General features: G+C 73.9%; 22 protein-coding genes, 1 tRNA gene and 26 pseudogenes (1 of these 49 only partly in view). 22 read left to right on the top strand and 27 right to left on the bottom strand.

Going from position 1 to position 42,252, the window contains the following annotated elements:
- From FF86_RS39245 to FF86_RS03115, 5 genes and pseudogenes are all read right to left on the bottom strand, one after another.
- Positions 1-1,716, bottom strand: a pseudogene (locus FF86_RS39245) (acyltransferase domain-containing protein); the annotation flags it as partial.
- A gap of 1 nt (position 1,717) precedes the next feature.
- Positions 1,718-3,413: pseudogene (locus tag FF86_RS39240) on the bottom strand (beta-ketoacyl synthase N-terminal-like domain-containing protein); the annotation flags it as partial.
- Between the two features lies 1 nt (position 3,414).
- Positions 3,415-4,045: pseudogene (locus FF86_RS64870) on the bottom strand (beta-ketoacyl synthase N-terminal-like domain-containing protein); the annotation flags it as partial.
- Position 4,046: 1 nt separating this feature from the next.
- A partial coding sequence (locus FF86_RS39230) for a nitronate monooxygenase (RefSeq protein WP_242418081.1) occupies positions 4,047-6,044 on the bottom strand: 1,998 nt, incomplete at its 3' end.
- Positions 6,045-7,961: 1,917 nt separating this feature from the next.
- On the bottom strand, positions 7,962-8,843 hold the full coding sequence (locus FF86_RS03115; protein WP_044884354.1) for a LuxR C-terminal-related transcriptional regulator: 882 nt from the start codon (positions 8,841-8,843) through the stop codon (positions 7,962-7,964).
- Between the two features lie 949 nt (positions 8,844-9,792).
- Here FF86_RS03115 and FF86_RS03110 point away from each other — a divergent pair.
- Positions 9,793-10,305 (top strand): hypothetical protein, encoded by a 513-nt coding sequence (locus FF86_RS03110; RefSeq protein ID WP_044884355.1) that lies wholly within the window; start codon positions 9,793-9,795, stop codon positions 10,303-10,305.
- Between the two features lie 156 nt (positions 10,306-10,461).
- Here FF86_RS03110 and FF86_RS64865 read toward each other — a convergent pair whose 3' ends face one another.
- From FF86_RS64865 to FF86_RS03095, 6 genes and pseudogenes are all read right to left on the bottom strand, one after another.
- The gene (locus tag FF86_RS64865; RefSeq protein ID WP_396229750.1) at positions 10,462-11,181 is read right to left on the bottom strand and encodes a LuxR C-terminal-related transcriptional regulator; all 720 of its coding nucleotides are present in this window, start codon (positions 11,179-11,181) and stop codon (positions 10,462-10,464) included.
- A gap of 250 nt (positions 11,182-11,431) precedes the next feature.
- A pseudogene (locus FF86_RS64860) lies at positions 11,432-12,165 on the bottom strand (LuxR family transcriptional regulator); the annotation flags it as partial.
- A gap of 216 nt (positions 12,166-12,381) precedes the next feature.
- Positions 12,382-14,478, bottom strand: a pseudogene (locus FF86_RS35250) (LuxR family transcriptional regulator); the annotation flags it as partial.
- Positions 14,479-15,234: 756 nt separating this feature from the next.
- Positions 15,235-15,534, bottom strand: a complete 300-nt coding sequence (locus FF86_RS03100) for a DUF4193 family protein (protein ID WP_009740125.1) — start codon at positions 15,532-15,534, stop codon at positions 15,235-15,237.
- A 442-nt stretch (positions 15,535-15,976) separates the two neighbouring features.
- Positions 15,977-16,038: pseudogene (locus tag FF86_RS39225) on the bottom strand (co-chaperone GroES); the annotation flags it as partial.
- A 1-nt stretch (position 16,039) separates the two neighbouring features.
- Positions 16,040-16,369: co-chaperone GroES (locus FF86_RS03095; protein ID WP_242418080.1), on the bottom strand; the 330-nt coding region annotated here is incomplete at its 3' end.
- A gap of 454 nt (positions 16,370-16,823) precedes the next feature.
- Between FF86_RS03095 and FF86_RS03090 the strand changes: the two genes are divergently transcribed.
- From FF86_RS03090 to FF86_RS39210, 6 genes and pseudogenes are all read left to right on the top strand, one after another.
- Positions 16,824-17,486 carry a hypothetical protein gene (locus tag FF86_RS03090; RefSeq protein WP_044884357.1) on the top strand — a complete coding sequence of 221 codons (663 nt, stop codon included), beginning with the start codon at positions 16,824-16,826 and terminating at the stop codon, positions 17,484-17,486.
- 233 nt (positions 17,487-17,719) lie between these two features.
- Entirely contained in the window at positions 17,720-20,242 is a 2,523-nt protein-coding gene (locus tag FF86_RS03085; protein WP_044884358.1) for a hypothetical protein, read from the top strand.
- Positions 20,243-20,486: 244 nt separating this feature from the next.
- The gene (locus FF86_RS03080) at positions 20,487-20,933 is read left to right on the top strand and encodes an ATP-binding protein (RefSeq protein WP_044884359.1); all 447 of its coding nucleotides are present in this window, start codon (positions 20,487-20,489) and stop codon (positions 20,931-20,933) included.
- Positions 20,934-21,082: 149 nt separating this feature from the next.
- Positions 21,083-21,532 (top strand): annotated as a pseudogene (locus tag FF86_RS39220) (UPF0104 family protein); the annotation flags it as partial.
- A gap of 1 nt (position 21,533) precedes the next feature.
- Positions 21,534-21,893 (top strand): annotated as a pseudogene (locus tag FF86_RS39215) (UPF0104 family protein); the annotation flags it as partial.
- A 1-nt stretch (position 21,894) separates the two neighbouring features.
- Positions 21,895-22,351: flippase-like domain-containing protein (locus tag FF86_RS39210; protein WP_242418079.1), on the top strand; the 457-nt coding region annotated here is incomplete at its 5' end.
- A 46-nt stretch (positions 22,352-22,397) separates the two neighbouring features.
- Here the strand turns inward: FF86_RS39210 and FF86_RS03070 are convergent.
- From FF86_RS03070 to FF86_RS03065, 3 genes and pseudogenes are all read right to left on the bottom strand, one after another.
- Positions 22,398-22,892, bottom strand: a pseudogene (locus FF86_RS03070) (histidine phosphatase family protein); the annotation flags it as partial.
- A 1-nt stretch (position 22,893) separates the two neighbouring features.
- Positions 22,894-23,087: histidine phosphatase family protein (locus tag FF86_RS64855; RefSeq protein WP_396229749.1), on the bottom strand; the 194-nt coding region annotated here is incomplete at its 3' end.
- Positions 22,997-23,410, bottom strand: coding sequence for a DUF3618 domain-containing protein (locus FF86_RS03065; RefSeq protein WP_055406788.1), 414 nt, complete (start codon positions 23,408-23,410; stop codon positions 22,997-22,999). The genes FF86_RS64855 and FF86_RS03065, both read right to left, overlap by 91 nt.
- 507 nt (positions 23,411-23,917) lie before the next feature.
- Here FF86_RS03065 and FF86_RS03060 point away from each other — a divergent pair.
- The 8 genes and pseudogenes from FF86_RS03060 to FF86_RS39165 all read left to right on the top strand — a co-directional run.
- Complete coding sequence (locus FF86_RS03060; protein WP_236705649.1) at positions 23,918-24,820, top strand: hypothetical protein; 903 nt, start codon at positions 23,918-23,920, stop codon at positions 24,818-24,820.
- Positions 24,821-25,341: 521 nt separating this feature from the next.
- Positions 25,342-25,706 (top strand): annotated as a pseudogene (locus tag FF86_RS39200) (SCO family protein); the annotation flags it as partial.
- 1 nt (position 25,707) lies between these two features.
- Positions 25,708-25,917: pseudogene (locus tag FF86_RS39195) on the top strand (SCO family protein); the annotation flags it as partial.
- A pseudogene (locus FF86_RS39190) lies at positions 25,917-26,230 on the top strand (DoxX family protein); the annotation flags it as partial. The pseudogenes FF86_RS39195 and FF86_RS39190, both read left to right, overlap by 1 nt.
- 1 nt (position 26,231) lies before the next feature.
- Positions 26,232-26,366: pseudogene (locus FF86_RS39185) on the top strand (DoxX family protein); the annotation flags it as partial.
- 73 nt (positions 26,367-26,439) lie between these two features.
- Entirely contained in the window at positions 26,440-27,378 is a 939-nt protein-coding gene (locus FF86_RS03045; protein WP_044884365.1) for a thioredoxin domain-containing protein, read from the top strand.
- A gap of 184 nt (positions 27,379-27,562) precedes the next feature.
- Positions 27,563-27,869: pseudogene (locus FF86_RS39175) on the top strand (peroxiredoxin); the annotation flags it as partial.
- Positions 27,870-27,886: 17 nt separating this feature from the next.
- A pseudogene (locus tag FF86_RS39165) lies at positions 27,887-28,054 on the top strand (peroxiredoxin); the annotation flags it as partial.
- A 592-nt stretch (positions 28,055-28,646) separates the two neighbouring features.
- Here the strand turns inward: FF86_RS39165 and FF86_RS35245 are convergent.
- Positions 28,647-28,838 (bottom strand): annotated as a pseudogene (locus FF86_RS35245) (hypothetical protein); the annotation flags it as partial.
- Positions 28,839-29,156: 318 nt separating this feature from the next.
- On the opposite strand from FF86_RS35245, the gene FF86_RS03030 reads away from it, so the two are divergent.
- Positions 29,157-29,237 (top strand) — tRNA-Leu (locus tag FF86_RS03030).
- A 99-nt stretch (positions 29,238-29,336) separates the two neighbouring features.
- On the opposite strand, the pseudogene FF86_RS64850 reads toward FF86_RS03030, so the two are convergent.
- The 11 genes and pseudogenes from FF86_RS64850 to FF86_RS03005 all read right to left on the bottom strand — a co-directional run.
- A pseudogene (locus FF86_RS64850) lies at positions 29,337-29,576 on the bottom strand (tetratricopeptide repeat protein); the annotation flags it as partial.
- A gap of 1 nt (position 29,577) precedes the next feature.
- Positions 29,578-29,831 (bottom strand): annotated as a pseudogene (locus FF86_RS64845) (hypothetical protein); the annotation flags it as partial.
- 229 nt (positions 29,832-30,060) lie between these two features.
- Positions 30,061-30,667, bottom strand: a pseudogene (locus FF86_RS39160) (toll/interleukin-1 receptor domain-containing protein); the annotation flags it as partial.
- Between the two features lies 1 nt (position 30,668).
- Positions 30,669-31,356: pseudogene (locus FF86_RS39155) on the bottom strand (TIR domain-containing protein); the annotation flags it as partial.
- A gap of 1,375 nt (positions 31,357-32,731) precedes the next feature.
- Positions 32,732-32,871, bottom strand: a pseudogene (locus FF86_RS61780) (esterase-like activity of phytase family protein); the annotation flags it as partial.
- A gap of 36 nt (positions 32,872-32,907) precedes the next feature.
- A pseudogene (locus FF86_RS39145) lies at positions 32,908-33,423 on the bottom strand (esterase-like activity of phytase family protein); the annotation flags it as partial.
- Position 33,424: 1 nt separating this feature from the next.
- On the bottom strand, positions 33,425-34,069 hold a 645-nt coding region (locus tag FF86_RS39140; protein WP_396229748.1), incomplete at its 3' end, for an esterase-like activity of phytase family protein.
- A gap of 163 nt (positions 34,070-34,232) precedes the next feature.
- Positions 34,233-34,683, bottom strand: a pseudogene (locus FF86_RS39135) (cytochrome P450); the annotation flags it as partial.
- 1 nt (position 34,684) lies between these two features.
- A pseudogene (locus FF86_RS39130) lies at positions 34,685-34,842 on the bottom strand (cytochrome P450); the annotation flags it as partial.
- Position 34,843: 1 nt separating this feature from the next.
- A pseudogene (locus tag FF86_RS64840) lies at positions 34,844-35,006 on the bottom strand (cytochrome P450); the annotation flags it as partial.
- 608 nt (positions 35,007-35,614) lie between these two features.
- On the bottom strand, positions 35,615-36,061 hold the full coding sequence (locus FF86_RS03005) for a helix-turn-helix domain-containing protein (RefSeq protein ID WP_199865348.1): 447 nt from the start codon (positions 36,059-36,061) through the stop codon (positions 35,615-35,617).
- A 180-nt stretch (positions 36,062-36,241) separates the two neighbouring features.
- On the opposite strand from FF86_RS03005, the gene FF86_RS03000 reads away from it, so the two are divergent.
- The 4 genes and pseudogenes from FF86_RS03000 to FF86_RS02985 all read left to right on the top strand — a co-directional run bounded on the left by FF86_RS03000 (position 36,242) and on the right by FF86_RS02985 (position 39,116).
- Positions 36,242-36,808 (top strand): NUDIX hydrolase, encoded by a 567-nt coding sequence (locus FF86_RS03000; protein ID WP_242418077.1) that lies wholly within the window; start codon positions 36,242-36,244, stop codon positions 36,806-36,808.
- 151 nt (positions 36,809-36,959) lie between these two features.
- Positions 36,960-37,235: pseudogene (locus FF86_RS02995) on the top strand (putative quinol monooxygenase); the annotation flags it as partial.
- Between the two features lie 145 nt (positions 37,236-37,380).
- Positions 37,381-38,253 (top strand): NAD(P)-dependent oxidoreductase, encoded by an 873-nt coding sequence (locus FF86_RS02990; RefSeq protein WP_044884370.1) that lies wholly within the window; start codon positions 37,381-37,383, stop codon positions 38,251-38,253.
- A gap of 434 nt (positions 38,254-38,687) precedes the next feature.
- Positions 38,688-39,116, top strand: a complete 429-nt coding sequence (locus tag FF86_RS02985; protein ID WP_044884371.1) for a DUF3307 domain-containing protein — start codon at positions 38,688-38,690, stop codon at positions 39,114-39,116.
- A 33-nt stretch (positions 39,117-39,149) separates the two neighbouring features.
- Here FF86_RS02985 and FF86_RS02980 read toward each other — a convergent pair whose 3' ends face one another.
- Positions 39,150-39,689 carry a hypothetical protein gene (locus FF86_RS02980; protein ID WP_044884372.1) on the bottom strand — a complete coding sequence of 180 codons (540 nt, stop codon included), beginning with the start codon at positions 39,687-39,689 and terminating at the stop codon, positions 39,150-39,152.
- Between the two features lie 935 nt (positions 39,690-40,624).
- On the opposite strand from FF86_RS02980, the gene murI reads away from it, so the two are divergent.
- Together murI and FF86_RS02970 are read left to right on the top strand one after the other, a co-directional pair.
- Positions 40,625-41,545, top strand: a 921-nt coding sequence (gene murI / locus FF86_RS02975) for a glutamate racemase (protein ID WP_044884373.1), incomplete at its 5' end; no start/stop codon positions are given.
- Positions 41,542-42,252: the 5' portion of an MBL fold metallo-hydrolase gene (locus FF86_RS02970; RefSeq protein WP_044884374.1), read on the top strand. The gene runs 36 nt beyond the window's last position; the window shows 711 of its 747 coding nt (coding positions 1-711); its start codon is at positions 41,542-41,544; its stop codon lies off the right edge, out of view. The genes murI and FF86_RS02970, both read left to right, overlap by 4 nt.

Below are 42,252 nucleotides of genomic sequence, written 5' to 3'. Positions count from 1 at the left end.
TCCGTCCGCTTGATCGAATCAATCGACAGATCAGCCTCAAGATCCAGATCCGGCTCCAACATCTCCACCGGATAACCCGTCTGCTCCCCGATCACTCCCACCACCACATCCGACACCGCCGACCGCTCCACCACCGTGGACCGGACCACCGGCGCCGCGGAGCCGCCAGCAGCCGCGGGGGCGCCGACCGGCGGCAGGGCCGCGCCCGCCACGTCCGCCACGTCCGCCACGGGGGCGGACCGGGGCACCGCGGGCGTCACCGGTACGCCGGCGCTTCGCGCCTGCTCCGGCTGGGCCTGGCGGGGGACCGCGGGGGTGGCCGCGACGCGGTCGACGCCGTCGATGCCGTCACGCGACGCCGGGCGGCCGAGTCCGGTCGGGTCGTAGCCCAGGTAGCCCAGCACCACGTCGCGCTGTGCCGCGACCAGCTCGCGGGTGGTCCGCAGGAACTCCAACACCACGGCGTCCACCGGGCCGCCACCTCCAAGCTCGGGCAGTGCGGCGGCGAGGACCGCCGGATCGTCGATCGGGTCAGCGGGAACGAGCGGTGGCGCCGGGTCCTGCGGGACGAATCCCCGCACGCCCGCGATCTCGGGAAGCTCCCCACCGGCCGCCGCCGCGGTCTGTGCCGCCGCGGTCTGTGCCGCCGCGGTCTGTGCCGCCGCGGTTGGAGATGCCGCCGCGAGGGACGCGGATGGTGCCTGCGCGCGAGAGACGGGTGGCACCGTGAAGCGGGGTCCCGCCGGTGCGGCCTCGGCGGCCGCGCCCGGACCGGCGGCGAGGGCCAGTCGGGTCGGCGACCGCAGGGCGCCCGGCAGGAAACGGCCGTCGGCGGTGCGCACGTAGGCCCCGTCGATCAGCCAGCCGGGCCGGCGCGGCACGTCCGCGTCGCTCACCACCCGGGCGTCACGCCCGGTGAACAGGGGCGCCGAGTCGACACCGACGCCGGCCGCGGCGAGCTCGGCGAGCGCGAGCAGCAACCGGCGCAGCCCCGGCTCCCCCGCGACGTCGGTGGCCACGACCCGATGCGGCCGGCCGGCGAGGATCTTGCCGACGAGCTGCGAGAGCACCCGACCGGGGCCGGCCTCGACGAAGGTCCGCACGCCGGCCGCGTACATCGCCTCGATCTGCTCGACGAACCGCACCGGCGCCGCCACCTGGCCGGCGAGCGTCGCCCGCACCTGCTCCGGTGCCGCCGGATACGGCTGGGCGGTGGTGTTGGACCACACCGGCAGTGCCGGGGCCGCGACGTCGAGCGCGTCGAGGCGGTCGGCGAGCGCGCCGGCGGCCGCGGCCACGACCGGGCTGTGGAACGCGCAGGCCACCGGGATCGGCCGGGCGGCCAGGCCGGCCCGGCCGAGGGCGGCCACGGCCTCGCCCACGGCGGCGGTCGGCCCGGAGATCACGCTTTGCCGCGGGGCGTTGTGGTTGGCGACTACGACGTGAGCGCCGACGTCGCCGGCGGTGGCACCGAGTTCGGCCAGCGCCTCGCGCACGCGCTCGACGGGCGCCTGGACGGCGGCCATCGTGCCCGGGTCATCCCCCGCCGCGGCGAGGATCGCGGCGGCCCGTGCCTCGCTCAGGCCGACGAGGTCGGCCCGGTCGAGCGCGCCGGCGGCGCACAGGGCGACCAGTTCGCCGTAGGAGTGGCCGCCGACGTGGTCCGGGCGGACGCCGAACCCGGTGAGCAGGTCGTGCACGGCGAGGCCGGCGAGGNCGAGCGTCGGCTGGGCCGCCCGCGTGTCGGTGATCGCCACCACCTGCTCGGCCTTCTGTTCCCGGGTGAACGCGGCCGGCGGGAACATCGTCTCGGCCCACTGGGGGGCCAGGTCGAGCACGGCACGCAGCCGGGGGAAGGCGACGAACAGATCGGCGAGCATGCCCGGCCGCTGGCTGCCCTGGCCGGGGAACAGGAAGGCGGTCGCGCCCGGCTCGGCGTCGTCGCGGACGAACACCCCGGCGCGCGGGTCCGCCGTGAACGTCCGCGCCGCCTCGATGGCGGCGGGCAGCCCGTCGAGATCGTCGGCGACGAACGCGACCTGCACCGGGCCGCCACCGGCCGCGCAGGTGGTGCGGGCCAGGTCCCGCAGGCGGAACGGCCGCCCGGCGTCGTCGTTCGTCGTGACCAGGGCGGCGAGGCGGTCCAGCGCCCGGCTGGCAGCCGCCCGGTCGGCGCCGCGCACGGCGAACAGCTCCGCGGGCCAGTGGTCCAGGCCGTGGGCGGGTTCCGGCCCGCCGTCGTAGGCGGACAGCACGACGTGGAAGTTGGTGCCACCGAAGCCGAACGCCGAGACCCCGGCGTGGCGCTGGCCGGCGGGTGCCGCCCAGGGCTTGGCGGCCTCGTCGAAGTAGAACGGGCTGGTCTCGCCGTCCCAGTAGGCGTTGGGGGTGTCGATGTGCAGGGTCGGCGGGCGCACGCCGGTCTCGACCGCCTTCGCCACCTTGATCAGCCCGGCCAGGCCGGCGGCGCACTTGGTGTGCCCGATCTGCGACTTCACCGAACCGACCGCGCACTGGCCGGGGGTCGCGCCGTGGTCGGTGAACACCTCGGTGAGGGTGGCGAGCTCGGTGCGGTCGCCGACGACCGTGCCGGTGGCGTGCGCCTCCAGCAGGCCGACGTCGCTCGGGGAGATGCCGGCCCGCGCGTAGGCCCGTTCCAGGGAGAGCACCTGGCCGGCCTTGCGGGGCGCGGTCAGCCCGAGCGCGCGGCCGTCGGAGGAGCCGGCGACGGCCCGGATGACCGCGTGGATGCGGTCGCCGTCGCGCTCGGCGTCGGCGAGCCGCTTGAGCACGACGACGGCGACCCCCTCACCCAGGCTGGTGCCGTCGGCGCCGGAGTCGAAGCTGCGGCAGCGTCCCTGCGGCGACAGCGCGTGCACCGAGGAGAACAGCAGGAAGTCGTGGGCGCCGGCGTGGGTGTCCACCCCGCCGCAGAGCACCAGGTCGGAGCTGCCGGCGAGCAGCTCCTTGCAGCCGGCGTCGAGCGCGGCCAGCGACGAGGCGCACGCCGCGTCGACGGTGAAGTTCACCCCGCCGAGGTCGAGCCGGTTGGCCACCCGCCCGGCGATGACGTTCGCCAGCATGCCGGGGAAGGAGTCCTCGTCCAGTTCCGGCAGGAACTCCTCGAGCTCGGCGGGCAACTGCCCGAGCAGGCCCGGCCACAGTGAGCGCAGCCCGTAGGCGCCGGACAGGTCGGTGCCGGCCTCGGTGCCGAAGACGACCGAGGCGCGGGAGCGGTCGAACGGCCGACCCTCGCCGGCCGCCTTCTGCCCCGTGTCCTTCTGCCCCGTGTCATAACCGGCGCTGCGCAGCGCGCGGGTGGCGACCTCGAGGGCGAGGAGCTGGCTGGTCTCGATGCTGCGCAGGGACCGCGGCGGGATGCCGTAGGCCAGCGCGTCGAACGGGATCCGCGGNAGGAAACCGCCCCACTTCGACGGGGTGCGGCGTCCGGCGTCCTTCACCACCGCGTCGGCCGAGTAATACACCTCGGGGTCCCAGCGGTCGATGGGCACCTCGCGGATCGCGTCGTTGCCGGCGACGACGTTCGCCCAGAACGTGGCGAGGTCGGGGGCGTCGGGGAAGATCGCGGACATCCCGACGATCGCGATGTCGAGCGGCTGACCGGCGGGACGGGAGGCCGCCGCAGCCGCCGTCACCGTCGCCACCGCCGGGCGATCGACGCCGGTCGCCCGGCCCCGCTCGCCGCCGGAACCCGTACCCGTACCTGCACCCGCGCCGGCCATGTCCGCCTCGTTCCCTTCGCCGCCCGCCGGGCGTCGCGTACCGTCGACCGACCCGAGCGCGGGCTCCTGCCCGGCCGGCACGCCGAGTTCGGCGGCCCGGTCGGCGAGACCGGCGGTGGCCCGCGTGGTCACCTCGTCGTGCAGGGCGGCGATGCTCGTGCGGTCCGAGCGCAGCGCCGCCACCTGTCCGATCATGAACATGCCGTCCCGGACCTGGGCCGCCGGATCGACCTGGACGACCTCGGCACCGTCGCGGCGCAGCCCCTTGCTGGCCACCCGCAGCCGGCCGAGGTTGAGCGCCTNCAGCTCCTCCCACATCTGCTGGCGGGGCGTGGCGGCGGCGAGCAGCTCGCGGCGACGGTCGAGGAAGGTGTGGACGTAGGCGGACTCGACGCATCGGGTGGCGTGCCCCGGGGACGTCTCCAGCAGCACCGTGCGCTCGCAGTCGAGGGCGGCCTGCTGGAAGCCGGGCAGGATCGCGCCGGAGGCGACGGCCTCATCGGTGAAGAGGTAGGCCGTGCCCATCAGCACGCCGATGCCGGCGCCCCGTTCGGCGAGTGGGGCTGCCGCGGCGGCGACCATGGCCGCCGAGCGGGCGTCGTGCACCCCACCGGCGAACAGCAGGTGCAGGCCGGCGAAGAAGTCCGGGCCGGCCTGGTCGCTCTCGCCGAACGCGAGCAGCCCCGCGATCTGCGCCTCCCACAGCGGGAAGCTCGCCCGCGGCCCGACGTGCCCGCCGCACTCCCGCCCCTCGAAGACGAACTTGCGCGCCCCGTCGGCCAGGAACCGGTGCAGCAGGCCCGGGGACGGCACATGCAGGAACGTGTCGATGCCGGCCGCCTCCAGCGGCGCCGCCTGCGCCGGCCGGCCGCCGGCCACGATCGCGCACGGCGGACGAACGTCGCGCACGGCGGCGAGCTGCTCGTTGCGCAGGGCCGCCGGGGCGAAACCGAGCAGGCCCACGCCCCACGGCGCGTCCTGGAGCAGGTCGGCGGTTTCCGTCAGCAGCGCGCGGCAGTCCTCGCCGTTCATCAGCGCCAGAGCGAGGAACGGCAGTCCGCCCTCGTCGGCGACCGCGCGGGCGAACGCAGCCCGGTCGCTGACCCGGGTCATCGGTCCCTGCGCGACGGGATGCCGCAGCCCCCGTGCGGCCGCGAACGGCGCGCCGACGGCCAACGGCCGGGTGCGGGCGGCGGCCGCGATGCCGTCCCGGATACCCTCGCGCACCGCCCGCACCACCCCGGCGGCGCTGCCGTGCCGGTCGGCGAGCGTGGCGGCGAAGGCGCCGTCCTGGCCGATCGGGAGGAACTGGTCGACCAGGTCGCGGGCGCCGAGCCGGGCCGCTACCGCGGCGGCGGCCGCGGCACCGTCGGCCGCGCCGTCGTCCCCGCCGGACCCGCCTCGGCCGCCGCCCGCGGGGGCGGTGACCGCGCCGTCCGAGGCGAGTTCCCCGCCGGTGTCGCGCAGGTCGGCCGCGGGCCGCTCGATCCGCCCGGCGAGGGCGGCGATGGGCAGATCTGGCCGGATGTAGAGCCGGTGGCCGGCGTGCAGGATGGTCTCGCTGCCGTCCATGGCCCGCACGGCGGCGGCCACCTGCTCGGGCAGCTCCACCTCCCGGACCAGGGCGAGCTGGGAGTCGAGCACGACCCCCGCCGCGCCGCCCGCCACCGCCGCCGCGGCCGTGGCGGGGCCGATCCCCCCGGCGGCGAAGACGGGCACCGCGCCGCCCGCGTCGTCCCGCAGCCCGGCGGCGAGCAGGTGCTGCAGCAGGGTGAACGTGGTCAGGTCGCCGACGACGCCACCGGACTCGTTGCCCCGCGCGACGAGCCCGACCGCGCCGGCCGCGACCGCGCCACGGGCCTGCGCAACCGAGGTCACCTCCGCCCAGACCCGCCGGCCCCGCCGGATCAGCTCCCCCGGCTCCCAGCGCCGGTCGGTCCCCGGGCCGCCCGCCGCGACGAGCTCGCCGGCCGAGGCACCGCCCGGTCGGGGGGCGAGCACCACGAGATCCACCGCGGCAGGCAGCTCGTCCGGGTCGACCGGGCAGCCGGCGGCGACCCGTACCCCGAAGCGTCCCGGCGTCCAGCGCGCCGCGTCCCGCAGGGCGTCGCGCGCCGCCCGCGCCGAGCGCCCCAGGTCGAGGACGCCGAGACCGCCGGCCCGCGTCACGGCTGCGACGAGGGCGGCGGCGGGCTGGGCGAACGGTGTGATCACGACAACCAGCTCGCGTGCGTCGAGCGGGTCGGGCGCGTCGGAACCGGCCGGGGAGGCCTCGGGTGACACGCGGGGTGCGGTGGTCATCGGCAGGTCCTCCTGGCAGGTCGCGGCCGGGGGCAGGGNGATGAGGGGGACGAACTAGTCCGGGTCACTGGGCCCGCCGAGGCCGTCCGATCGTCCGACCGGTCCCGCGCCTCCAGCGCGTGGTCCGCCCCCGGGTCACCACAAGGCCATATCCAGGACAAGAGGCGCACCCACCAAACCAACGTGATGGACACGTTCCGGNCGACGGGATCGTCGACATCATCGGTGACCTCCTGGCCGGTGCCGCTGGGCGACAGACGTCCCGGGGAAGCTGCATCTGCACTGACTACGCGGAAAGCGAACGGACCCCCAACAACTCTCGCGGAACTGGTGCGCCCGGCGCCCGGAGCGACCGACTTCCTTAGCCGACCCGGTACCGTCAACGTGCGCGGAATACTAGTCGGCTCGGTCCGGAGCACTGCACGGTGGCAGGCCAAAGTCACGATCACACGCGCCTTGGAGAGCGGCTGTGATCGCCGTGACCTGGTCGGAGCCCCTTCGGCCCAGCGGTTCCCCCGCCGCCGGACATCGCCGGTGATGTCGCGGCTCGGGATTACGCAGAGCCCGCGCGGATGTGCACCGGGCGACCTCATCAATCCCGGTGACGATCGGCGGAGGTCACGAATTGGTAGCACGCAGGCGGTATCCCGGACCGCCGAACCCGGCGGTTTCNATTCGACTTCGGTCGGCTAAAGGGGCGATGAACAGTCGAGGCTACATTCCTCGGACACGGACCAGCACGCGCAAGGCCAGAAGAAAACGGAAGCGAGAGTGGCGCCGCGGAAGGTATCGAACCACGGGTGTAGGGCATCCGGAAATCGATCGTGGTAACCGCCGGCCGGGTCAGTCACCGGCGGTCGGGTGGCCCCTTCGGGCCCCACCCGGCTAGCAAGGACACGGGTCAACCTAGTCACAGCGTGCCATCAGCCGCAAGCGGGGCCGAGCGGAAAGATGACGACGTTCATCACCGTGCCACCCAACCGGACCAGCCTGCTACGACGGGCAAGGGTCAGCATCCCACAGATGGGGCATGACGCGCATCTGACGCAGAAGCCATAAATATGATGATCTACGATAATCAGGACAAGACGGGGACCAGCGGGACCCGTCGGCACGGCCCGCTGACACGGCCCGCCCTGGCCTTCCTTCGGTGGCCGCTGCCATCGGGGCAGGGTGGACGGCACCCGAGGCGCTCACGTGGACGCGGCGCGGCGGCGAACCACCGGTAGGTGATTGCCCGAACCGCTGCTCGGCCATCCGACCGTCAGGAATCGACCGTGACGGGGTGGCGCACGACGACGGCGGCAACCGGCGGGCCCGGGCCCGCCGACGCCAGGCCTGGGCGGCCCACAGGGTAGCGACGGCCAGCACGCCCGGCAGGGGACAGCCATCGGCGGCCGCCGGGGGCGGCGCTGCGCGAGGACCGGGACATCGGGGCTGCTCGGGTCGTGCGAGCCCCGGACATGACACGACCGCGGGTGGCGCGGCCGGTCTCGGCCCGCGCCACCCGCGGTTCGTCGGAAGTCAGTTGTCGAGGCGCGCCGTGGCGCGTCGCGTCGGTGCGCCGGCCTTCCGCCCTGCGGGCGGGCCGACCGGCCTGCGGGCCCCATGGGTCGATGGGCACCTGGCGCCCGCGCCGTCGCGGCACGGGCCGGTCTCCTCGCCGGGCATGTCCGGCCTGGTCAGGCTGCCGGGCAGGCCCGGCGTGTTGCCGGCCGGTAGACGACCGGCCAGCATGAGGACCGCCGCCGCGGCCGAGGACCGGCATCCGGGGTCCGGGGTGGGAGCGGCGGCAAGGGCAGGGGCAGGGTGCCGGGGCGGCAGCGGGCCGCAGACGCGCGACCTCGAACCGTGACNCGTCGCGTCTGGACGCGGCCGGGGTTCTCCGACGGTCGGGTCAGTTCCTTGACCGGCGAGTCAGGGCCGGGGCGGGCTGGGCGGCGCGAACGCGCTGGTCTCGCGTTGCCAGGCGATGGCGAGCTGCGTGCGGTTCGAGCATCCCGTCGCCACGAGAGCGTGGGTGAGGTGATGCTTGACCGTGTCGATGCTGATGCACAGCGCCTCGGCGACCTGCCGGTTGGACCGGCCCTCGGCGACGAGTCGCACCACGTCCCGTTCGCGGGCGGACAGCCGTCCCGCGACGGACGGACCGGGATCGGTCCGGATGTAGAAGCGCAGCAGGTTGCCGAGATGGCGGCCGAGGACGGCGCCGACCGCCCGGTCCCGCGGGCCGAACGCGCCCGGCCGCGAGTCCAGCAGGGAGATGAGCGCGCCCACGTTCGACGGACCGAACAGGCGCACGAGCAGCTTGGCGTGGATGCCGTGGGCGCGCAGGAAGCGCTCGAGGCGCATTCGCACCTCGGGACGCTCCGGAACGCCCAGGTCGTCGAGGGTGGCAAGGCCACGCTCGCGGACCGAACGCAGGCTTTCCGGGTTGCTCAGCGCCTCCAGCTCCCGGTAGCGCTCCATGTACGGGCCGGCGAGGCGCAGGGCGAGGCCCCGGCCGGTGGGCCGGGCGTCCTGGAACGCCGTCTCGATCGAGGAGCCCAGGAAGAAGGCCGAATGGCGATAGCCCAGGTGGCGGGCCATGCCGTCGAGGGCCAGTTCACGGAAGGAAGCCAGCGAGGAGGCCCGCTCGCAGTCCTCCACGACGCGCAGGATGCCGCGCAGCTCGGCCGCGCCGAGTGCGAGGTCCCGCGGCATCGGGGCGCCGGCGCGGGCGGCGGCCACGCCCGGGCGCATCGGCGCACCCGGGGCGGTCCGGGCGGCGGGCGCGCCCGGGACCTCACCGCGTCCCATGGGGGACCCGGTCATCGGGGGCCCGGAGCGGGGATGAGACAATTGCCGAGCAGTGGCACTTCCCGTGCTCGTGGTCGGTGCGGGGTGCCGCGCCGGCGCCGGTGCCGCACGATGTGGGGTGGTCGGCGGAGCGGGTGAGCTCGCCGAGGCTCGCCTGGCGATGTGACCCGCCATGCCTATCTCGGTCGATGTGTCCACGGTCACGCCGATTCGCGGCCGATGGGGCGCGTCCTCGCCGATAGCATCGGTCGAGCGGGGAACTCGGTCGGTCACGCGTGCCTCCGGGGGTCAGACTCAGAATCAAACCGGGCGGTAGTCCGGTTGTGGCGATGCCACCGGGTGAATTTCCGGTGAAGATGGACATGTTCGGCAAGCGTAGGGCCCACCTCCCTCGCTACGCCACCAGTTGCCCGCGCCCCTCATTCGCAGTCGGGCCAAACCCACCGCTTCGGTGGGAGAATCGTGCCCCCAACCCGGCCATATATTTCCGGGCCCGCCACCCTCGCGCGTGAAGTGTCCACTTCGCGTGATTTTTCCCTCCCGGAACCATCCCCTAAACGGGCCACCTCGCCAGCGGTATGCGGGCCCTGCGGGCCCCCGCTCGCCCGCGCAGGCCGGGATCCAGCCCGGCGGCGGGGCCGGACGGCGCGACGGACGCGAAACGTTCCCGCCACCCGCCACCCTCCACAATGGGTGACCACCTACCCACTAGGTGCCTCACCGGCATGGGCCATCGTCACCGAGGGTATTGATATAGGCGGCCCACCGTTTCGGTAGGGGCACCTCCGCCGGTCCCCCGCGAGGTCCAACGCCCACGACGCATCCCGCCGGATTCGCGCAGACCCGGTACGGTCTCGCGCCACCGATGCCCTCCCACCGAAGCCGGGCGGCGGGCGACCATCCCGGTCCGCCGCCGCCCCGCCCGCGGGACGAACGAGGTGAACAACTGATGACCCTGGGTCTGTCGGTCTTCCTGGTTGTGGCGGGTGCCACGCTGCGATACGCCCTGACGTGGCGAGTGGTCGGGGTAGATCTCCCGGTTCTGGGTCTGATTCTGATGGTCGCGGGGATCGTCACCTCGGTCATCTGCGTGCTCCGGGCCGTCGTGCCACTGCCGACGCGGGCCGCGGCTCGCGAACGCGGCGCCGACCTCCGCGGCTGGTCCGCAGACGCCGACGGCCGGGGTCAGGCGAGCGATTGGCCGCTACGTCGGACGATCCCGCTGACCGACGGCCGACGGGGTGGGACCGCGCGGCCCGCATCCGCCGATTCCCTGACCGTTCCGGACGTGCCCGGCGTCGCCGCCCCCTTCCCCGGCGCGGACGCAGACGCGGACGCGCTCGAGTTCCGGGAGCCGTATCCGGACCTTACGCAGCGGCCGTACCTCACGCTGGAACAACACGTCTTCGGCGACCGGGACGAGGCCGAGCCGGCCGAGCCCCGTGACGAAGCCGGAATCTGAGGCGACCGGACCTCCTGGCCCGCCGCCGCCGGCGGCGGCGGATTCTCGCAGTTCGCCGTCCGGGAATCCGGCCGCCTCACCGCCTCAGGCCGTCTCAACGCCTCAGTCCGTCTCAGTGCCTCAGACCGCCTCAGCGCCTCAGCGCCTCGGACCGTCTCAGAGCAGGTGGAGTTCGCGGGCGCGGTGCACCGCGTCCCGGCGCCGCGGCACGTCGAGCTTGCGATAAATGCTCTTCAGGTGCGTCTTCACGGTGTTCACCGAAACGTAGAGCTCGGCCGCGATCTCGGCGGTCGTCAGCATCGTCGGCAGGTAGCTGAGAACCGCGAGCTCCCGATCGCTGAGGCGGTCACCGGCCGCCGGACCCCCGCCGGGCCGACGCCGGTCCGGCTCCCGAAACCACCGGTCCGCCGCCCCGGCCCGCGGGACGCCACCGAACGCGTCGCCCCCCGCGCCCGGGTGCGGACCCGGGTACGCGCCGCCGGGTCTCCGGCTGTGCCGAGCCGGGTTGGCCGTGGATCCCGGTCCGCCCGATCCGCCCGATCCGCCCGGCCCGCCCGGCCGCGAGGCCCCGGGCGGCGGCGGGCGGCGGCGCCAGTCGACCGGGGCGCCCGCGCTGCCGCTCCCACCGCCCCGGATGTGGGATGAGTCCAGGCCTACCGCCGGCGGGCCGCCGGCCGTGGGCGCCTTGGGCGAGCCGGCGGCGGGAATCCCTCGCCCGGGCGGCGAGGCGTACTCCCCGCTGTGCCGGGAACCGCCGCCACCACCGTGGCCGGCGCCGGCCCGCCCGGACGGCGTGCCGCCGGGCGCCGGCCACGGCAGCCGGCCGCCCGCGGCTGTGGGCCGGGCAGGCGGGACCGACCGGGCCGGAGCGGGCACCAGCACGCCCGAGCCTCGCGTCCCGGTCTCCAGCGCAACCCGGCGCTGGTCGACACCAGGTCTCGGCAAGAGCTCGGCCCCCGCGACCACTCCGGCGCCGTCTGCAGCCGGCCCGCCGGCCGCACCCACCCCGCCGGCCGGCTCACCTCCGCCGAGCGTGGTCGCTGCGCCGGCCGCCCCACCTCCGCTGGCCAGGCCGACTCCGCCCACGAGGCCGACCCCGCCCGCCGGGCCGACCCCGCCCGCCGCNGTGACTCCGCCGCCCGATCGGTCTCCGGGCCCCGCTCGCCACGTCCCGGCACTCGCCGTCGGCGCGGCTGCGGCTGCGGCTGCGGCTGCGGCTGCACGCAGGCTGTCGACGAACTCGGGATGGGCGGCGGCCAGCCCCGGATGCGCGTCGAGCAGCGCCAGCAGCTCATCGCCAAGATCGAGAAACGGAGCGGCCAACCCCTCGTCCTCGGCGAGGACCAGGGCCCGGGCGAGCAGCCCGGTCGCCCGAGCGTGATCATCACGGCGGGCCGCCGCGACGGCCGCGAGCGCGCACGCGGCGACGACCGGACCGCCCCCGCCGCCGTCGGCGCGCAGCAGACCGGCGACCGCGTTCTCGGCCGCGTCCAGATCCGCGCAGCCAAGATCAGCCCGTGCCGCGGCCAGCGCCAGGACGTGGTCCGGGCGACGGCCGTCGACGGGGCGCCCCAGTGCCTGCCGCGCGGCCTGGGCGTTGCCGACCGCAAGCAGCAGGTCGACCTCGACGGCCTGCCACAGCGACAGACACAGCGGCGGACCGGCCGGACGGCCCCGCCCGCTGAGCAGGCGGCGGGCAGTGCGAACGTCGTCCGGACGACCCCGCCGGCACCGCGACCGTGCGTCCAGCACAACGACGAGATCGAGCAGATGCGGCGGATGCCCAGGCCCCAGCCCGGACCGGGCGGCCTGGAGGTGACCCACCACCCGTTCCTCGTCGGCCCGGGCGATGGCCACCATCGCCATCGCGAGATGCGCCTCGACGGCACCGGCCATCCCCGGCGGATTGGCGACGGTAGCATCGCCTTCCGTCGCGTCAACCCAGCCGACAAGCGCGGAGACGGCACTGATCGTCGCACCATCCTTCCCCACCGTGGTGCTGGGAAGGGTCGCCTCGCCGGGGCGAGCGCTCAGCTCGCCGACCGCAGCGAACACCACCGCGGCCGCCGACTCGGNCAGCCGAAGCCGGCCCCGTAGCGCGTAGGCGAGCGCCAACGCGCCGGCCGCGGACATCTCGACCAGCCGGGCCCCCGCCAGCCGGGCCGCCTCGACCCCCTCGATCAACGCGTCCACCGCGGGCTCGGCGCGGCCGAGCCACAGCTCTGCCCGCCCCCGCCCGCACCAGGCGAGCGCCGTGACGATCTCGCCGAGACGATCGTCGTCCCGGCCGGGTGAGCCGGGTGGCCATGCCGCGCCCGGCCGGTCCGGCCAGCCACCCGCGCCACCAATCAGGGTCGGTTCGACGCGAGCGGATGATGGCAGGCCATCCTGCTCGGCGGGTCGATCGGCGGGTCGATCGGCGGGCCCGGCGGCCGGTCCGTCGCTGCGGAGCGGTCCGTCGCTGCGGGGCGGCGCGCTCACCCGCCGGCCAGAGCGCCGCCGCTGGCTGGTGCCAACGTCCGGGCCGGCGCGCAGCAGGCGACGGGCCACCCCGAGCATCTCCTCGCCCGCCCCGACCAACTCGGCCCGGCGCAGCTCGACGAGATCAGCCTGGGTGGACAGCGCAGGGCGCCGGGAGATCGCCGCCGCCGCGATCGCCACGCGGGCCATCTCCAGGCACCGGGTCGCCTTCGCCACCCGGCCGTGGCGAAGATGCCCGTCCGCGGCGACCAACGCGCATTCGGGCGCCCACGACACCCACGACGCCGGCATCGCCGCGAGGGTTGGTTCGAGCCGGAGCGCTGCGCCGGACAGCGCGTCCACCATCCCGGCGCCGTCGACAAGCAGGCAGGACGCATACCACCAGTCGCCGGCCCACGCCGCGTGCCGCACCGCCTCAGCCGGCCGGCGGTGCGCGGCGAACCACAGCGCCGCCCGCAGATGCAGCTCGTCGACGTCCTCGGTGCGGTCTCGCGCCAGGTCGGAGCGCAGCAGCGCGGCGAACAGCCGGTGGTACCGGAACCGGAGCCCGTCGTGGTGCGCGACCACGAACCCGTACCGTTGCGCGATCTCCGCGAGCACCTGCGCCGCCGGGGCCAGGTCCGCCTCTCCCACCACGGCGTCGGCCAGCGGGCCGGTCATCGACTCCAGCACGCTGGTGCGCAGCAGGAAACGGTGGACCGCCGGGGGCTGGCGGGCGAGCAGCTCCGCGCGCAGGAACTCGACGATCTCCGGTGTTGCGGCCAGCGAGGCCGACGGCGGATCCGGATCCGCGGCCCTCACCCGTCCCCCGACCGGCGCCCACTGCGGTACGGACGCCGACGATGCCCACGGCGAAGACCCTCCGGTCCGGCCACCGGCCCGCTCCGCGTCGAGCGCACCGCCGAGGCGGGCCGCCGCCCCACGGCCCAGGGCACCCGCCGCCAGGCGCAGGCCGGCCGGCCATCCCTCGGTGGCGTGCAGCAGTCCGCCGACCAGTCCCGCCGTCGCCGACACCCCTTGTGCCCGCAGAAGATCGACGGCCTCGGACCGGGTGAACGCCAGCGCGCCCGCACCGATCTCGGTGACCCGCCCGGCGGCGCGCAACCGGTGCAGCGCCACCGGCGTCGTCCGACCCACCAGGATCGTCCGGACACGCTCGCCGACCTCGTTGACCAGGAGTTCCAGCCCGTCGAGGTCACTGCGCCCGTGCAGGAGGTGGACGTCGTCCAGGACGAGCACGAACGGCGCCGGTAGGTCGGCGAGAAGATTGGCAAGCTGCCGGTAGCCGCGGTCGGGCGGGTGGTGCGCCGTGGCGGCGCCGGGAGGGGCGAGATCGGCACCGGCCGGGATGAGGCCGGCGCGGCCGAGACCGTGCAGAAGTTGCGGCCACAACGGCACGGTCGGACCGCCGGGAACCGTCGGCGTCGCCGCCGGATCGATCCGGATCCAGACGAACGGTGGCTGCGCGGGCCGGGCTGCGACCCAACCGGCGAGCAGCGTGGTCTTGCCCCACCCGGCCGGGGCCCGGACCACGGTGAGCGGGCGCGTCACGGCCTCGTCGAGTACCTGGCGCAGTCGGGGCCGGTCGAGGCAGTCGGACGGGGGCATCGGCACGACGAAGTGGCCGCGTACCAGGGGCAGGCCGGCGGCCGCGACCGGCCGGGGCGCCGCACGGCCGTCCGGACCGGACACGGGATCCGGACCTGGGGCGGCCTCGGCCGAGCCGAGGGGGGCCCGATGGGCGGGCGCAACGGGATGGGACGGGACAGCACCGGGCACCAGTGACTGTTCATCGAGCATTCCACACCACCCCCACGGCAAGTTGCTCTCGGTAGTGGTACAGCTACTCGGCCGTATGAGCAACCTGTCGTTCCCCGGCGCCGCCGCCGCCACCGGCTGGGCGACGGGGCAGGCCGGACGGGCCCGGACGACTCGCCGTACGCGGCCGTCCCCGAACCGACATCCGCAACGCCGCCAGCGACGGGCGGATCGGGGACGGGGGCACCAGGTCGGGGGCCCACGTTCAGGTGTCCCGCGCAGCCGCGCCGGTCAGCCCCGCGACTCGCACCGGACGACTCCCGATGTCCGCAACGCGGAGCCGGCGGTGGCGTGCGGATGCCCGCCATCCCCCCGGATAGCGGTCCAATGAATAACAGGTGGTGGCGAACAGCGCCCCAGGACGGCGGCCACGGTCACGAACGCGGTCGCGGCACGCCGCCCGGCGTGGGTTCGCGCCCCGCCNGGGTCATCCCCGTCGCGGCCCTCCCCCGGTGCTGGCGGTGCTGGTGGTCCTGGCTTGGTGCTGGTGGTCCTGGCTGGTGCTGGTGGTCCTGGCTGGTGCTGGTAGTGCTGGTGCTGGCGGCCCGGACGAGGGCGGCGGCGGGCCGACCGGGGGGCGTCGGGTCGGTCATGACGCCCGCCGTGCCGACCGCCGATCCCCCGGACCTGTCAGGCCGCGCAGTCCGAGCAGACGATGCGGCGTGGATCCGCCAACTGGCTGCGGTGCTGCACCAGAAAGCACTGGGTGCAGGTGAACTCGTCCGCCTGCCGAGGAAGCACCCGCAGCGACAGTTCCTCGTCGCGGACCTCGGCGTCGGGCAGGTCCAGTTCGGCCTCGAGGGCGTCCATGTCGTCCCCGAGGTCCGCCGCAGCGCCCGCGCGCTGCGCCTTGAGCGTCTCCAGGCTCTGCTCCTGGAGCTCGTCCTCCTCGACATCCGTGCTTCGCCGAGCGTCGAAGTCACGAGCCATGCGTCTCCTTCCTTTCCCTGCCGTCGTTCCCCAGGGGTTATGCCAACCCGCGGGTAGTGGTTCCCGCCGAACACGGGGAGCCATTCAACACGGCACCCCGGGACATCGGCTGGCTACGGTACGCAATAACCCCGAGGATGGGGGATGCAGTGCCTTATGTCCGCATTTCCCGGTGCCTCCGCCACATCCAAGGGTCCCGGCCGGAACGCGGATCTCCAAAGCCGAGCGAAGGATACGGGGCGCAACCGCGTCAGGCCAGACAGGGGGCCGTCGGCGCGGTGTCGCTCCCACCACATTCACGACCGGACGTCACGACCCGGGCGGATCGCCTCCATCCCGATCGATGCGGCACCGTACACCATTCGGGCCCGGGGGCAGCGCCGGGTGGTCGGTGGATGGCGCACGCACACCAGGCGGGGTTGCCCCGCCCCGGGGCGAGGCCTCAGAGGTAGAGACCGGCGAGCCCGTCGTCGAGCCGCTCGGCCGCGACGGCGTGCAGGTCCCNCTCCCGCAGCAGAACGTAGGTGGTCGAGTGCAGCTCGACCTCGGCGCGGTCCTCGGGGTCGAACAGCACCCGGTCACCGACCTGGATGGTCCGCACCGCGGTACCGACCGCGACCACGTCGGCCCACGACAACCGCTTGCCCATGTGCGCGGTCGGCGGGATGACGATGCCGGCCTTCGACCGCCGGTCCACGGCGTCCTCCCGGGGCTCGACGAGCACCCGGTCGTGGAGAAGCCTGATCGGCAACGCCCCGGCCTGCATGACCCCCGCCTGGGTGCCCGCCCCGGCCACGCCACCGACCCCGTTGACACCGCCGGACACAACGCTCACAGGGCGGACACTACCCGCCCGCGCCGGGCGCGCGGCACCCCCGGCGGTCTTTACGTGCGGACGGGCGCACCGTGCGCGCGCCCGGCGGATGGGGACACCGTCCATCTCGGACTGACCGCCGGCGCCCCTCCGCCTTCCGCGCCGCCCTGGTCCCGGCGTCCGTGGTCCCGGCGTCCGTGGTCCCGGCACGCCGACCCGGATCGACATCGTGCGACCGATTGACCTGGGGTAACGAGTTGATGCACGCAATCGGCGTTGCCGGCATCGCGCACTATCGGCGCAGAGCCCTCCGAAACCTCCCCGGATGGGGAATGGTCCCCCAACGGGGTATAAGCTGCCGCCCATCGCTGCCCGGGCTGGCGCTGACGGGCGGCGTGCCGTGGCACCTCTCGATCGTCCGTTGGCGCCCAGGTAACCGTCGGCACGTAACGAACCTCAGGGATGGGGCACCACCATGGCATTGCGCATCAGTGTCGATCTCGATGGTCTGCGCTGGGCCGATCTGTTCCGCTTCGTCGATCTGGCCCGCAACGGTGGGATCAGTGCGGAGGATCAGGTCGACGTCATCACCTACGGCAGCGACCCGATGTCGGTCAGCCTCTCCGCCCGCATCTACCCGGCGACCGAGAGCTTTCTGGCCTCGGAGCAGCCGGACGCGTCCGGTGATGGTCTGCGCGGTGCCCCGCTCTCGATCGCCCCCGGTAGCGCCACCCCCAACGGCTCGGGATTCGCTTACGACGGAGGTTCCGCCGAGCGGAACGCCGGCCAGAACGGCACGCATTACCCCGCGTTCGACAACGGCCAGGATCGCGCCGGCGCGGCGGGCGGGGGCAACCTGCCGCCGTACGGTCCCGGTTACGACGCGCCGACCGACCGAGGTGGGCCCGCGCCCGGTGGCCATTACCCCGCCTTCGACGGCCAGCCCGACCGGATGTCACCGAACGGTGGCGGTCAGTTCGCGGGATTCGAGCCATTTGATCGATCCGGACCGGGCAAGGAGCCCGGAGGTGCCCCCGGGCAGGTCGAAAGTCCCTACATCGAGGAATTCGCCCGCCTTCAGGAGGGCCTGATGCGCCAGGTTCGGCGCACCGACGAGGTCCGGCCGGACCGTTCCTGATCAGCGATTAGCCCCGTCGCGCCGCCGCGATTCCCGGGCCCCGGCCGGGAGGTGACCGCGCACCCGTCCGCCAGGCGGCCCGCCACCATGCTCACGGCAGGTGAGGAGGAGAAGACCGTCAGCGTCGCCCNGTGCCGCCCATCGGACGCGGACCGTGAGTCAGCCGTGACGGCACCCTCCATGGTTCTACGCCGTTCGCACCCTCTCGCCCGCTATGGTGCATGCTGCCTGTGATGGACGATCCGCGCCTTGCCGACGTCGAGCAATATCACGGGCGTTTGCGCTCCGAGCTCGACGTCATCGCGCGTGGGCCCGTTCTGGTCGGCCCGAAGATCATTGAGCACATCCATTCCCTGATCACGCTCATTGATCTGCACCAACCGAACGAATTTGATCTCTGCCTGAGCTGCGACCGGCTCTGGCCCTGCGCCTCGATCATCGCCATCACCGGTATCTCGCAGGACGCCGGAGACGGCGCCCACAACGGCGAGGCCGAGTCGGGCTACGACGAGCCCGGGGCCGAGAGCGGCGCCCTCGCGGCCGCCCACGCCGCCGCACCCGACACCGGCCGACCGCCTCCCCCGCCGCCTGCCGGCTACGACGACCGGGAGCACAGCCGGGACGACCGCTCCGACCGCGGAGCCGAAGACCAGCGCTTCGGTGAGCCACGGTTCGGTGACCCGAGGTCCAGTGGGCCGCGGTTCGACGAGCCGAGGTTCGACGGCCAGCGGCCGGACGACCGGCGGTTCGCCCCCCAGAGCGTCGACGACCAGAGCCTGCACGACCGAAGCTTCGACGATCCGCGATCCGAGGACCGAGGCTTCGACGACCGGCGGCCCGAGGACCGAGGCTTCGACGACCGGCGGCCCGAGGACCGAGGCTTCGACGACCGGCGCTTCGACGATCACAGTGCGGGCGGTCGGCCCCAGGAGGGTCGCCCGCACGCCGGCCGGGACCGCGACGATCGCGGCATCGCAACCCACCCGGACGCAGGGCGGGACCGCGGTCACGTCCCGCAGCCGGGTCCGGGCCGTCCCCCGATGGACGTCGCGGCGCAATCGCGCCAGCCGGCCCTGCCGGGCACCCGACCCGCCGGCCCGCCGCCGCCCGCCCGCCCCGGCCCGCCCACGCCCACGCCGCCGCCCTCGGTGCCAGGTCGGCCTGGCGGCACGCTGCCGGCGGTCGCGGCGTACGGCGGAACCATGCCCGGCGACGTCGACCGGTCCCCGGACCGCACCCGTGACGGCTATGCCGACTACCCGCCGGCGGTCGCGGCCGGGCAGCCGACCCCGGCCCGGCCGACGGGGCCCGCGCCGCGGATCCCGGCACCGCCCGGCATGCCCCGCCCGAGCGGCGCGACCCCCAGGCTGCCCGGGATCAACGATGCGGGCCGACGACCGACCGCGGAAGTCGGCCGCAACGACGGGTCCTCGGGACGCCACTACGCGCCCCACCCCAACGGCACTGCGCCCCACCCCAACAGCACTGCAGCCCATCCGTCGGCCGGCGCGCCGAACCTGCCCGGCACCACGCCGCCCTCCCCGGGGACGCCGCGCCAGCCCGGGGCACCCGGTTTCGCACCGGCGCCCACGGCGGCGAGCAGGCCGTCCTCGGCGCAGCCGCGGGCCACGGGCGCGTTCCCAGTCGCCGGGGAAGCCGGCCGGGAGCGACCGGACGAGTACGGCTCGGCGCTGCCGGGCCTGGCGCCCCCCGCGCCTGCCGCCGGCCGACCGGGCCGAGCGGCCGATGTGCCGGCGCGCCCGACCGGCGCTCAGCCCCGGTTGGCGGGCGGCCAGCGGCCGGACGGGCCGCCGGACGCCTTCCCGAGTCAGCCCTTGCCGGTCGATCACAGCGCGCCGCCCGGATATCCCGATCGGGTGTCCGTGCCGGCGTCCCGGCCCGCACCGCCGATCTCCGGCCCGGTCGAGATGGCGTCGGCGCGGGCGAACGGCACCTGGTCGCCACCCCAGCACGCGCAGCAGGCTCGCGCCGCCGGCCCGGCGGCCCGCGGGCCGGTGGACGGCCCGGGCGAGCCCGGACGCCCGGACGGACCGGGCGCCCCCGGCCGAGCTGAGGGGCCGCGCATGCGGGCCAATCCGGGAGCTGGTCCGAACCACGAGGGATCGCGGCTCCCCCCGGGCCGCGTCGGAGGCGACGGCCCAGCCGGCCTCCGCCAGCCCCTGCCGCCAGGCGCCGACCACGAACGGTCCGTCACGCTCGGCGGTGGCCCGCCGCACCGCGGCGACGCCCCGCCCGAGCGTCGGCCCGCGGGCTGGCACACGGACGGCGATCTGCCCGGTCGTCCCGGGCAGGACGGCCCCGGCTGGGCGGGCCCGGACCCGCGGGAGCGGCGGGGCCGAGGGCAGACACCTGCGCCGGACCGGGCAGGACCCCCCACCGGCGCGCCCCCACCGAACGGCCGATCGCCCTACGCGGCGCCCGCCGGAAGCCCGGCAGGCGTGGTGGCGGGTGCGGAACGCCCGGGGAGTCCCGGCCGCGGCCGTCCGCTCGGGGCGGGCGGTTCCGGCACGCCGAACCCGCCGGGCCGCGGGCCGGATCCCCGCCCGGGGCGCCCCGGGCGGGCCGAGCCGCCTCGCCGGCCGGGTGGCCAGCCGGATCGGTCCGGGACCGCGTCGGCTCGGGAGGCCGAGCTGTCGGCGGCGGCCGCGCGCATCGACCAGGCCCAGGTAGACGAGGTGACCCAGGCCTGGTTGGCACGCCGCGAATCCGTGCTGGACGGCATCGACGTCATCTGAGCCCCCGGCAGACCCCGCTGCGCCGCATGCCGAGCCGTGTCCCGCGGCGCGTCGTTGCCCCGGATGGCCACGCCGCGCGGTATCCAGATGCGGCACGTGGTCGTCAAGGCGACCGAGGGCCACGGACGGTGCAGGTTTGAGGTGGCGAGCGGTGTGGCACGTACGCGTCGCCGGGCAGCTCGCCTGGCGCGAGGACGGCAACGGACGACGGAGTTGTCCCGCCCGATTTCACGGAAGGTGAGGCGTGGCCGAAGCACTGACCGCACGCTTCGACCTGCCCGCCGATCCTCGCGCCGCCGGCCGGGCCCGCCGTCTGGTCGCCGAACTGCTCGTCGCCTGGAGCCGCCCCGAGACCGTCGAGGTCGCGCAGCTACTCGTCAGCGAGGTCGTGACCAACGCCGTGCGGTTCGTCGGCGACCGGGAGGCGCTGTGCCTGACCGTCGAGCTGCAGGCCGACCGGATCCGCATCGCCGTCGACGACGGGACCGCGCAGCATCCGGCGCTGAAGCCCGCGGGGGAGGACGACGAGTCCGGACGGGGCATGCACCTGGTCGCCGCGCTGGCGCTGCAGTGGGGTGTCGTCGACATCCTGGACGAGCAGGGGCCGGGCAAGCAGGTCTGGTTCGATCTCCCCCGCCAGCCGGATCCGCCCCGCCAGGAGGAATCGCTGGAGGCGGCCTGCGGCTCCTGACGGAGTCCCGAACGCCACCCGGCACCAATCACCCGAAGAAGTGTAAAAGCGGCTTTTCTGCCACATATCTCTGACATGTCTCGCACGTGGCCCCGCGGGGCACCGCCCATGTGGCCATCACCGGCACCATTGGATGATTTGTCCGCTCCATGCGCCGACGACCGGAGTTAGTCAGGCCGACAATGCGGATGCTTCAGGTGTTGTTCAGGCAACTCGCGTACCGTGACCTGCGTCTCCATCGTCACGACCGTGACCACTGCTCCGGCCCTACGGGGGTTGTCATAGAGATCCCGGTCCTGCTCGGCGCGGAGAGCGCCACCGTACCGACCGACCAGCCCGAGACGCTGCCCCACCAGCGCCGCCGCCCGGCCAGGCCCGAGGGTGCCGGGGCCGTGCTGGTGGAGCACCCGGCCGGTGTCACCGACCCCGACCGTCACGTCTTTCACGAGCCCCTCGCGGTCGGCTTGGCACGGTCCCGGCGCCGGCCCCTGGTCTGCGGGATCGTCGTCGCGGCACTGCTGGTCGTGCTGGCGGTGCGCTTCCGCGGGGACGCCGTCTCCCGGCTGTCCGGGGTGCCCGCCCCGCGGTGGCACTGGCTCNCCGCGTGCGCCTGCTGCACGGCGCTGTTCTACGTCGCCAACGGCCTGTCCATGCGGGCGGCCAGCGGCCTGCGGGTGGAGCTGCGCACGGTGACGGGCGTCCAGGTGGCGGCCGCGGCGACGAACCGGATCGTCCCCGCCGGCCTCGGCGCCATCGCGGTCCATCTGCGGTTCCTGGAGAAGCGCGGGATGACCCGGCCCGCGGCGCTCGCCGCCATCGCGTCGATCAAGGGTGCCGGCGCGATCACCCACCTGGCCGGCATCGTCATCGTGGCCGGGACACTCAGCGGTTCGGGGATCGGCGAGGCGGTGGTCAGCCCCGTCCGGTCCACCCTCGACGGGATCGGCGCGGGGCCGGTCCNGCTCGGCTGCGTGGTCGTCTGCGCGCTCGTGACCGGGACCGTCGCCCACCCGCGGGTGCGGGTGATGGCGCGGCCCGCCGTCCGGGCGTTCCGCGCCCACGTGTCGGTCCTCGCGCACTCCCCCGGACGCACCACGGTCCTGTTGCTGTCCCAGGCCGGCACCCGCCTGTTCCAGATCCTGGCGCTGGCCTGCACGGTCTGGGCGTTCGGGGCCAGCATCTCGGTGATGGCGGTGGCCACCGTCTACCTCGTCGGCTCCATGGTGGCCGGCGCGGCGCCGACGGCCGGCGGGGTAGGCGCGCTCGAACCCGCGCTGGCCTTCGGGTTGGCGGCCGCCGGCGGCGACGCGGCGACCATGCTCGCCGCCGTCCTCGTCTACCGGGTGATCAGCTTCTGGTTGCCGGTCCTGCCCGGAATCGTCGCCCTAGCCGGCCTGCGGCGCAGCGGGAACCTGTAACGCGCCGGCCCGGGGCGCCGGGCGTCGCGACGTGGATCAGGTCAGGTCAGGCGGGCAGGTTGAGGGCCTCGACCACCGGCGCCTCGTGCTCGTGGCCGAGCACCGACAGCCCGCCCGCGGCCAGCACGAGGTACGCCCCGGCCCGGGGCGGCAGGCCGAGCCAGCGGGCGACGAGCACCCGCAGCATGTGCCCGTGCCCGACGAGCGCGACGTCGCCGCGCCTCAGCCAGGGGCGCAGCCGGCCCAGCACCGCGTCGGCACGCGCGCCGACCTGTTCGACGGTCTCGCCGCCGGGCACCGGCGCGGTCCACACCGTCCAGCCGGGCACTGTCTCGCGGATCGTCGCCGTGGTGATCCCCTCGTAGCCGCCGTAGTCCCATTCGACCAGGTCGTCCCAGCTCTCCCGCTCGGTCTCGGGGGTGGCGACCAGGCCGGCGAGGTCGGCGGTGCGGCGAGCCCGAGCCCGCGGGCTGGTCGCGACGAGCCTGAAGGACCACGTCGACAGCCGGGCGGCCTGCCCGGCGGCCTGGCGTTCCCCCTCNGCGGTGAGCTCGACATCCGTGCGGCCGGTGTGCCGACCGAGCCGGCTCCACTCGGTCTCCCCGTGGCGCAGCAGCACCACTCGGCCCGGCGGAACCTGTGCGGTCATCCGCGGCGGGACGACCGGTGCCGACGGCGCCGGACCCCGCCGGCGAACAGCAGCAGGCCCCCGCCGACCAGTGCCACCCGATCCCACCGCACGACCCGCACGAGGGTGACGCCGCCCTGGGACAGCCGGTTCGCCCCGGGCCCGCCGACCTGGCCGCCGCCGGGGACCAGCACCCCGCCGGCCGCGGCGCCGGATCCCGCCGGTAGCTGCGGTGCACCCGGCCCCGGGCCGAGCCCGAGCGCGGGACCGTAGCGCTGCCGCAGCTCGGCAGCCTTGATCCGAAGCTGCTCCTGAGTGCGTTCGGCGATCCGGCGTGGGCTGACGATCTCGGCGATCGAGTCGATCGTCTCGGCCAGTTCGGCGCGGGTCTCCTCGATCTGCCGCTGGATGACGGCCGGGTCCTGCGGCACGAATGTTGCCCTCTCGTCCGGTGCGGATGGCGGCGGTCACGGTGCGCGCCGATCACTCGCCGCCGCACCGCGGACGTCCCCGCCAGGCGCGGCCCTGTCGGGTGTGACTCCGTCAGGTGCGGCCCTGTCGGGTGCCGCCCTGCCGGATGCGACCCCCTCGGGTGCGGCCGGCCTGTTCCGATCGTGCCAGACCGATCACCCCCCGGCGAGGCGAAACGTCGAGTGGTCGCCAGGAGGTCTCTCACGTTTATCCACGCGTGCCGGCTTGCCCCCACTTCGGCNCCTGCCCCGCCCGCCATCCCCGGCCCACCTCCGCGGATCAGCCCAGGCCGTCGACCGGCTCGCCGACGCCGGCCCAGACTGACCGGGGATCGTGAGTCGCCGGACATTACGCTGATGGCTGTGCGCGGCGGTCGGCAACGGTCTGACCCGGGAGGGCATCGCCCCGGGCCGACCAGTCCTGACCCCCTGCACCCACGCGATCCCCCGCACCCGCGGCGCGGCGGGGTGCTCACCGACGCGATCCCCCGCGGCACACTCGCGGGAGCCGCGTTCGCGGTGCCGGCGGTGGCCTGGGCGCTCCTCGCCCACCTACCGCTGGCCGGCCAGGCACCGCCGCCCGGCCGGCTGCTCCTCGTCGTGTTGGCCGCCGTCCTGCTCGCCGCCGCGGCCGAAATCATCCGATCGGCCGTGGCCGCCTGCCAGGCCGCCCCCGGGGCCCGTCGCCAGCATGACCCGCGCCAGCATGACCCGCGCCGACGGATCGGCGGGCCACGGTCGTTCGGCGGTCTGCTCGCCGTCCAGGGCCTCCTGCACGCGGCGCTCGCCGCCGCCGGCTGCGGGGCCGCGCCGCGGACTGCGCGGGGCGATCCCCTGTTCGGCCTGCTCCTCTGCCACGACAGCCAGGCCGGGGCCGCGTCGGCGGCGCACACCACGGGGGCGGTGGTCGGCCCGGCGCTTCACCCCGGGCTGACGCACGTCGATCCGGCGCTGCTGGCGGCCGCCCGCCGGGTCTCCGCCGGGGCCGGATCGGGCCACGCGCCCGCCGCGGGGCATCAGCACCTCGGTGGCCTGGCCGCTCTCGGCTCCGGGTCCGCCTCGGCCGCCGCCGTCGCGCTGGCGATGCTGCTGACCCACACCTTGGCAGCGGCGTTGATGTTCTGGTGGGCCCGCCGCGGCGCGGAGGTGCTGGCCGCCGCCGGTCGGCTGCTGGCTCGCCGGCTGCCCGCCCTACCGGCGGCCCCGCCGGCCCCGATGCCGGCCCCGCGGCTCGTGCGGCCCCGGCGAGCCCGGTCGGTGGGACGGCCGCGCCTGGCGTTGCTGCGTCACGCCGTCGCCCGGCGCGGCCCGCCGACGCCGCTCGCCAGCAGATCGTTCCGGGATGCGCCGTGGCGGGTCGCAGCGGTCTAGCCCCGCTGCGCCGCGGGCCGGGCAGGGCACCGCGCCGTCGCCTGTGCCATCGCCGCACGTCCCCGTTCCGTCCCGTCAGCCCGTCATCCACCGCGTCCGCGGCGATCACCTTTGATCACGCTCGCCGCCGGCCGGTGGCGATCCCGCGCGCCTGCGGCGCCCGCTCCTGGAGTGTCATGTCCCTGATCCGTCCCCGTCGCGAGGCATCCATCCGCCTCGGGCGGTCCCCCTCCCGCCACGCGGTTCCGCCTGCTCCGCCGTCCCCCCCGGCCGGGCCGCCCTCGCAAACCCAATCCTCCCCGGCCGTCCAGCCGTCCCCGGCCGTCCAGTCGTCCCCGGCCGTCCAGTCGTCCCCGGCCGTCCAGTCGTCCCCGGCCGTCCAGTCGTCCTTTGCCGCTCAGCCGTCGCCGCCGGCCGGTCGGCGCCGGTCGAGGCGGCTGATCGGCGTTCTTGGGTCGGCGTTGGCCGTCTCGTCGCTGTTGCTGGTCACCGCCTGCGCCGGTTCCGGAACGAACAACGGGGTGACCATCGTCGACGCGGGCGACGGCGACAACGACGGGTTGCACGGCACCGTCCCGGCGCAGCGGCTGGCCAAACCCGCCCTGAACCTGACCGACACCGAAGGGCGCCCCTTCGACCTGCGAGAACGGACAAAGGGAAAAATCACCCTGCTGTTCTTCGGCTACACGCACTGCCCCGATGTCTGCCCGACGACGATGGCGGACATCTCCTCCGCACTCACCGAGGTCAAACCGGACGTACGGCAGCAGATCGCGGTCGTTTTCGTGACGTCCGATCCTGATCGGGATACCGGGCCGGTTCTCAGTCGTTGGCTTAGGCAGTTCGACGCGACCTTCATCGGGGTCCGTGGCACGTTCGACCGGATNCGCACCGAGGCCGAGGCCCTGGGCGTCCCCCTGGAGAAGCCCGAGGTTCAGGCCGACGGTTCCGTTCTGGTCACCCACGGCTCCCAGGTGATCGCGTTCTCCCGGGACGACCGGATCCGCGCGCTGTACCTGGCGGGCACGGGCGTCCAGGCCTACATCGACGACCTGCCCAAGCTGACCGCCGAGCGGTCCGGACCAGAAGCCCGGTAATGAACACGATCGCCTACCGCCTCACCACGCCGACGCAGCCGGCGAGCCGGGGCATCTCCACCGTCCTGCGCCTGGCCCTCGGCGTCGTCTGGCTCGTCGCCGGCCTGCTGAAGGTCAACGATCCGGACGGCATGCTGCGCTCGGTGCGGGCATTCCGCATCCTGCCCGAGGCGCTGGTGCAGCCGGTGGCCTATGGCGTGCCGTTCCTGGAGATCGCCCTCGGCGTGCTGCTCATCGTGGGACTCGCGGTGCGGGTGACCGCGCTGCTGTCGGCGCTGATGTTCGCCGCCTACATCACGGCCATCGTCTCGGCNGCGGCCCGCGGCCTGCGCATCGACTGCGGCTGCTTCTCCTCCGGTGGCGACCTGACGGCCGACGCCCCCACGCACTACACCTCCGAGCTGGTCCGCGACAGCCTGCTGCTCGCCGCGGCCGCGCTGCTCGCCTGGNGGCCCGGTGGTTATCTCGCCGTGGACCGCATCCTCGACAAGCCGGTCAACGACCGTTCCAGGAGTGACACAGATGGCCTCGAATTCTAAGACCCGCGGCAAAGGCGGGAACGGCCGCAACACCCCGACCTCGACCAAACCCGCGGCCCGTCCCGGCTCCGGTTCCGGCGGCGGCTCCGCCCCCCGCGGCGGCTCCGGCCCTGGCGGCGGCGTCCGTGGCGGCACCGGGGCGAACTCCGCGGCAGGGTCGAACTCCGCGGCAGGGGCCGGCGGCGGGACGGGCCCGGCCCGGCGGGGCAAGGCGAGCGCCGAGGACCGGCGGGCGAAGGCCGCCGCCGCCCGCGCCGCGGCGGCGGCCCAGGAGCGGCGGCGCCGCAACCTGATCGTCGCTGGGGTGGTCGTCGTGGCGCTCATCGTCGCCGGCGTGATCGGCTTCGTCGTGCAGAACTCGCGGGAGGAGTCGAAGCCGGTCGTGCTGCCGGCCGCGGCCACCGGGAGCCACAACGGCATCATCGTCGGCCAGGCGTCCGCCCCCGTGACGGTGGACATGTACGAGGACTTCCAGTGCCCCGCCTGCGAGGCGCTGGAGACGCAGACCGGCCCGACGATCCGCACCCTGCTCGACCAGGGCAAGATCAAGATCGATTATCACGTGATGTCGTTCCTCGGTCCCGAGTCGAAGCGGGCGGCGAACGCGGCGGCCGCTGCGGCGAACGAGGGCAAGTTCCGCCAGCTTCACGACGTCCTCTACGCCAACCAGCCGAAGGAGCACACCGGCGGGTTCACCAAGGACACGCTGCTCACGCTCGGCGCCAAGGCCGGCCTGACCTCGCAGGCCTACAAGGACGCCGTCGACAAGGGCACCTACGACGGCTACGTCGCCAAGGTCGACGGCGACGCGTCGAAGGCCGGCGTCACGGCGACGCCGACCGTCCTCGTCGGCGGCAAGCAGCTCTCCGGCACCCAGCTCACCCCCGACGGCTTCCGCGCCGCCGTCACCGCCGCGAGCTGACCCCGACGCCCCCACCAGGGCGTCCGGCCAGGGCAACCGACCAGACAACCGACCAGCCCGCGCCGCCCCGGCCGTCTCCTCCCCTCGGACGAGACGGCCGGCCGCGGCTGCGTGGCCCACCCCCCGGCCACGGCGGACGGGGGTGGTTTGCCGTTCCGCGCAGGCCACGACTACTTTTCGGGCCATGACTGAGACCGCCAGCGCCGCCCGTCTCGCCCCCGGCGACCCCGCTCCCGAGTTCACGCTGCCCGACGCCGACGGCAACGAGGTGTCGCTGTCGTCGTTCCGGGGCCGTCGCGTCGTCGTCTACTTCTACCCGGCCGCGTCGACGCCGGGCTGCACGAAGCAGGCGTGCGACTTCCGGGACAGCCTCGCCCAGCTCAACGACGCCGGCATCGACGTCCTCGGGATCTCCCCCGACAAGCCGGCGAAGCTGGTGAAGTTCCGCGACAACGAGTCGCTGACGTTCCCGCTGCTGTCCGACCCGGAACNCAGCGTCCTGGCCGCNTACGGCGCGTTCGGCGAGAAGACGATGTACGGCAAGAAGACCGTCGGCGTGATCCGCTCGACGTTCGTCATCGGCGCCGACGGAAAGGTCGAGGTGGCCCAGTACAACGTCCGCGCGACCGGCCACGTCGCCAAGCTCCTGCGCGACCTCAACCTCGCCGCCGCCTGACCGCCCGCGCCGCACCCGGCCGCCCGGACCAGCTCACCGGCCGACCAGACTAGCTCGCCGGCCGCAGATCCCAGCGCAGTAGCACGTTCTGCGGCCGGCGCGGGTCGACCAGCACCGGGATGCGCCGCGGCCGGCCGGACGAGGCGATCGCCGCGCGGCTGAGATCCATGTCCGCGTCGGGCAGCACCGCGCTGCGCACCACCGAATACGGCGCACCCCCCGGCCGATCGACGAGCAGGTGCACCTCGGCGACGGCCCGCCCGTTCACCCGCACGCCGGTGTCACACACCGTGTCGACGGTCGCGGTCGTCGCCTGCCCGGAGTGGATCAGCGTCAGCGCCCGGTTGCGTTCGAGCAGGGCACGCTGGGCGGCGTGCCGGGGCCCGGACCGCCCCAGTCGGGACACGGTCCGCGCGGCCCCGTCGGCCGCCGCCGCGTCCCCCGCCGTCGGATGCCCACCAGGAGAAGCGTCGGCAGCGGCGAGATGCCGGCGGGCGGCTCGAGCTTCGTCGCCCCGGTCGGCGGCACCCGCGCGCACACCGCCCGAGCCGCTCTCCCCCTCGGCGACCGAGGTACCAGCGGTAGCGNCCGNCACATCGTCCGAGCCGGACCCGTCACCAGCGACGGACCCGTCACCAGCGACGTCGACGACCACATCGGCCATGGATGTGGGCGGAGTATCTGTGGGGCCGGTGCCGGACGAGCCGGTGCCGGACGAACCGGTGGTAGCGGGAACGGCGGTGTCGGTGGACGCGGCGGTGCCCGGGGCCTCCGTCGTGGTCATCTGTTGTCGTCTCCCAGTCGTCCTCGCGCGGACCGGCGCACGCATCAGCCTGCCGCCGGGCGGCCGCCCGTGCGGGTCGGGCTGGCGACAGCGAAGCCGCCGCGCCTGTCGGCAAGGCGACCGTCGGACGAACGAAGGTGGCCGACGACGCGAACCCTGTTGACGGCCCGGTATGTGTCCGGCTCCCCTCTCCCCAAACCTCCCGAATCCCGACGAGACGCATCTGGACCGGCGTCGCAGCCCACGGTGACCGCCGATCGACGCTTCGGAGAACCGCCATGCCACCGTGGTGCCGGGCCTCGCTACCCTGGAAGCCACGCGGGAGTGGCGGAATGGCAGACGCAGCAGGTTTAGGTCCTGCCGCCCNAGGGCGTGGGGGTTCAAGTCCCCCCTCCCNCACCCCGTTCCCAGGAGCGCTACGCGCCAGGGATGAGGCCCGCGACGAGGAAGATGGCGGGGCGACGAAGTCCGCGCCGCTGCCCGGGAGAACCGGGGGGCCTACGCGCGCCGACGCCGTTCCGCGGCAGCTCGGGCACCTTCGAGATTGGCCTGGAACGTCGCGATGAAAGGATGCCCCCGGTCCAGGACCCGCTCCGCGTCGGCCAGGGTCCGCTCGAACAGGGCGATCGCCTGCTCCACCCGCCCCACCGCCTTATAGGCGTAGGCGAGGTTGTTCCGCGAGACCAGGGTGTCCGGATGATCGGGGCCGAGCCCGGTGGCATCGAGGGTCAGGCCGCGNTGGAGGTAGTCGAGGGCGACGTCCGGACGGCCGTGATGCTCCAGGTACAGGCCGGTGCGGTCACACAGCCACGAGACCTCGCGGGCCGTAGGGTCGTCCCAGCGGCTGTCGTCACCGTCGAGCACCGTCCGGACATGGGGCAGCAGCTCCCGCCACCGCGGCCAGCCCGCCGGATCTCGCACGTCGGCGGGCAGGGTTGCGGCGAGCAGCCGTACCACCACGGCGGTGGTCGCCGTCCGCTCCGGCACGGCCATCGCCGCCTGGGTCGCGGCGGCGACCAGCCGGTGCACCGTCAGCGCCGGCCCGTCGCGGCGGGCCAGGCTGTAGCCGACCAGTGCCCCGACCGTGTCCGCCCACTGCACCGGATCCCCGGCCGCCTGGCGCACCGGCCCGTCCGGCAGCGCGTCCACAGCGCTGGTGAACAGGTCCAACGGAACCGGATCGGGTCCGCAGACCGCGCACAGCTCCAGAAGCACGGCGGCNTCCGGCCGTTCCGCCCGTAGGCGGCTGGTCGACAGCTCCCACAGGTTCGCCACCGTCACCCCGGGCCGGTCCGCCACCCGCCCCCGGCCCACCATGTCCCCGAGCCGACGGGCCAGCAGATTTGCATATTCCCCGGCGGGCATTCCGGTCTGACGCAGGTAGCCGGCCGCCTGTTCCAGCGCCAGCGGCAGGTAGCCCAGCAGCTCCGCGATCCGCCCCGCCACCGCCGCGTCCAGCGACCCGACCCGCCCGGTCAGCAGACTCACCGCCTCGTCCGGGCTGAACTCCCCGACCTCCACCCCACCGCCGGCGACCCCGACCAACCGGGACGTGACCAGCAGCCGCCCCCACGGATCAGCCGGCCGCAACGGCCCCACCACCGCCACACCCGCGCCATCCACACCTGCGCCATCCAGGTCCTCGACGTTGTCGAGAACGAGCAGCCATCGAAGCCGCCGACGACGCAGCTCCCCGGCCACCGCCGGCCACTGCGCCCCGTCGGCCAGCCCCAGCTCCACCCCCAGCGCGGCCACCTGGCCGGCGATCAGCTCCGGGTCCTGCGCACTCACCCACCACACCACATCGAACGAACCCATCTGCCGGTAGGNGAACTCCACCGCCAACGCGCTCTTGCCCACGCCACCCGAGCCGTGCACCGCGCACACCGCCGCCGAACCCCGCGCCGCCAACTCCTTCGCCACCGCAGCAAGCTGCTGTTCCCGGCCGACGAACCGGCCCAACCGCGGCGGCACATTCCACACCTCCGGCAGCTCCGCCGGGAACGTCGGCGCCGCCTCCGCCGACCCACCAGCGGAACCGGCGGAACGGGCGGGACCATCGGAACGGGCGGGAGCGGCGGAACGGGCGGGACCGGCCGGACTGCCCTGGGCCGGCAGGCCGGCGGGGAAATCAGGTTCCACCGTCGGCTTGCGCCGCCCGAGCCGGACCATCTCCAGCAGCCGGATCCGGGCCTCCTCCCGCGACACTCCGAACAGGTCCACCGACACCACCTGGCGCAGCAGACCGGGCCGGTCGCAGTCCTCCGCCCGCACGACCAGCAGCCGCTGCTCCGTACCGACGGGGTCAGCAGCCCACGCCGCCTGCCACTCCTCGGTCGCGAACGCCGACTCCAGATAGGCCGCCGACAACACCGCCACCGTCCGCCGGTCATCGCTCAACGCCCGCTGCATCTCACCGACGAAATGCGATCCCGGGCCGAAGTCCCACGCCTGGATCAGCGCCTCATGACCGGCAGCCTCCAACGTCCACGCCACCCACTCCGCCCACCGAACATCCNCCCCCGTATACGAGACGAAGAACCGCTGACTCNCCTCGCCCGCNCCCCCGCCGGTCACCCAACCAGCATCCCACTCCTGCGCAGCGTCAAGACCAATCACCAGAGACCACAACCCGACACCCGACCCGGCGTCTCGAGGTGCACGCGCCAGCCGACATCGACTCAGGGCGAGACTGCGATGGTCCTGATTGCGGCGTTGACGGCCGACGGCGCGTCCGAACGGCGAGGTCGTCGGTGGCGTACGGATCGACGGTGCCGTAGTCGTGACGCCCGCGGGACCGCTGTCAGCAGGTCCGCCGGCGACGGTCCGTACAGGGGCCGGCCGAGGTCGCGGCCGGTCGCCGGGTCGAGCAGAAACCAGTGGCTCGACTCGGTCGACGGATCGGTCGAGACGTGGCGGGCAATGTCAGTGCCGGTATCGAGGGTGAGCTGATAATGCGGGTGATGGGCCACCGGTATGACGTCCTGGATGTCGTAGCACACGAATTCGAGACGACGGACCGGGCACGGGAGCACCGTATGGTCGAGTTCCTCGATGAGCCGGTCCCACGCTCCCCATTCGAGGGGGCNGGCGATACGGACCCGGCGAGTTGCCGCTATCCGGTTGGCCTGCCCGCCGCCGGCCGGGGGCGCGCGGCCAGGACACCGGGCGGTTCGGGCGGAGCAGACACGCGTTGAGCACGCACATATGGGCCACATCAGACAAGTTTGCCGACTGTGCTGGGCGGAAATGGTGGGCAGCCACCGACCGAACGGGCACGCCCGCAACCACTGCGGCGTTCCGCCCTGCAGCGACGCCTTCGCGGAAGGCCGATGAGGACACCACAGCGGGAAGAACTACCGTTTTTCACGATGTCACCGAATCCGGCGATTTCGCCCGCGGGTTGATTGCCGACGATGGCGAACCCCGACCCCGCACCGCCTGACGGTCTATCGCCCGGCTACGCTGCCGGGCGTGCCCACCTTTGAGCTAACAGAGCGATTCTGGGACGACTGGCACCGCCTTACGCCTGCTCAGCAAGAGCGATTCCTTCGCGCCCGAGACCTTTTCGCCTCGAATCTCATCGCGGGCCGCGGCTTCCAGAACAGCCTACGCGTGAAGGGCGTCCAAGGCTCTTCTGGCGTCTATGAAATGACGTGGGCGGATGATGGTCGGGCGACCTTTTCCTATGGCAGGTCCAACCAGCGGGGTGCGCCACACATCATCTGGCGCCGCGTAGGCACACACGAGATCTTCGGCTGCCCGTAGTTGCGCACCATGCGGTAACCGCCAGGTCCGCGAAGTGCGGACCTGGCGGCACCTTGCTTGCGGGCGGCGCCTTACGTGCGGGCGGCGCCTCATTGCCTCGACGCAGGACGACCGAGGCGACAGGGTCAGGACAGGGGACGGTTCAGGCGGAGGAGGAGAATCTTGCTCTTGACGCCGGAGTCGACGAGCTGGCCATTGGCGTCGAAGGTGCCGAGGCCGAAGTCGTTGTCGTTGGCGACGGCGATGGTGCGGGGGCCGAGGACGGNGACGCCCTCGATCTTGTCGGGCAGGCCGGGGACGNCCTCGAGATCGACGGCGAGGCGCTTGGGCAGGACTGTGACGCCGGCCGTGGCCGGGTCGGCGAGGGACTCCAGCGACGGCGAGGTCGCGGCGCTGTCCCACGCGGTGCCAAGGATGTTCGTGGCCTTGCGCAGGTCGACGGTGTAGAGGCGGGCGACGGGGTCGGTGCGCTCGTCGACGAGCAGGGTGTGCTCGTCGACCGCCGCGAGCGAGGAGATCTTCATCTCGGCGGGGTCACCGTCGGCGCTCGGGTCGAAGGTCCTGACGTCCTCAAGGCGGTAGACGAACTCACCGGTCACCTTGTTGGTGGCGGTGTCGAAGCGGAAGATCCGGGTGCTGCGGGACGCCTCGCCGGTGTCCTTGTCCGGCACCAGCAGCGGGCTCTGCACGGCCAGGTAGAGCGTCCGGCCGTCGGGCGCCAGCGCGATGCCCTCGAAACCGCGGTTGATCTTACGGTTGGTGAGGATCGCGGGCAGCGACGGGATGACGGGGTAGTCCGTCCCGGTCAGCTTCAGGCNGGCGGGGACGTGCCGGGCCAGCACCTTTCCGCGGGCGCTGATCCGCAGCAGGGACGGGCTGTACTCATCCACCAGCCAGAACTCGCCGCCGCGCGTGCGGACGAGGCCCTCCGTGTCCAGCCCGTTCGGGTTGAACGGGAGCTTCGTCTGGGCGTCCCAGGTGTACGGGGTCTCGTCGTAACCGTCGATGTTCGACAGACCGGTGACGGGTGCTCCGTGCGCGGTGGTGATCGGCAGGGATTCCAGGACCTTGAGGGCCGATCCGTCGACACGGACCTTGAGGATGGCCGGGTCGAAACCGGGGACCGGGAAGGTTCGCCGGTTCTTGCCGGCCACCTTGATCTGGCCGTTCGGACCGCGGTCGGTGACGGTCCAGAACTCGTTCGGCCGACCGGCCGGGTACAGATCACTGCCGATGCCGCCGAGGTTGACGCCGCGGTCGGTGTCCACCGAGCCGGGGATCAGCCCGTTGGAGAACTCGGCCAGTCCGGTGTCCGGCAGCGTCCCCGTCGCCACCACCGTCGGCACGGTCGACCCGGCGCTCGCCGGCGCGGCCGACGCGATCCCCTGCCCCGCGACGAGGCCGAGCGGCACCGTCAGTGCCAGACCCGCGACCGCCCATCCACGAAGTCGTCTCGACGCCACGACACNCCCCCCTGATNCCCGCATCGGAATCTCCCGCCGTTTCCCCAGGTGCCGACCGTCGACACGGCCGACAACGGACGTTAGGGCCCATCGATGGACAGCTGATGAACCGCGGCCGTCCGGCGACCCTCCGCACTACGACCAACAGACGGAAACGCCCTTGTCACGCGCCGCGCAGGCGCGCGCCCGGAGCAGACCGGGCGGGCGGCGAGAGCCGGACGGGCAGGGCCTGCCAGCCGTGGACGATGAAGGAGGGGGCCTGCGGCAGGTCACCTGCCGGTGCGGCGAGGGCGAGGCCGGGGAAGCGGGCGAACAGGGCGGGCAGGGCGTACCCGGCCTCCAGCCGTGCCAGCGGGGCGCCCAGGCACCGGTGGACGCCGATCCCGAACGCAAGATGGTCGGCCGCGTCCCGGCCGGGCTCGAACCGGTCGGCCCCGGGGCCGTGGTGACCGGGGTCGTGGCCGGCGGCGAGGATGCCCGCGACGATCGCCGCCCCCGCGGGGATGGTCACCGCGCCGGTGTCGATGTCCGCCACGGCGAAGCGCAGCGGGATGTTGGCGATGCTGGGCGCCCAGCGCAGCGTCTCCTCGACGATCTGATCCCAGGTGATCTCCNCGGCGCGCAGCCGGCGGAGCTGGCGATCGTGGGTCAGCAGCGCGTGCACGGCATTGCCGAGCAGGTGCCGGGTGGTCTCGTGACCTGCGCTGATGAGCAGGAGCAGGGTATCGAGCAGCTCCCGATACGCCAGTCGGTCGCCGGTGACCGCGTCCCGCNCCCCGATGAGTTCGGTGGTCAGGTCGTCACCGGGGTCGCGCAGCTTCCCCTCGACGAGGGTCGCCAGGACCGACCGGGTGCGGGCGAGGTTCGCGGCGGCCTGCTCCGAGCTCACCGTCGTGTTCATGATCTGCTCGACGACGTGGGCGAAGTCCGGGCGCATCCGATCCGGGATGCCGAACAGTCCGCCGATCACCGCCAGCGGCAGCGGCTGCGCGAAGGCGCCCACCAGGTCGACGACCGACCCGGCGGTCTCGGCGGCCAGGTCGTCGAGCAGCCGCTCGGTGACCGCCGCTACGGCGGGGCGCAGCAGCTCGGTGCGCCGGGCGCTGAAACTCGGCGCGACCAGCCGGCGCAGCCGGGCATGATCGACGCCGTAGGTGCTGAGCATGTTCACCACGCCCACCCACTGCAGGACCCAGCCCCATTCGGGCCGGCGGCACGCCTCGTCCCACTGGGCCCAGTGGCGGCGTGGGTCCTTGCTGACTCGCGGATCGAGCAGCAGCGCGCGCAGCAGCGCGTGCTGGTTGACGGCGTACGCGGGAATGCCGCCGGGCAGGGTCACCTCGGCGACCGGCCCGCGGGCACGCAGGGCGGCGGCCTCCGCGACGAGGCTCGGCCCCGCGGCGGCGACGGACAGCGGCTGGACGTGAACCATGCCGATCCCCCGCATCTCCTCGGATGCGCGCGACCGGCCGGGACGGCGCCCCGCGGGCGGCGCGCAACGATGTCCGCGATCCCCGACCACGAGGTGATGCCCGCCGTCAGCGGTCAGCGCACCTGGCCGAGCCGGACCAGGGTGGTCGTCCCCGGCAGCACCGGCGCGTGGCAGTGCCCGCACACCATCTCGGGATGCAGCTCGGCGCCGCAGTCGTGCTCCCACCTGGTCGGCCCCGGGCCGTCGGTGACGTAGCGGTCGCCCCACTCCATCAGCCCGAGCAGGATCGGCCGCAGCGCGCGGCCGGCCTCGGTGGGGACGTACTCGTAGCGCGGCGGGCGTTCCTGGTACTGCACCTTGGCCAGCACCCCGCGCTCGACGAGGGTGCGCAGCCGCGCCGCGAGGATGTCCCGACTCGCCCCCGTGTTACGGGCGATCTGGTCGAAACGGCGCTCACCGAGCAGCACCTCGCGCAGCGCGAGCAGGCTCCACCGCTCACCGACGACCCCGAGCGCGTTCGCGATCGAACAGTCCCGCCCGGCACCGGTCATGGTGACCATCCCCTCGACCGCACGTTCCGCCAGCCCAACCCGGCCCCGCCGCCCGGATCTCCCGGGCAGCCACCAGAAGGTGCCAGTTGGGTAATCCAACCTATCAGGACGACGGGCCGAACCGACAACGGCGCCCCGCGCCTCGCGGTAGACAGGACCCGGGAGCCACGCCACGGGGAGGAGCCTGCCTTGACCACAGCGGGAGAGGACCGACGGCCCGTGCGGCGCCGGCGGGGCGGCACGACGACGCTGACGTGCCTCGGGCCATCGCCGGACCCGCCGTTCGAGCAGGTGACGAGCGCGTCGGTGGTGGCGGTCACCGACGACGGCCGGCTGGTCGTCGCCGAGCTGACCCGCGGGCTGGACATACCCGGCGGGCACGTCCAGCGCGGCGAGTCGTCGATCGACGAGACCGTGCGGCGGGAGGCCTGGGAGGAGGTCCGGGCCCGGCTCGGCGTCCTGCATCCGGTCGAGGTGATCGAGTCCGACTACTTCGGCGCCGACGACCGGACCTACATGGTGATCCGCACCGCCCGGGTCACCGAGCTCGCCCCCTGGGAGTCCACCCACGAGTCCGCCGGCCGGGTGCTGATCGAACCCGAGGAGTTCCTGCGCCGCTACCGCGGCGGGGACCCGGCGCTCATGCGCCACCTCGTGACCGCCGCCCTCGCCGCCATTCCCGCCATTCCCGCACTCCGACCAGGACCGACCGAGGTCTCCTCGGTGCGTCAAGGTCCGGACGGCCCCTTGCGGTGACGACACAGGGCTGTCGAGGTCGGGCCGCGGCGAAGTGACCCGAGTCTCGCGATAGGCACTACAGTGATCTCTAGCGAGTCACACACCGTCACCTACGAAGCGGTGATGGTGAGGACCTCGCTGCCGACAACTGCGTCGCGGAGGTGGAGCCATGTTCGGTTTGACGGTGCGCTTCGAGGTTCGCCCGGACACTGCGGACGCGTTCGACGCCCTCGTGGCGCAGACGGTGCCCCTCATCGCGGAACGGGAGCCCGGCACGCTGATCTACACGACGCACCGCGTCGCCGGCGACCCGAACGCCCGCCTGTTCTACGAGCTCTACCGGGACCGCGACGCCTTCGAGGAGCACGAGAACCAGCCGCACGTGCACCACTTCGTCGCCGGCCGCCAGGCGCTGCTCACCGGTCCGCCGCGCATCGAGTTCATCNCCTTCACCGCCGGCACCGGGGTTCCCNTCGCGACCGACGCCTGACAGCCCGGCAACCCCGGCCGGTCCTGCACACCGGTGACGGGCCAGACTGCGGTATGTCACCGACAGGGGCGTCGACGTGCCGCAGTCAGGAGTGTGCCGGATGAGGATCGGATTCATCGGTCTGGGCGGGATGGGCACGGCGATGGCCCGCAACCTGGTCGCCGCGGGCCACACCGTGCTGGTCTGGAACCGCTCCCCCGGGCCCGTCGCCGAGCTGGCCGCAGCCGGCGCCGTCTCCGCGAGCATCGAGGAGGCGTTCGCGACCGGGACCGTGCTGAGCATGCTGGCCGACGACCGGGCCGTGACGGAACGCCTGCTCGACCCCGCGGCGCTGGCCGCGGCGCCCGCCGGTGCCCTGCACGTGAACATGGCAACGATCAGCACCGCCCTGGCGGAACGGGCCGCGCGTGAGTACGCCGAGCGGGGCCTGCGCTACCTCGCCGCGCCGGTGTTCGGCCGGACGGAGGCCGCGGCGGCGGGCAACCTCACCATCGTCACCGCCGGTGAGCCGGCGGCGATCGCCGAGGTGCAGCCGCTGTTCGACGTCCTCGGCCGGCGCACCTGGACGGTCGGCGAGGTGCCGGCGCACGCCAACCTGGTGAAGATCCTCGGCAACTATCTGGTCGCCTGCTCCATCGAGGCGATGGCTGAGGCGACGACCGTGATCGAGGCTGGCGGCCTGGACCCGGCTCTGTTCATCGAGGTACTGACCGACAACCTGTTCCCCGGCCCGGTCTTCGCCGGCTACGGCAGCATGATCGGGAAGAGAAGCTACGAGCCGGTCAACTTCCGGCTACCGCTCGGGTTCAAGGACGTCGGCCTCGCGCTGTCCGCCGGCCAGGAGCGCAACGTCCCCCTGCCCTTCGGTGGCGTGCTGCGCGACGCGTTCATCGAGGCGCTCGCGCACGGCCAGGGGGAGCAGGACTGGGCAGCGGTCGCCGAGACCGCCCGCCGCCGCGCCGGGCTCGCCTAACGCGGCGGCGGGCGGCTGGGCGCCTCGGGCAGCCGGGGCAGCCGGGGCAGCCGGGGCAGCCGGGGCAGCCGGGGCAGCCGGGGCAGCCGGGGCAGCCGGGGCAGCCGGGGCAGCCGGGGCAGCCGGTGATTGTGCGGGGCCCGGCGAAAGCCGTCTCAGGATGCGGTGTCGCAGCTCGCCGGGTCGCAGGCTGAACGGCGACGAGTCCACCCGGTCGGCCCGACGAAGGCCGGGTGCGCGCTCGCACCCGCCGTCCCGGCCGACTTCGCCGGTGGCCGCCGGCGGGCGCGCCGCCCGGTGCGTGCCGCCCGCCGACGCCAGCCACCGGTGGGCGGCCCCGAGCCGTCCGCGGCCCGCCCGGCCCGCCCGGGCGTTGGGCGCAGAGCAGGATTGACGATGAGCGCAGCTCCGTCCCGACGTCCCGCCCCGGCCTCATGACCAGGGCCGTCACTTTCGCGGTCCTGCTGGTGACCCTGTTCGCGGCACACCAGCTCGCCGATCATGTACTGGGCCAGACCGACGCCCAGGCCCGGTTGAAGACGACGCCGGGCCCGGCCGGCTGGGCGGCGCTGGGACGCCACCTGGCCGCGTATCACGTGGTCGTCGTGGTGATGGTGACGGTGACGGCGGTCGGGCTCGACCTGCGGCTGTCCGCGTTCGGGGCCGTCGCCGGGTTGGTGATCTCGGTGTTCACCCACGCGCTGTGGGACCGCCGGGTCGCCGTGCACTGGCTGCTGACCAGGACGGGTGGCGGCGACTTCGCCGAGCTCGCCGACAACGGGATGAACGGCATGTACCTGGCCGACCAGTCTCTGCACGCGGCATCGCTGTGGCTGGCCGCGCTGGTCGCCGTGCTGCTGTGAGTCGGGTGCCCGCCGGCCTGGGCGGGGTCGCTCCTAGCAGGCCGTCGCTGTGCCGCCCGGTCCGTCCGACGAGCCCGACGACATGCTCCCCGACCCGCTCGACCCGCTCGACCCGCCGGCGGACCCCTCCGACCAGCTCGACCCGCCGTCGGCGCCGCCCGACCTGCTCCAGGAGACGCTGTCGGCGCCGCCGGGCACGGACCAGCGATCGTCGTCGGCACCGTCGCGACCGGCGTAGTCCCAGCACGACGACCATTCGTCGGCGCTGGGTTCGGCGGTGAGGTCACCGCTCGGCCAGTCGAACCCGACGTGGGCGAAACCGAACGACGAGCCGCCGGCGGAGTCGGAGCGCGCGGGCACCGACCCCTCGGCGGCCCCGGACGCCGAGGCGAACGCCGAGCCGACAACCTGCGGGATCACGAGCCAGGCAGTGATGTTGACCCCCACGACGACGAGGATGATGACAAGCGGGACCAGGTAGCTGTACGCGGGTGGGAGCACGAGCGCCAGGGTGACCAGCCCTCCCACCAGGAGGGCGACGCCCGCGGCGACCGCAGCGAGGAACCGTGCCATAGGCATGTTCCTATCGCCCTCGACGGGGCTACGACCTCGATCGACGCCAACCCGACAAGCCGGTAGGGCGGTTTGACGGTGATCATCCCGCTTGCTCCGTCCGTCCTCGGGTCGGCGGCCGCGACGCAACGGTGAGCTGACGGCACCCACCCGTGTCGCCGGCACGCGGTGACGCCCCGGCATCCCCCGCTGGCGTTCGATGACCTGCCCGGCCCACAGCGGCGGCAATCACGGCATCTCGTCATCGTAGGGGCACAGGGGGACATCAGAGAACGGCTCACGGCCTGAAACGCGGACGGATCACGCCCAACCGGCGCGACGCCGCGGGCCAGCCGGCGACCCCACCGCACGGCCGGGCGGGGGCGCTGCGGCGCCGATGCCCGCGCGGCACGGGCACTGGCCCGACGGTGCCGGTCGGGGCATCACCATGGATACCCCGACCGGACGCCGCCGAGCTCGAGGATGCGACTGGGACATCGCGGTTCGGGGACGGATGGGAACGACCCGGACGCCTCAGCCGCGTCCTCAACCTACCTGGTCGATAGCTATTAGTCACTGATCGATTACAGGCAGTTCTAGCGTACACCCCGTTTGAGGTCCCTGTACCCGTATGCCGCTGCCAGGCGGGTACCTTTCGTCGCGGGAGGACGAGCGGGCCGCACCGGATCGATCCCGACCCGATCGGCCGGACATTGCGCATTCCCCTGGGGCCAGGGGGCCGCCGGGGGATGTCGACCCCGCCACACATCGTCCGGCCCCGGCACACCGGGACCGGAGCATGGGTAGCAACGACGTATGACACACGGCGAGGCAACCCGAAGCGCCGGACAGATCGGCACGATGTGCGACTTGCGCATGCTGTCCCGTATTGGACAAAGGTTTCGTGATGACAGCCACAGGGTGAGCATCGGGTTTCCGGCTTAGTCTGATCGCTNATGAGCGGCGCGCCGGTCGGGGTGTTCGACAGCGGAGTAGGCGGTCTCACAGTGGCGCGCGCCATTCTGGACCAGCTTCCGCATGAGCCGTTGGTCTATCTCGGCGACACCGGACGGGCACCCTACGGACCACGCCCCATCGCCGAGGTACGCCGCTACGCCCTCGAGTGTCTTGATCGTCTGGTCGACGAGGGGGTGAAGCTGCTCGTGATCGCCTGTAACACGGCCAGCGCGGCGTGCCTGCGCGACGCGCGGGAACGCTACAGCGTCCCGGTCGTTGAAGTGATCATGCCGGCGACCAGGCGCGCGGTGGCGGCCACCCGCAGCGGTCGGGTCGGCGTCATCGGCACGGTGGCCACGATCGGCAGCCGCGCCTACGACGACGCGTTCACCGCCGCCGCGGGCGTCGACCTGACCGGCGTCGCCTGCCCCGCGTTCGTGGACTTCGTCGAGCGGGGTATCACCTCGGGGCGGCAGCTACTCGGACTGACCGAGGCATATCTCGCACCGTTGCAGGAAGCCGACGTCGACACGGTGATACTCGGATGCACCCATTACCCGCTGCTGACCGGGGTGATCGGCCTCGTGATGGGAGAGGGCGTGACGCTGGTGAGCAGTGCCGAGGAGACAGCGAAGGACACCTACCGGGTGCTCGCGCGGGACGGGCTGTTCCGCGACCCCGACCTACCACCACCCAGCCACCGCTTCCTGACCACGGGTGACCCCGCGCTGTTCACCCGCGTGGGGCGCAGGTTCCTCGGGCCCGAACTCGTCCAGGTCTCGGCCGTGGCCTCCGGGGAGCCGTCCCTCCCGGCTCCGTCCGCGCCGCCCGCCACCAGGACCTCGACCGCAGCCGTCTGGACCGCCCGACCCGCGGCGGATCAGGATTCCTCCCAGCAGAGCCCGGTGGTGCCACGGTGAAACTGACCATTCTCGGCTGTTCCGGCACGTACCCGGGGCCGGCCTCCGCCTGCTCGTCGTACCTGGTGGAGTCGGACGGGTTCCGGCTCGTCCTCGACGCGGGCAACGGGTCGATGGGTGAACTGCAGCGGCACTGCGACCTGCGCGACATCGACGCGGTCCTGCTCAGTCACCTGCACGGCGATCACTGCCTGGACCTGGTGGCGAACTCCTACGCGCGGCGCTACCACCCCGAGGGCATGCCGCCCAAGCTCCCCGTCTACGGCCCGATCAACACCCAGGAACGGCTGTGCGGGGCATTCGAGAAGTGGCCGGAAGACAGCCTCGCCGACATCTACGACTTCCGCACCATCGGCGCCGGCTGCCTGCACGTCGGGCCGTTCCGGATCGACCTCACCCGGGTGGCGCACCCGGTCGAGGCGTACGGCGTCCGGGTCACGGCGGAGGATCGGGTGCTCACCTACTCGGGCGACACCGGCGCCTGTGACCGGCTCGTCCGGCTCGCCCGCGACAGCGACCTGTTCCTGTGCGAGGCGTCGTTCCTCGACGACGAGGACAATCCGCCCGACCTGCACCTGACCGGCCGGGAGGCTGGCGAGCACGCGCAGAAGGCCGGCGTGGGGCGGCTGGTGCTGACCCATCTCGTCCCCTGGGGAAACGCCGCCCGTTCGGAGGAGGAGGCGGTCGGGGCGTTCGACGGGAACCTG

This window comes from Frankia sp. CpI1-P, from assembly GCF_001421075.1.
Classification (GTDB): Bacteria; Actinomycetota; Actinomycetes; order Frankiales; family Frankiaceae; genus Frankia; species Frankia torreyi.
The sequence above is the reverse complement of the archived record's forward strand: the minus strand, read 5'-3'. Positions and strand labels throughout refer to the sequence as shown.

Coding starts and splice junctions, on each gene's coding strand:
- FF86_RS03115 (WP_044884354.1), bottom strand. CDS start 8,843: ATGGGACGCGGTGAGGTCCCGGGCGCGCCCGCCGCCCGGACCGCCCCG.
- FF86_RS03110 (WP_044884355.1), top strand. CDS start 9,793: ATGACCCTGGGTCTGTCGGTCTTCCTGGTTGTGGCGGGTGCCACGCTG.
- FF86_RS03100 (WP_009740125.1), bottom strand. CDS start 15,534: ATGGCTCGTGACTTCGACGCTCGGCGAAGCACGGATGTCGAGGAGGAC.
- FF86_RS03090 (WP_044884357.1), top strand. CDS start 16,824: ATGGCATTGCGCATCAGTGTCGATCTCGATGGTCTGCGCTGGGCCGAT.
- FF86_RS03085 (WP_044884358.1), top strand. CDS start 17,720: ATGGACGATCCGCGCCTTGCCGACGTCGAGCAATATCACGGGCGTTTG.
- FF86_RS03045 (WP_044884365.1), top strand. CDS start 26,440: ATGGCCTCGAATTCTAAGACCCGCGGCAAAGGCGGGAACGGCCGCAAC.
- FF86_RS03005 (WP_199865348.1), bottom strand. CDS start 36,061: ATGGTCACCATGACCGGTGCCGGGCGGGACTGTTCGATCGCGAACGCG.
- FF86_RS02990 (WP_044884370.1), top strand. CDS start 37,381: ATGAGGATCGGATTCATCGGTCTGGGCGGGATGGGCACGGCGATGGCC.
- FF86_RS02985 (WP_044884371.1), top strand. CDS start 38,688: ATGACCAGGGCCGTCACTTTCGCGGTCCTGCTGGTGACCCTGTTCGCG.
- FF86_RS02980 (WP_044884372.1), bottom strand. CDS start 39,689: ATGGCACGGTTCCTCGCTGCGGTCGCCGCGGGCGTCGCCCTCCTGGTG.